The organism is Paenibacillus sp. PastF-3 (genome assembly GCF_029893135.1).
Classification (GTDB): domain Bacteria; phylum Bacillota; class Bacilli; order Paenibacillales; family Paenibacillaceae; genus Paenibacillus_AQ; species Paenibacillus_AQ nitricinens.
This window is the reverse complement of record NZ_JARXWM010000008.1, coordinates 1-57,671: the sequence shown is the minus strand read 5'-3', so window position 1 is coordinate 57,671 and position 57,671 is coordinate 1. Positions and strand designations below refer to the sequence as shown.

Annotated in this window: 52 protein-coding genes and 3 pseudogenes (1 of these 55 running past the window's edge); 39 read left to right on the top strand and 16 right to left on the bottom strand. The window is 41.8% G+C overall.

Annotated elements, in window-relative coordinates:
• Positions 1-250, top strand: partial view of a glutamate synthase subunit beta gene (locus M2444_RS17120; RefSeq protein WP_094872922.1) — the 3' portion only. 1,238 nt of this gene lie to the left of the window's left edge; only the last 250 of its 1,488 coding nucleotides appear in the window; the start codon falls outside the window, past its left edge; its stop codon occupies positions 248-250.
• Positions 251-571: 321 nt separating this feature from the next.
• Entirely contained in the window at positions 572-2,284 is a 1,713-nt protein-coding gene (locus tag M2444_RS17115) for a proline--tRNA ligase (RefSeq protein WP_094877444.1), read from the top strand.
• 10 nt (positions 2,285-2,294) lie between these two features.
• On the opposite strand, the gene M2444_RS17110 is transcribed toward M2444_RS17115, so the two are convergent.
• Positions 2,295-3,158, bottom strand: a complete 864-nt coding sequence (locus tag M2444_RS17110; RefSeq protein WP_256989963.1) for a pentapeptide repeat-containing protein — start codon at positions 3,156-3,158, stop codon at positions 2,295-2,297.
• A 186-nt stretch (positions 3,159-3,344) separates the two neighbouring features.
• On the opposite strand from M2444_RS17110, the gene M2444_RS17105 reads away from it, so the two are divergent.
• Positions 3,345-5,600 carry a type IA DNA topoisomerase gene (locus tag M2444_RS17105; protein ID WP_280787557.1) on the top strand — a complete coding sequence of 752 codons (2,256 nt, stop codon included), beginning with the start codon at positions 3,345-3,347 and terminating at the stop codon, positions 5,598-5,600.
• An 89-nt stretch (positions 5,601-5,689) separates the two neighbouring features.
• Here the strand turns inward: M2444_RS17105 and M2444_RS17100 are convergent, their stop codons facing one another.
• The 3 genes from M2444_RS17100 to M2444_RS17090 all read right to left on the bottom strand — a co-directional run bounded on the left by M2444_RS17100 (position 5,690) and on the right by M2444_RS17090 (position 8,219).
• Entirely contained in the window at positions 5,690-6,415 is a 726-nt protein-coding gene (locus M2444_RS17100; RefSeq protein WP_094872916.1) for a DsbA family protein, read from the bottom strand.
• Positions 6,416-6,518: 103 nt separating this feature from the next.
• Positions 6,519-7,265 (bottom strand): HAD family hydrolase, encoded by a 747-nt coding sequence (locus tag M2444_RS17095; protein WP_094872914.1) that lies wholly within the window; start codon positions 7,263-7,265, stop codon positions 6,519-6,521.
• Positions 7,266-7,301: 36 nt separating this feature from the next.
• Positions 7,302-8,219: an ArsR/SmtB family transcription factor gene (locus M2444_RS17090; RefSeq protein ID WP_280787556.1), complete on the bottom strand. Its 918-nt coding sequence runs from the start codon at positions 8,217-8,219 to the stop codon at positions 7,302-7,304.
• A 162-nt stretch (positions 8,220-8,381) separates the two neighbouring features.
• Here M2444_RS17090 and M2444_RS17085 point away from each other — a divergent pair, with 162 nt between their 5' ends.
• The 6 genes from M2444_RS17085 (at position 8,382) to M2444_RS17060 (ending at position 14,885) form a co-directional block, all read left to right on the top strand.
• The gene (locus M2444_RS17085; RefSeq protein ID WP_094872984.1) at positions 8,382-9,536 is read left to right on the top strand and encodes an MFS transporter; all 1,155 of its coding nucleotides are present in this window, start codon (positions 8,382-8,384) and stop codon (positions 9,534-9,536) included.
• Positions 9,537-9,626: 90 nt separating this feature from the next.
• Positions 9,627-10,352, top strand: a complete 726-nt coding sequence (locus M2444_RS17080) for a phosphonate ABC transporter ATP-binding protein (RefSeq protein ID WP_060623387.1) — start codon at positions 9,627-9,629, stop codon at positions 10,350-10,352.
• A gap of 28 nt (positions 10,353-10,380) precedes the next feature.
• The gene (locus M2444_RS17075; protein ID WP_256989962.1) at positions 10,381-11,670 is read left to right on the top strand and encodes a hypothetical protein; all 1,290 of its coding nucleotides are present in this window, start codon (positions 10,381-10,383) and stop codon (positions 11,668-11,670) included.
• Complete coding sequence (locus tag M2444_RS17070) at positions 11,663-12,361, top strand: response regulator transcription factor (RefSeq protein ID WP_042128265.1); 699 nt, start codon at positions 11,663-11,665, stop codon at positions 12,359-12,361. The genes M2444_RS17075 and M2444_RS17070 overlap by 8 nt, the downstream gene beginning before the upstream one ends.
• Complete coding sequence (locus M2444_RS17065; RefSeq protein WP_094877440.1) at positions 12,358-13,815, top strand: sensor histidine kinase; 1,458 nt, start codon at positions 12,358-12,360, stop codon at positions 13,813-13,815. Before M2444_RS17070 ends, M2444_RS17065 begins: the two co-directional genes overlap by 4 nt.
• 11 nt (positions 13,816-13,826) lie before the next feature.
• On the top strand, positions 13,827-14,885 hold the full coding sequence (locus M2444_RS17060) for a GNAT family N-acetyltransferase (protein WP_179283704.1): 1,059 nt from the start codon (positions 13,827-13,829) through the stop codon (positions 14,883-14,885).
• A gap of 195 nt (positions 14,886-15,080) precedes the next feature.
• Here the strand turns inward: M2444_RS17060 and M2444_RS17055 are convergent, their stop codons facing one another.
• Positions 15,081-16,304 carry a glucose-1-phosphate adenylyltransferase gene (locus M2444_RS17055; protein ID WP_094869166.1) on the bottom strand — a complete coding sequence of 408 codons (1,224 nt, stop codon included), beginning with the start codon at positions 16,302-16,304 and terminating at the stop codon, positions 15,081-15,083.
• 214 nt (positions 16,305-16,518) lie between these two features.
• Between M2444_RS17055 and glgB the strand changes: the two genes are divergently transcribed.
• The 6 genes from glgB (at position 16,519) to M2444_RS17025 (ending at position 24,246) form a co-directional block, all read left to right on the top strand.
• Positions 16,519-18,456, top strand: a complete 1,938-nt coding sequence (gene glgB / locus M2444_RS17050; RefSeq protein WP_280787555.1) for a 1,4-alpha-glucan branching protein GlgB — start codon at positions 16,519-16,521, stop codon at positions 18,454-18,456.
• A 46-nt stretch (positions 18,457-18,502) separates the two neighbouring features.
• A complete protein-coding gene (glgA, locus tag M2444_RS17045) occupies positions 18,503-19,927 on the top strand; it encodes a glycogen synthase GlgA (protein WP_280787554.1) in 1,425 nt (474 codons plus the stop codon).
• 332 nt (positions 19,928-20,259) lie between these two features.
• Positions 20,260-21,078: a transporter substrate-binding domain-containing protein gene (locus M2444_RS17040; RefSeq protein WP_280787553.1), complete on the top strand. Its 819-nt coding sequence runs from the start codon at positions 20,260-20,262 to the stop codon at positions 21,076-21,078.
• Positions 21,079-21,184: 106 nt separating this feature from the next.
• The gene (locus M2444_RS17035) at positions 21,185-21,850 is read left to right on the top strand and encodes an amino acid ABC transporter permease (protein WP_256989731.1); all 666 of its coding nucleotides are present in this window, start codon (positions 21,185-21,187) and stop codon (positions 21,848-21,850) included.
• The gene (locus M2444_RS17030) at positions 21,837-22,559 is read left to right on the top strand and encodes an amino acid ABC transporter ATP-binding protein (protein ID WP_042188767.1); all 723 of its coding nucleotides are present in this window, start codon (positions 21,837-21,839) and stop codon (positions 22,557-22,559) included. Before M2444_RS17035 ends, M2444_RS17030 begins: the two co-directional genes overlap by 14 nt.
• 157 nt (positions 22,560-22,716) lie before the next feature.
• The gene (locus M2444_RS17025) at positions 22,717-24,246 is read left to right on the top strand and encodes a Ppx/GppA phosphatase family protein (protein WP_179283756.1); all 1,530 of its coding nucleotides are present in this window, start codon (positions 22,717-22,719) and stop codon (positions 24,244-24,246) included.
• On the opposite strand, the gene ppk1 is transcribed toward M2444_RS17025, so the two are convergent.
• Complete coding sequence (gene ppk1, locus M2444_RS17020; RefSeq protein WP_094878190.1) at positions 24,218-26,308, bottom strand: polyphosphate kinase 1; 2,091 nt, start codon at positions 26,306-26,308, stop codon at positions 24,218-24,220. The two genes, M2444_RS17025 and ppk1, sit on opposite strands and share 29 nt — an antisense overlap.
• A 400-nt stretch (positions 26,309-26,708) precedes the next feature.
• Here ppk1 and M2444_RS17015 point away from each other — a divergent pair, with 400 nt between their 5' ends.
• A complete protein-coding gene (locus M2444_RS17015; RefSeq protein WP_280787552.1) occupies positions 26,709-27,368 on the top strand; it encodes a 3D domain-containing protein in 660 nt (219 codons plus the stop codon).
• A gap of 138 nt (positions 27,369-27,506) precedes the next feature.
• Here M2444_RS17015 and M2444_RS17010 read toward each other — a convergent pair whose 3' ends face one another.
• Positions 27,507-28,388 (bottom strand): polysaccharide deacetylase family protein, encoded by an 882-nt coding sequence (locus M2444_RS17010; protein WP_280787551.1) that lies wholly within the window; start codon positions 28,386-28,388, stop codon positions 27,507-27,509.
• Between the two features lie 187 nt (positions 28,389-28,575).
• Between M2444_RS17010 and M2444_RS17005 the strand changes: the two genes are divergently transcribed.
• The 8 genes from M2444_RS17005 to M2444_RS16970 all read left to right on the top strand — a co-directional run bounded on the left by M2444_RS17005 (position 28,576) and on the right by M2444_RS16970 (position 34,910).
• Entirely contained in the window at positions 28,576-29,610 is a 1,035-nt protein-coding gene (locus M2444_RS17005; protein ID WP_280787550.1) for an NADH:flavin oxidoreductase/NADH oxidase, read from the top strand.
• Positions 29,611-29,697: 87 nt separating this feature from the next.
• Complete coding sequence (locus M2444_RS17000; protein ID WP_280787549.1) at positions 29,698-30,402, top strand: dihydroorotate dehydrogenase electron transfer subunit; 705 nt, start codon at positions 29,698-29,700, stop codon at positions 30,400-30,402.
• Entirely contained in the window at positions 30,395-31,327 is a 933-nt protein-coding gene (locus tag M2444_RS16995; RefSeq protein WP_094878194.1) for a dihydroorotate dehydrogenase, read from the top strand. The genes M2444_RS17000 and M2444_RS16995 overlap by 8 nt, the downstream gene beginning before the upstream one ends.
• A 23-nt stretch (positions 31,328-31,350) precedes the next feature.
• A complete protein-coding gene (gene lpdD, locus M2444_RS16990; RefSeq protein WP_280787548.1) occupies positions 31,351-31,689 on the top strand; it encodes a prenylated flavin chaperone LpdD in 339 nt (112 codons plus the stop codon).
• A 70-nt stretch (positions 31,690-31,759) separates the two neighbouring features.
• Entirely contained in the window at positions 31,760-32,428 is a 669-nt protein-coding gene (locus M2444_RS16985) for a PspA/IM30 family protein (protein WP_094878195.1), read from the top strand.
• A 122-nt stretch (positions 32,429-32,550) separates the two neighbouring features.
• Entirely contained in the window at positions 32,551-32,955 is a 405-nt protein-coding gene (locus M2444_RS16980) for a DUF350 domain-containing protein (RefSeq protein ID WP_094878196.1), read from the top strand.
• A 14-nt stretch (positions 32,956-32,969) separates the two neighbouring features.
• Positions 32,970-33,476: a DUF4178 domain-containing protein gene (locus M2444_RS16975; protein WP_094869153.1), complete on the top strand. Its 507-nt coding sequence runs from the start codon at positions 32,970-32,972 to the stop codon at positions 33,474-33,476.
• Positions 33,477-33,647: 171 nt separating this feature from the next.
• Positions 33,648-34,910: a molybdopterin molybdotransferase MoeA gene (locus tag M2444_RS16970; protein ID WP_280787547.1), complete on the top strand. Its 1,263-nt coding sequence runs from the start codon at positions 33,648-33,650 to the stop codon at positions 34,908-34,910.
• Positions 34,911-35,142: 232 nt separating this feature from the next.
• Here the strand turns inward: M2444_RS16970 and xerS are convergent, their stop codons facing one another.
• Positions 35,143-36,225, bottom strand: coding sequence for a tyrosine recombinase XerS (gene xerS / locus M2444_RS16965; RefSeq protein WP_060623783.1), 1,083 nt, complete (start codon positions 36,223-36,225; stop codon positions 35,143-35,145).
• A 164-nt stretch (positions 36,226-36,389) separates the two neighbouring features.
• Here xerS and M2444_RS16960 point away from each other — a divergent pair, with 164 nt between their 5' ends.
• The 4 genes from M2444_RS16960 (at position 36,390) to M2444_RS16945 (ending at position 38,564) form a co-directional block, all read left to right on the top strand.
• Positions 36,390-36,899, top strand: coding sequence for a GNAT family N-acetyltransferase (locus tag M2444_RS16960; protein WP_094878198.1), 510 nt, complete (start codon positions 36,390-36,392; stop codon positions 36,897-36,899).
• A 218-nt stretch (positions 36,900-37,117) separates the two neighbouring features.
• Complete coding sequence (locus M2444_RS16955) at positions 37,118-37,219, top strand: YjcZ family sporulation protein (protein WP_218832623.1); 102 nt, start codon at positions 37,118-37,120, stop codon at positions 37,217-37,219.
• A 186-nt stretch (positions 37,220-37,405) separates the two neighbouring features.
• Positions 37,406-38,044 carry a TetR/AcrR family transcriptional regulator gene (locus M2444_RS16950; protein ID WP_094878199.1) on the top strand — a complete coding sequence of 213 codons (639 nt, stop codon included), beginning with the start codon at positions 37,406-37,408 and terminating at the stop codon, positions 38,042-38,044.
• Positions 38,045-38,084: 40 nt separating this feature from the next.
• A complete protein-coding gene (locus M2444_RS16945; protein ID WP_094869149.1) occupies positions 38,085-38,564 on the top strand; it encodes a flavodoxin domain-containing protein in 480 nt (159 codons plus the stop codon).
• A gap of 261 nt (positions 38,565-38,825) precedes the next feature.
• Here M2444_RS16945 and M2444_RS16940 read toward each other — a convergent pair whose 3' ends face one another.
• Positions 38,826-39,761, bottom strand: a complete 936-nt coding sequence (locus tag M2444_RS16940) for a Gfo/Idh/MocA family protein (RefSeq protein WP_094878200.1) — start codon at positions 39,759-39,761, stop codon at positions 38,826-38,828.
• 110 nt (positions 39,762-39,871) lie between these two features.
• Here M2444_RS16940 and M2444_RS16935 point away from each other — a divergent pair, with 110 nt between their 5' ends.
• Complete coding sequence (locus M2444_RS16935; RefSeq protein WP_280787546.1) at positions 39,872-40,843, top strand: helix-turn-helix transcriptional regulator; 972 nt, start codon at positions 39,872-39,874, stop codon at positions 40,841-40,843.
• A gap of 171 nt (positions 40,844-41,014) precedes the next feature.
• On the opposite strand, the pseudogene M2444_RS33580 reads toward M2444_RS16935, so the two are convergent.
• A pseudogene (locus tag M2444_RS33580) lies at positions 41,015-41,223 on the bottom strand (Tn3 family transposase); the annotation flags it as partial.
• 306 nt (positions 41,224-41,529) lie between these two features.
• On the opposite strand from M2444_RS33580, the gene M2444_RS16925 reads away from it, so the two are divergent.
• From M2444_RS16925 to M2444_RS16905, 5 genes and pseudogenes are all read left to right on the top strand, one after another.
• Entirely contained in the window at positions 41,530-42,066 is a 537-nt protein-coding gene (locus M2444_RS16925; protein ID WP_280787545.1) for an RNA polymerase sigma factor, read from the top strand.
• Complete coding sequence (locus M2444_RS16920; protein WP_280787544.1) at positions 42,053-43,492, top strand: hypothetical protein; 1,440 nt, start codon at positions 42,053-42,055, stop codon at positions 43,490-43,492. The genes M2444_RS16925 and M2444_RS16920 overlap by 14 nt, the downstream gene beginning before the upstream one ends.
• Before the next feature lie 427 nt (positions 43,493-43,919).
• Entirely contained in the window at positions 43,920-44,597 is a 678-nt protein-coding gene (locus M2444_RS16915; RefSeq protein WP_280787543.1) for a stalk domain-containing protein, read from the top strand.
• A 338-nt stretch (positions 44,598-44,935) separates the two neighbouring features.
• Positions 44,936-45,766: pseudogene (locus tag M2444_RS16910) on the top strand (tyrosine-type recombinase/integrase).
• Positions 45,767-45,929: 163 nt separating this feature from the next.
• A complete protein-coding gene (locus tag M2444_RS16905) occupies positions 45,930-46,337 on the top strand; it encodes a DUF6262 family protein (RefSeq protein ID WP_481857507.1) in 408 nt (135 codons plus the stop codon).
• A gap of 145 nt (positions 46,338-46,482) precedes the next feature.
• On the opposite strand, the pseudogene M2444_RS33575 reads toward M2444_RS16905, so the two are convergent.
• The 3 genes and pseudogenes from M2444_RS33575 to M2444_RS16885 all read right to left on the bottom strand — a co-directional run.
• Positions 46,483-47,361, bottom strand: a pseudogene (locus tag M2444_RS33575) (IS110 family transposase); the annotation flags it as partial.
• A 438-nt stretch (positions 47,362-47,799) separates the two neighbouring features.
• Positions 47,800-48,645 (bottom strand): AraC family transcriptional regulator, encoded by an 846-nt coding sequence (locus M2444_RS16890; protein ID WP_280787542.1) that lies wholly within the window; start codon positions 48,643-48,645, stop codon positions 47,800-47,802.
• Positions 48,646-49,212: 567 nt separating this feature from the next.
• Positions 49,213-50,457, bottom strand: a complete 1,245-nt coding sequence (locus M2444_RS16885; RefSeq protein ID WP_280787541.1) for an MDR family MFS transporter — start codon at positions 50,455-50,457, stop codon at positions 49,213-49,215.
• A 143-nt stretch (positions 50,458-50,600) separates the two neighbouring features.
• On the opposite strand from M2444_RS16885, the gene M2444_RS16880 reads away from it, so the two are divergent.
• The 4 genes from M2444_RS16880 to M2444_RS16865 all read left to right on the top strand — a co-directional run bounded on the left by M2444_RS16880 (position 50,601) and on the right by M2444_RS16865 (position 54,662).
• Entirely contained in the window at positions 50,601-52,376 is a 1,776-nt protein-coding gene (locus M2444_RS16880) for an ABC transporter substrate-binding protein (protein WP_280787540.1), read from the top strand.
• Between the two features lie 288 nt (positions 52,377-52,664).
• The gene (locus M2444_RS16875) at positions 52,665-53,588 is read left to right on the top strand and encodes a ketopantoate reductase family protein (protein ID WP_280787539.1); all 924 of its coding nucleotides are present in this window, start codon (positions 52,665-52,667) and stop codon (positions 53,586-53,588) included.
• 34 nt (positions 53,589-53,622) lie between these two features.
• A complete protein-coding gene (locus tag M2444_RS16870) occupies positions 53,623-54,027 on the top strand; it encodes a VOC family protein (protein ID WP_094875819.1) in 405 nt (134 codons plus the stop codon).
• A 68-nt stretch (positions 54,028-54,095) separates the two neighbouring features.
• Complete coding sequence (locus M2444_RS16865; RefSeq protein ID WP_280787538.1) at positions 54,096-54,662, top strand: GNAT family N-acetyltransferase; 567 nt, start codon at positions 54,096-54,098, stop codon at positions 54,660-54,662.
• An 89-nt stretch (positions 54,663-54,751) separates the two neighbouring features.
• On the opposite strand, the gene M2444_RS16860 is transcribed toward M2444_RS16865, so the two are convergent.
• Positions 54,752-55,147: a hypothetical protein gene (locus tag M2444_RS16860; RefSeq protein ID WP_280787537.1), complete on the bottom strand. Its 396-nt coding sequence runs from the start codon at positions 55,145-55,147 to the stop codon at positions 54,752-54,754.
• Between the two features lie 112 nt (positions 55,148-55,259).
• Here M2444_RS16860 and M2444_RS16855 point away from each other — a divergent pair, with 112 nt between their 5' ends.
• The gene (locus M2444_RS16855) at positions 55,260-56,231 is read left to right on the top strand and encodes a GNAT family N-acetyltransferase (protein ID WP_280787536.1); all 972 of its coding nucleotides are present in this window, start codon (positions 55,260-55,262) and stop codon (positions 56,229-56,231) included.
• Positions 56,232-56,371: 140 nt separating this feature from the next.
• On the opposite strand, the gene M2444_RS16850 is transcribed toward M2444_RS16855, so the two are convergent.
• A complete protein-coding gene (locus tag M2444_RS16850) occupies positions 56,372-56,548 on the bottom strand; it encodes a hypothetical protein (protein ID WP_179283588.1) in 177 nt (58 codons plus the stop codon).
• Between the two features lie 597 nt (positions 56,549-57,145).
• Positions 57,146-57,463 carry a PQQ-binding-like beta-propeller repeat protein gene (locus M2444_RS16845; protein WP_280787535.1) on the bottom strand — a complete coding sequence of 106 codons (318 nt, stop codon included), beginning with the start codon at positions 57,461-57,463 and terminating at the stop codon, positions 57,146-57,148.
• Between the last annotated feature and the right edge of the window lie 208 nt (positions 57,464-57,671).

Below are 57,671 nucleotides of genomic sequence, written 5' to 3'. Positions count from 1 at the left end.
TCAACTCGCTCTGATTGCCATTGGTTTTGATGGTCCTGAACAAGATATTATTCAACAGCTTGATCTTGAAACAGATCGTCGTTCCAATGTGAAAGCACGTTATGGTAAATTCAATACGAACATAGATAAAGTATTTGCTGCTGGCGATATGCGCCGTGGTCAAAGCTTGGTCGTTTGGGCCATCAACGAAGGACGCGAAGCTGCGCGTGAAGTGGATAAATACTTGATGGGTTCAACTGTTCTTGTTTAGGAATTAGGATTTAATACAATATTTAAATGATAAAAGCATTGACCAAGGATCTACGATTCAAAAAGCGTTAGAACAGAGAGGGAACCCACCGGGTGAAAGGTTCCTCGAACACGTGTGAATGGTATCCTGCCTTGGTAGCTGTAGCGGTAGTATTTTCTTACCCGCTGCCGGAATCGACCGTTATCCGATTTGAGAATTGCCATATTCAAAAGAATTGTATGTTGAGCTGGCAGTTGAATAAGGGTGGTATCACGACACATTCGTCCCTGACGAATGTGTCTTTTTGCATTTAAAGAGATAATTTATGGGGAGGGTATTAAGATGCGACAGAGCAATTTATTATTAACAACACTGCGTGAGGTGCCTTCGGAGGCGGAGACCATTAGTCATCAGTTACTGCTGCGTGCAGGATATATCCGCCAATTAGCTGCTGGAGTGTATACCTATTTACCACTTGGTCGGCGGGTTCTGCGGAAGATAGAAGCGATTGTAAGGGAAGAGATGGATCATTCCGGAACCCAGGAGATTTTAATGCCATCCATGCAGCCTGCAGAACTTTGGAAGGAATCAGAACGTTATGATGTTTATGGGAAGGAATTGATGACTTTTAAGGATCGCCATGAGCGGGAATTCATTCTCGGTCCAACGCATGAAGAAGTAGTAACCTCACTTGTGCGGAATGAGATTAGCTCCTATCGTAAGCTTCCTGTTACCGTTTATCAAATTCAGACTAAGTTTCGAGATGAACGGCGACCACGTTCTGGATTGCTAAGAGGAAGAGAGTTCTTGATGAAGGATGCGTACTCTTTTGACATCAGCACAGAAGGACTCGATAAATCATACCTCCAAATGTTCGATGCATATCACCGATTATTTACTCGCTGTGGACTGAAGTTTAGAGCAGTTCTTGCAGATTCTGGTGCGATTGGCGGAGAAGGGGGCAGCCATGAATTTATGGCACTGGCTAATATCGGGGAGGATACGATTGCAGTATGTTCCTCTTGCGATTATGCGGCCAATCTGGAGCAGGCAGAAGCCGTACAGCCTATAAAGAAAGCATTAAACTTTGAATTACCCGAAATAGAGAAATTCCACACCCCAGATATCCGCACTATAAATCAATTAGAGCAGGAGCTGGAGATCCAGCCCGAGCAGATTATGAAAACATTGATCTATGAAGGAAACGGACAATTCTTTGCTGTAGTGGTTCGAGGAGATCATGAAGTCAATGAGATAAAAGTAAGTAAATATATCGGTGCGGCGGAGATTGCACTTGCTGACTATGATGCTGTGAAATCCTTAACGGGAGTAGAGAGTGGGTTTGTAGGGCCTGTGGGACTGCAAATAACTGTACTCGTTGATGCAGTAGTAACAGAAATGATTCAAGGGACGACGGGGGCGGGAGAAAAAGATTACCATTTCCGAAATGTTGTACCTGGAAGAGATTTTGGGCTTGAACATGTGGGGGATTTTCGTAATGTAGCAGAAGGAGAAGCTTGTCCACACTGCGAGAATGGTGTTCTGCATTTCCAACAAGGAATAGAAGTTGGGCATGTATTTAAACTAGGAACCAGATACAGTGAGAAGCTTAGAGCTACCTATTTAGACCGTTCTGGCAAGAGTCAGCCTATGATCATGGGGTGTTATGGAATTGGGATCTCACGGCTATTGTCCGCGATAGTAGAACAGAATCATGATGATCAAGGAATAATGTGGCCAGTTGCATTAGCACCTTATCAGGTTCATATTTTGATGATATCCATAAAGGACTTGGAGCAACTGGCAGTTGCAGAGGAGCTGTATTTTCAGCTTACTAAACTCGGTATTGAGACGCTGCTGGATGATAGGGATGAACGTGCTGGCGTTAAATTTAAGGATTCAAGCTTGATTGGTATACCCGTAACGCTAGTAGTCGGTAAAGAAGCTGCACAAGGTAGGGTGGAGTATCTAGAAAGAGCCTCTGCGGGTAAAGAGGTCTTAGAAATGATCGAAGCCCTTTCTCGTATCCAAGAATTCTTTTCGCAGCAGGTATAATTTCTACAACTCATATCGAAAGCCAATGTTCAGGGCGGGTGAGTGCTGGCGGTAATTTAGTGAGATCATCGCCTTTCGCCGCATTAATCTGCCCCTGAGTTAGAAAAATACTCTCTGATAGATCTGCGCCCCTAAGGTCAGTGTCACGGAAATCTGCACCAATAAGATCTGCATCTCTAAGATCCGCGCCTTTAAGGTCAGCGGCAATCAAATAGGCTCCCCTCAGGTTGGCGCCCCTGAGATCTGCATTTTTAAGATTTGCGCCGACAAGGTCAGCGCCACGGCTGAAAGTTCTCGATGCTTTTTTTAGTTTACGACGAGCCTCAGTACGGACAAGTTCACTGACTTGCAGCAGCAACAGATTAATTTTTGCTCGATGAGCGTCAACATTCACCTTCTGTAGAGAATCAGGGTTAAGTGAAGTTAGTTGTTCCGTCTCATCGAGTGCTGTTTGCAGCTCAACATGTATTGAATGGGTTATATCTAAGTTCAATGATTCATTTAAGTACCATAGCAATTCGTGTAAATGCCACATGGCCGGAAATACCTCGAACATTTGCTTCGCAGTTTTTGGATTCTTCCGCCAGTCCTCACCAGTATAAGTGACCTGAGAGAGCTTTTGCCCAGCCCCAAAACAGTCATATACAGTACAACCACGAAATCCAAGCGCTCTTAAATCTGTATGTACACCACAGCGAAAGTCCGATTGTAGGTTTTGGCACGGCTGGCCAGCTGCTTTATCCATAGCAAAATCCACTGAAGCTGAAAAAGGTAGTGCGGAACAGCACAAACCGAAGCAGCGCTCACATTCTGCTTTCAGATAGTGACCGTCTCTGTCCGTATAAGGTTCTGTAAATTTGTTGTTTTCAGACACGTTTTGATTCCTCCGATATATAAAACTCGTTTACCAAACTATTCTAATTCATAGAAAAGACTAAGGGAAGTCTGAATTTTTCCAATGCCTACTAACCAATCCATTAAAAAAATCCGAGGTTAATGTTATAATAGAATACTGGACGCATTTTGGACTTAAGAACGAAAAGGTAAGGAGCGATTGTTTTTGAAGACACTCATTATTGCGGAGAAACCGGATATGGGGCGGAATATCGCCGCCGCAATAGAACCAAAGGCCAAAAATTACCGTTCCTATCTTGAAGGGGAGCAGTACATTATTACATGGGCTATAGGGCATTTAATCGGTTTGGCCGAGCCGGATGCTTATGATGTTAAATACAAAAAGTGGAACATTAATGATCTGCCCATTATTCCAGACCAGTTCAAACTGGTTCCTAATGCGCGGACAATCGACCAGCTCAAGGTCATTGGAGATCTTGCGAAACGTAGTGATCTTCTAGTGAATTCATGCGATGCCGGGCGAGAAGGGCAGCATATCTTTTCACTCATTCAACGGCATTTGAAGCTGGAGCATCCTGTGAAGCGGCTATGGATCTCAGATTTGACGCCAGAAACCATTCGCAAAGGATTTCAGGAGCTGAAGGATGGATCGGAGTACGAGAATTTAACCAAAGCTGCAAAGGCACGCAGTGAAGCCGATTGGCTCATAGGAATGAATGGATCACGTGCCTTTACTACAAAACATAATGTGCTGCTGTCCGTGGGCAGAGTTCAAACTCCCGTGCTCGCGTTGATTTACGACCGTCAGAAGACCATTGAGGCGTTCTCTTCCCTTAAGTTTTTTGAGGTGGAAGGACATTTTAATCAGAATGAAATGACCTATAAAGGCATGTGGCAGGGAGATCGGCTGACCGACGGGGATAAGGCGGAGGCGCTGGCTGCTAAGGTCAAAGGAAAACCGGGCCGGATTGAGTCTTACGAGGTTAAGGAAACGAAAGAGTATCCCAATAAGCTGTACGATTTAACGCTGCTGCAGCGGGAGGCGAATGGAAAGTACGCTTTTTCCGCGAAAAAGACGCTCGATATCGCTCAAGCGTTATATGAAAAGCATAAGGTGATCTCTTACCCGCGGACGAACTCCAACTATGTTACCGAACAGAATATTCCTGAGATGCATAAGACGTTATCTGCGCTGCAAGGGACGGCTTATGATGAATGGGTGAAGGGTGCGAACCGTAATCTGGTTCATAAAGGGAATAAATTCATCTGCAACCCCTCGAAGGTTGAGGATCACCACGCGATTTTACCTACATATCGTAAAGCATCAGGACTTAGTGCAGATGAGGGAAAACTGTATGATCTGATTGTTCGGCGCTTTTTGTCTCAGTTTTATCCGGCAGCGGAGTATAAAGTGCATACGGTGATGACCGAGGTAGAAAAGGAAAAGTTCAAAACTACAGTTAAGGAATTATTAAGCCTCGGCTGGAAGGTCATTTACGCGGACCAGAAGAAGGATAAAGCGAAGTCTTCCAAGGGTAAGAACAAGGATGAGGAAGAGGACGAAGAGATCGAAGTGAATGAACCATTTTCTATTGCTCCGGCTGAAGAAGTGGTTTGTAGTGAAGCTATTGTTAAAGAGAAAGATACCCAGCCACCCAAGCATTACACAGAGGGTACGCTGCTTCGAGCGATGGAAAGTGCCGGAAAGCAGATTGAGGACGAAGAGCTTCGCGATGCTATGAAGGATTCAGGGCTTGGAACTCCGGCTACTCGCGCAGCAACGATAGAACGGCTGAAGAATGTCGGATACATCGAAATGCAGGGCAAAAAAATTGCCATTACACAAAAAGGACGAACAGCCATTGAGCTGATTCGTGGAGCGGGTATTGAGCTGTTGACTTCACCGGAAATGACCGGACAATGGGAACGTCGTTTGAACGAAATATCGAGAGGAATGGCTTCGGACGGGCAGTTTATGGAGAATGTAAAAAGATTCGCCTGCATGATCGTAGATAAAGTACGAGTACAATCTCGGGCGTCCAAAACCTCATTTGAAGGGGAGACGCCTTCTGTCAATACAAGTGCTAAAGGGCGAAGTGCTGGAAATACATCTCGTAAAACCACCGACAAACCTGCAGCACCGCGAAAGCGTAAGGTAAGTAGTGAAGAGGAATCCGCCAATTCAGGTCCTAAGGTCATCGGAAGCTGTCCGCGTCCCGGCTGTGGTGGAATGATTTTTATGGGTAAAAAAGGCTACGGCTGCTCTCATTACAAGGAAGGCTGCAAATTCGTGATCTGGAAAGAGAATCATGGTCGTACACTCACGGATGCGCAAGTGAAGGCGTTGGTTGAGAAAGGTCGGACAGGCAAGCTAAAGCTTACCAGCGAAGACGGTACACCTCTGGAAGGCAAGCTAGTGCTTCAAAATATGGATACGGGCCAATTAGCAATAGAATCATAGCCGATCGGAACGAATGTGTGTACGGTAAAAAGGTGTCTCTAGCCATGATGGATACATGGCAGAGACACCTTTTTAATAACGCTTTATAATTATTCAGCGGATTTAGCCAGCTGCGCTTCAATCGCTGCAGTTAACCCTTCATAGGAGGAGTCAGGAAGCAAGGCACCGTTTACCATGAATTTAGGTGTTCCGTTGACGCCGTATGATCCCGCGATCTTGAAATCTTCTTTGACGTCGAACATGTAGGTGTGATTCTTGAGATCGGTCTCGAATTGTGTGTAATCAATACCTTCGATGTTATTTTTGACGAAATTTAGAATGAACTTCTGTGTGGCCCATATTTTGCTCTCATCACCTTGATTGGCGTAGAGCTTATGAAGATATTCCCAGAACTTCTCGTTGCTTTGCTTATAAATGGCTTCGCCTGCACTTGCAGCAAGATAGGAATCTCGATCCAAAAAGGCAAAGTTCATGAAGAAGAGCTCAACTTTACCGGTATCCACGTAGTCCTTAACAAATGTATCCAGATATTTCTCCGTCCAATTTTTGCAGGCAGGACATTTGAAATCTGCGAATTCGATGACTTTGATTTTGGCATCAGGGCTTCCAAGATGAGGTTGCTTTTCATATTTCAGCCCATCAACAACAATGCTCCCCTTCACATCGGTATAATTAGGTAGTCCCTCTGTACTGTCCGTCTTGTCATTTAGAATGAAGACAATAACAGCAATAAGGATTACAACAATTACGCCTAAGAGCATGGGAAGCATTGTTTTGTTAGTTCGAGAATGGTTGGACTTCACTTTCTTATTCATATCTCATCTCCTACCTCCTATGGGAATGGTACAAAAATAGTATAATCATCCCAAAGGAAGAGAAGATATGTCATTTGTAACAATGTCTGAGGTTACGTTACACCTAGAGTTTCTGCAGAGTAGCAGTACGAATAACAGGAGGAACCTCATGGATGGAGGAAATCGTCTTCACAGCTTGCTGCATCTCTTGCTCTAGTTCTATAAGATTGTAACTCCATTCATTCTGCTGTTTCAGATAGATACTGTTAATGCCTGCGGTTACTGCCGGAAGTACATCTGTGCGTAGCGAGTTACCAATCATCCAAGTACGTTTACGGTCAAAGCCTTGTGTAGTCAAAATATTCTCAAGCGCCTCAACATTTTTATGTTGACGAATATAGATCCGGTCATCAAAGTAAGCATCCAGCTTCATTTGTTCAATTTTACGTTGTTGGATCGTATCGTCTCCACCTGTATACAGGAATAAATGGTGACCATCCTGCTTCAGAGTATCCAGCGTTTCAACCATACCAGGGTAAGCTTCGATTTCTTGATCATAGACGCTTAATCCAAGCTTGTGTAACTGTTGCTCTTGAAAACGGTCCGTCGGACGATTATATTTGGCACAGAAATAGCGGTAGGTAGCGATTAGGGATTTAGGGAAATTATCGCTGGCCAGACCACTTGTGTTGACCGTGTGCACGTCAATTTCTATTTGTTTGTTACGTAATTCACTGGTGCTTGGGCCAAATTCATTAAACCAATCGGTCATCAGCTCAAAATATTGCCCTAAAATCAGATCGAAATATTTGTTGCAGTGGACCAGTGTATCATCTAGATCAAAAATCACCTGTTGTGTCGTGTATTTCATATCTCTCACTCCTTGGATCTGTATCTGTATCGTGTTCTATAGGTAAATATAAGACTCTAGAAACATTTGAAGCTCTGATGCGCCGTCAGGGCGAATACTGAAACGTTCATCTTGTTCACCCCTAAGATGGATGCGGAGGAGGCCGGCTACTCGTAGAATCATAAGGTGATGCATCAGCATTTCTCTGGATTGATTAAGATCAGATTGCATCTCCCACAACGACTTGGGTTCATGCGCGACATAGCGTAGCAATCGAAGTCTGGTGGGGTCGGAAAGTGCCTTGGTCATGCGCAAAAGCACCATGGGTGGTTCATTTTCGTCTTCTAAAGGTACATCTACAGGATACTGTACGATTACCATGGTTTTGTAGAAGCAGTAGGTGTTAATCGGACGATTATGAACAGTTGGTAGTAATACAATTGTTTTAAGATCCGTGATCTCCTCGAAAACTACACCGCCAGATGCGTATTCAATTAGAGAAATGGGGTCCATTTTGCTTTCAAGCATTTTTTTCTCAGAAGCATCTTCAATTAATAGCGGTAATATTTTGTGCTCCACATGGCGGAAGTATTGCTCGTACCAGAGACGCAAGAGTGGACTATAGCTGCTCCGGATCCGAAAAGCATCTTCAATCGTAAACTCTTGAATGAGCGGAGCGATCTGCTGATAACATTCTTCTATGGAGGCTGAATCCAGATCATCTAAGAAATGCTGAACTGACGTTGCGGGTCCTCGAATGTATACCCAGGCATATAGCACATCATAATCCGTAAAAGGCCATTCGGCGGCCTGCATTAAAGCTGTTACCTTATGAGAAGAAATGCGATCTTCCACATCACTTATCCAGTGGGGACCAATGTCCAAATTGGAGATCCATTTTCTAGTTACATATAACATAAAACTGTCCAGCAGTTCATAAACCGGCGATACGTCGATCTTTAATTCGTACTCCATGTCTCATGCACCCCCAGGAAATCCGTAACATCTTCATATTATCTCTTGTTTTGAAGAGGGTTGTCCACTATAATGTTCGGTGTTTGCCAATTGGCGTTAGAACAAATTAGCGTTATTAATCATAGGGGGATATCATCTGTGTCAGACAGGCCAAGATTATCTATTCGAAGTAACAGCAAAATGAATTTCATGATTCTTATTACCGCTACTATAGCGGCTGGACTCAGCCAAGGAATGCTGCTTCCCGTATTATCCATTCTATTGGAGCAGAAAGGAGTTTCCTCTTCGCTTAATGGACTAAATGCAGCTGCTTTATACATAGGATCATTCGGAATGACCTTGATTGCTGAAAGAGTTCTCGGAGCGATTGGATTCAAAAAACTGATTGCTGGCGGGATAAGCTTAGTCTTAGTAAGCTTGCTCTTATTCCCCTTTTTTCCTGGAATCAAAATATGGTTTGTGTTACGTCTACTTGTTGGTGTTGGTGATGCAGCTATCAATTATGCCGCCCAGCTGTGGGTGCTGCTAATGACGCCTGCCGAGCATCGCGGACGAAATCTTTCCCTGTATGGGATGTCCTATGGTCTGGGGTTTAGTTTGGGGCCACTTGGAATCAGTCTGCTGCGCTTTGGTCAGGCAACACCTTTTATTGTTCTAGCTTTTCTTTTTTTGCTGGTCCTAATACTTGCCATTACAATGCTTCCAGATTCACGACCAGATAAAGTTGATAGTGGAGAAAGTCAGGTACGCCGGTTTGGACGTTGTTACAGTTTAGCATGGTTCGCTTTAATTCCTGCACTCCTTTACGGTTTCATGGAAGCAAGCTTAAACAGTAATTTTCCAGTGTATGGCCTCCGGATCGGATACAGCACGGATCAAATTGCAGCCTTATTGCCTTTTGCGGGCATAGGGGGACTGTTGTTACAATTCCCGTTAGGACTGTGGAGTGACCGATTTGGTCGGAAGAAGGTGTTGATTCTTACTGGGATTGGAGGCGGAATTGCCTTCGCATTATTGCCATTAGCAGGTGACCATTTCAAAGTGACGATGGTGCTGTTGATGATTGCAGGTGGACTTGTAGGTTCCTTTTTCTCGTTAGGGCTTAGTCTGGCTGCGGATATTTTACCACGACATTTACTGCCTGCTGCAAATGTGGTTGCTTCTTTTCATTTTAGTATAGGCAGTATTATAGGTCCAGGTATCGGCGGTTTGCTCATGCAAGTCGGCTGGGGCGGGGGGATTTTCGGCTTAATGGGCGCTTTATATATCGCCTTCGGATTGTTGGGGTTATTTTTCTCGCCACGGCAAAAAATTTGAGGTAAGATAAGAACGAGTGCTCGCATGGAAATTCATCTGGCTTTCAGAGTACACTATAGATTATAGATAAAGACAGGGAGAGGCTGAACTATGATCACAGTTGAACACTTAGCAAAGGCAGTTGGGGAAGATAAGAACCCAGTTCTACAGGATATAGGGTTTCAATTAGAACCGGGTGAGTTCGTAGCAATACTTGGAGCTAGCGGTAGCGGTAAGACCACTTTACTGCGCTGTTTAGCGCTGCGTGAGAAGTGGGATAGAGGGAATTTTAGAGTGGACGGTACAGATATAATGGCGAGTGCCTTTACAGGTAAAAGAAAAATCCGCCGCGAATGGGCATACCTGGAGCAGAATGCAGAGCTCAATCCTAACCGTACTGCGTTGAAAAATGTACTGATCGGCCAGTCAGCGCAAACGCCGTTATGGCGAATGGTCACTGGGATGGTGCGTTCAGATGATTATATGGGTGCAATGGATGAATTGGATGCCCTTGGACTCCTGGATAAGGCGAAGATGAAGACAAGTCAACTCAGCGGCGGAGAAAGGCAGCGTGTAGCGATTGCTAGAGCGTTGACTCACGGTGCCAAAGTGATTTTAGCGGATGAACCGGTTACGGGATTAGATCCTAAATCTGCGGAGAGTGTCTTGGAAACATTGCGGAAGCTCTGTAAAGAAACCGGGCTTACGGTTGTAACGGTGTTACCGATTGAATTAGCGGAACGTTTTGCTACACGTCTATGGGTACTAGAAGATGGCAGAATTAAGCATGATATAAAGGGGCGCAGATTAACGTTCCAAGAGCGTGCAAATCTTTAAATATAGGACACGGATAAGGAAAAGAGTGATGAAGTTGAATATGAGAAGTCTTAGGTGCTTTGTAGCCGCAACGCTGACGTTATCCGTACTGTCGGGTTGTACTTTCATCAGTGATCCTGTTTCTAAGATGAAATCCCCACAATTGTCTGCTGACAAAGCAACGCTTATGGCTGCTATTAATTCACTTAAGCCAGCAGGTTCCACGTTGATTCGTCCGACCAATGACGATGATAGTACCATCTTTACTGAGGATCTCAATAAGGATGGAGTTATGGAGACGCTAGTGTTCTATAAGACGCCTGGAGAAGCCGTAATAATTCACGGGATGATACTGGAGAAACAGGGCGACACTTGGGTCAAAAAACTTGTATTCGATGGCGACGGATCTGTACTGGAGTCGGTTGATTTGAAGGATATGACGGGTGATGGGAAGCTTGAGATTGTTACCGGCTATTCACAAGGTGAAGAAAAAGGTCTTGTCGTTTATAGCTATTCCAGCGGATCATTAGAAGAAGTACTTTCACATCCTTATACAAAATATATGATTGAGGATATTAATGGGGATGGAATTGAAGACATCACCGTTGTTTACTTTAAAAGAAATGAATTTGCAACCATTTCGGTCTATCAATACAATGATGGCTTTAAGGTGCTCGATAAGCTTGAGAATATCGACCCTTATTTTAATAATTATTACAATATTGTTGCAGGAAAAATCTCAGAGGATAAAGAAGGAATCGTATTGGATGCTGCGGTGGATTCCCAATCTGCGTATACCTCAATTGTCGTTATGGAGAATAACAAGCTGCGCGTCGTATTACCAGGCGATGCGCGAACTTTTAAAGATCGTCGGATTGCAAGCGAAGATATTGATCATGATGGCATTATTGAAATTGGATTGCTTGAGGCACCTAAAGGATGGGAGTATTTCGATCCAGCTGAAACTCCATACTTTACCACTTATTATAAATGGGATGGAAAGGAAGGTCTGACCTTTGCAACCCAGCTATATCATGATCCATCGGATCGATTCAATATTAATTTTTCACCGGAATGGCATGGGAAGGTGACAGTGGATACGAAATCGGTTCTGGATGAGAACCTTAAGTTCATCATGTCAGATACCGGTGAGACGGTTGCTGAGGTTTCCTTCTTCTCTCCTTCAGAATGGGATCGCGTAAAGAATGACGGTTGGGATCTGCTTGCACGTGATGCAGACAAGGTCATCGCCTACCGCGGTAAGTTAGAACAAAGTACAAGAAAAGAAGGAAGTAATAAAATTGCTTCTCCTATAGAAAGGAAGGGAATAGATGAGTAAAGTACTGATACTGGAAGATGAGGAGTCCATTCGTAGTTTTATTGTCATTAACTTGAAGCGTAATGGGTTTGAAGTGATAGAGGCTGCGGACGGGCATGAAGCCCTTCACAAGTTAACCACGATCCCTGATATTGATATTGCTCTATTGGATGTAATGGTTCCGGGTATTGATGGATTTGAAGTATGTAGGCGGGTAAGAGAAACCAATGAACGTTTGGGGATTATTTTTCTGACAGCCAAGGTTCAAGAGCAAGATAAGGTATATGCATTATCTGTAGGAGCAGATGACCATGTTAGCAAGCCATTCAGCCCGACAGAACTGATTGCTCGAATTCAATCATTGCTGCGCCGAGTAAACGTTCATCGTGAACAGTCAGCGAAAGTTTCTTTCGTTTCAGGACCATTTACCTTGGATCTTATTTCCAAACATTTTAAACGTGATAATGAAGCGATTGAACTGACACCCACGGAGTTTTCATTGATCCAATTCTTTCTCGAAAAAGAAAATACGCCGCTCAGCCGCGATCTTCTGCTGGATCATGTGTGGGGCAAGGAGTATATGGGAGATCCAAAGATTGTGGATGTGAATATTCGTCGTCTGCGTCAAAAGATAGAGAATAATCCGTCAGAGCCAGAATTTTTGCAAACGGTATGGGGACACGGATATAGATGGAAAGGCCAAGTACAATGATTAAGAAGGGGATGCGCAGACAAATTGTTCTACACTACATTCTTGTAGTTTTTTTGGCGCTTCTCCTAGTAGAAGTTATCTTCCTGCTTGCCATCAGAACGTATTATTATGACAGTGTATATAGCAAGATGAAAAATCATATTACCACTGCAGAGTCGTTTTTTCATAAATACGAGCTAGAGGGCGATAACAACTCGACCCAGCTGCAAAAGCTGCTGGAAAGATTTGAGTTGAACAATACTGAGCTAGAAGTATTAACCTTGACTGGGGATATGATCACCAGTTCGACTGGTTTTCAGCCAGACCGTACGATTACAACTAGTGATGTCCCTGAAGCAGTGGGCGGGAGTATTGGGCGCTGGGTAGGGCGCCAGAGCGGTACTAACGAGAGTGTTATGGCTGTGTCTAAAACGGTGCAAATTCACGGACGTGATACGTATATTCTAAGATATCTTACTTCACTCGAAGGTATTAACAACGACTTGCTTAATCTTACATTACTGTCCATTGGTATAGGTGCGGCTGTTATGGCTGTTGTTATCGTGTTCAGCATCGGGCTTGCCAATTCAATTGTAAAGCCGCTCAATAACATTACGGCGGTTTCAGCCCAGATGGCTAAGGGTAGATTTAATGTGCGGATTAAGGGGAATTACAAATTTGAGATTGGTGACTTGGCTTCCACGCTGAATTATATGGCTCAGGAAATTGTGCGCAGCAATCAGATTAAAGATGATTTCATCTCGTCCATTTCACATGAGCTTCGGACGCCCCTTACTAGTATTAAGGGTTGGAGTGAAACCTTGGTCTCTGGTGGCTATGATCCGGAGGAGACGAAGCTTGGAGTCAGCATCATTTCCAAAGAAAGCGAACGCTTGATTGGTCTGGTAGAGGAGATTTTAGACTTTTCAAAGCTGCAGCAGAACCAGATGAAGCTGTCCATTGGGATTGTTGATGTGAAAGTGTTACTTCAGGAGACCATACTAAATATATGGGCCAAGGCAGAGAAGAAACGGATTCACTTGCTTCTTGAATGTGAGGAAGGGATCTTTGTTAAAGGGGATGCCAACCGTCTAAAACAAGTATTCTTAAATCTGGTAGACAATGCTGTGAAGTTTTCCCATGAGGACTCCAGTATAGAATTGTCTGCGAAGAGACTTTCCAATACAGAGACTGCTATCATAGTTCGTGATAGCGGCATTGGGATTAGTGAAGCACATATCTCCAGGGTTAAAGACCGTTTCTTTCAAGTGGATGCGTTGAACGGAGGAACGGGCTTAGGTCTAGCCATCTCACAACAAATCGTGGAACTTCACCACGGGAAGCTCGAAATGGAAAGTGAGCTAGGTAGTGGAACTGAAGTTACCGTAATCTTGCCTCTTACTGAGAAGCTGCCTGAAGTCAATTCAGATCATGTAGCACAAATTACAGCTACCTTACCTGAATCAGATGTCTAGGAGGTATGGAAATGGAAGTATGGGGGAATTCGATTCGGATCGTTCGTGGAGAGCCTGATCGGACAGGTGATATCTTGAGGCTGCTGCAGGAAGCAGCAAATTGGATGGAGCGAAATGGGATAAAGCAATGGACCCCCGGCCAATTTAACGAGGAGGATATTACAGGTTATTTCGCCGATAGGCATGTATATCTTGCGATTGACGGTGAATTAGTAGTTGGAATGTTCACGTTACAATTCAGTGATCCTCAATACTGGGGAAGCAAAAACGATGAGTCTTATGCATATTTGCATAGATTAGCTGTAGCGGGATCACACCGCAGTCAGGGACTTGGTCAGCATATGCTTAAATATGCTGTGGTGCGAGCCAAGGAGCTTGGATACAGAGGACTCAGATTTGATACCGTCGCACATAACATTAAACTTAATCGTTATTATCAGAGCATGGGTTTTCATTACATGGGTACTAACGATATGGGAAATGGTCGTTTAGTGAACCTGTATGAGCATTTTGAGGAACAACCTGATGCCGATCGTCTGATTCTTAGATTTATTTCTGAATCGGACTTTGAGCACTTGAAACGATGGAGTGTTTCACCTGAGTATCTGAAGCAATGGGCTGGACCTTCGCTAACTTTTCCACTTGACGATGACCAGCTTACTAAGTATTTAGATGGAGCTAATCATCCAGCGAATTCTGATCGCCTTATCTTCTGTGCGGTGCACGAAGCTACTCAGCAGGTCGTGGGACACATCAGCTTTTCAGGCATAGACCGGTCCAATCGATCTGCAAGTATTGGCAGAGTAGTAGTAGATACTGATTATCAGGGAAGAGGCTTTGGAACAAGGATGATGAATGAAATGCTCCGAATCGGATTTGAGGGCTTGGGTATGCATCGTCTTTCCCTGGGGGCTTACGCTTTCAACACCGTTGCCCTGAAAACCTATGAGGCACTGGGCTTTAAGCGGGAGGGTGTAGTGCGTGAATCGGCGCTGTTTGGAGAGCAATATGTAGATGGTGTGGAAATGAGCATTTTAGATCGAGAATGGTTAGCACTCCAAGAATCATAAAAATTAACTTCTAACAACCGAAGGGGCTGTTGCTCTGGTCATGATCGACCAGGACAACAGCCCCTTTTTATAAATATAATAATATATAAGTTTCACACTATACATTATCCTTATATTTCTCGCATAAACGCTTACCGTCCATTTGGGACGCCGAAGGCGTTTTTGCTTGATAAAGAATTTATATATATAATGGTTTTATGAAGGGAGAACTTCCCGTAGACGTCCTGTCTTCTCATAAACATCCTGAAACAGACGGGAGGGTTGATTTCGAACCGCTGGCTTAGGAGCTACGGTCTCATAGGGCCCAACAACTACAATATTATTAATACTTCCCTTGACGACAGCACCATCCTTAATAATGGCGCCTTCACCAATAATGGCATTTTCAATCTGTACTCCACGTCCAATGCGAACGCCAGGCATAATAACGCTTTGTTTAATTTGGCTCATTTTTCCAATTTCCACACCATTGAAGATTACAGAACGTTGCAGGCTGCCTTCTTGTGTGCAGAATTCATTCACGAGAGAGTCCGTTGATGGCATCTGAACACGTGGTTTATGAACAGCAAGCTTAGTCCGGCGAATCCGGCTATACATCGGCCAATGAGCTTTGTCGAGCTTCATGCCATTGTTTTTTTGCAGAAGATCCATATGTGCTTCCCAGAGACTACCCACAGTACCAACATCTCTCCAATATCCTTTGAAGCGGTAAGCGAATAAATCATCATTCTGATCAAGCATTGTTGGTATAACGTCTTTACCAAAGTCATGACTGGAATTCGGATTAGCTGCATCCCGCAACAAGTGCTCCTTCAGATAAGCCCACTCAAACAGATATATACCCATAGAAGCTAAATTACTTTTAGGTACTTTTGGTTTTTCCGCAAATTCAGAGATTTTCAGTTCCTCATTTACGTTCATCACTCCAAAACGGCTAGCTTCATCCCATGGCACCTCCATGACGGAGATCGTGGCTTTAGCAGCCTTGCCAACATGATAATCCAGCATTTTGCGGTAATCCATATGGTAAATATGATCACCGGACAGAATAAGTACATGCTCTGGATTACAACTATCGATATACTCAATATTCTTATAAATCGCATCAGCTGTTCCTGTATAGCTGTCTCTGCCTTCAACACCGGAAGGAAGCAAGGTGACACCTTTATCCTTTTGACTATGTAAGCCCCAAGGTTCACCTTCACCGATGTGATCGTGCAAGGATTCAGCTTCATATTGCGTAAGAACACCTACTGTATCGATTTTAGAATTTACACAATTACTTAGTGGGAAATCAATAATTTTATACTGTCCACCGAAAGGGACTGCAGGCTTAGCCATACTGGAAGTCAAGGGAGCCAATCTGCGGCCTTCCCCTCCTGCCAAGAGCATGGCGATACAATCTTTTTTGTTATTCATTTGTTATCCCTCCCATTATTTTGTCAATGCTTGTTATATAAACGCACGACAAGCACTTGAAACGACATAGGTGAAGTATATTGCTGTGTAAAAAGAAAAATTACAATTAATATTTCTTTATCAGAAAATCTTTTGTTTTCACATCAAATCATTTTCAAAATGGTAATATTCGGGTAATCTAATAGGTACAAGCATTCAAAAAGGTGGTGTAGAATTGGCTGAAATCGCAACAATCGATATCCTTCCGTCAGCTGCTGATATTTATTTGTTCCATGAGGGCACCAATTTTCGCAGCTATTCTATGCTGGGTGCGCACACTGCCGCTGAAGAAGGCGTTACGGGCGTGCGCTTTACCGTGTGGGCTCCTCATGCGACATATGTAGGACTAGCTGGTGATCATAATGGCTGGGATGGAACGCAGGACATGGACTCGTTATATAAGATACCCGATTCAGGATTTTGGAGTCGCTTTTTTCCGGGAATAAAGCCGGGAACTTTTTACAAATACAGAATTGTTGCCAGTGATGGCTCCAGCTTTCTCAAAGCGGATCCATTTGCCTTCAAAGCTGAGGTTCGACCGGCAACTGCATCCGTTGTTACGGATCTCAGTGGTTACCGTTGGGGAGATGCTGCATGGCGGAGAAAGAGCAAAGCTCCGTATCATCAACCGCTGAACATTTATGAGATGCATTTTGGAACTTGGCGTCAAAAAGAAGATGGGGAATTTTATAGCTACCAGGAAATGAGTGAAATATTAATTCCTTATTTGGTGGAAATGGGCTATACCCATGTAGAGTTTATGCCACTTGCTGAGCATCCATACGATTTATCTTGGGGCTATCAAGGAACGGGGTATTTCGCAGCTACGAGTCGGTATGGTGAACCCCATGAGCTAATGTATTTAATCGATCACTTGCACCAAGCAGGCATTGGTGTCATTCTGGATTGGGTTCCGGCCCATTTTGCAAAGGATGCACATGGTTTAAGAATGTTTGATGGCTCGCCACTTTATGAATATGCAGATCCAATGTTGGCGGAGAAACCAGGCTGGGGGACTCTTTCGTTTGACTTCAGCAAGCCAGAGATTTCATCGTTCCTCATTTCTAATGCGCTCTTTTGGTTTGAGTATTATCATATTGACGGGATGCGGGTAGATGCGGTTACCAGCATGCTTCGTCTCGATTTTGAAAAACAGGCTCATCAATACCGGCGTAACGTGAATGGGGGTCTGGAGAATTTAGAGGCCATTAAATTTATTCAGAACCTGAATAAAGCGATATTTCAGTACTATCCTAAGGCATTGATGATGGCAGAAGAATCCAGTGCGTGGCCTGGAGTTACAGCGCCAGCTCATGAAGGGGGTCTCGGTTTCAACTATAAATGGAATATGGGATGGATGAATGATACTTTGGGCTACATAGAACATGATTTCTGGGGTCGCCCTCATCATCATAATTTATTAACATTTCCAATATGTTATGCTTATGCCGAAAATTATGCATTACCGTTATCACATGATGAGGTTGTACATGGCAAGAAGTCGTTACTTGACAAAATGCCAGGTTCTTATGAGCAAAAGTTCGCAGGACTTAGGCAACTGCTCGGTTATCAAATTTCCCATCCCGGAAAGAAACTCCTGTTCATGGGAGGAGAATTTGGTCAATTTATCGAATGGAAGGATCAGGAGCAGCTGGATTGGCTACTGCTGGACTATGACAGCCATCGTAACATGCTAGCTTACACTGCTGCACTTAATAAACTGTATCGCTCGGAGAAAGCCCTGTGGGAGCTTGATCATTCCCAAGAGGGTTATCAATGGATTGATGCAGATGACAATGAACAAAGCGTGATTTCATATCTGCGTAAAGGCAAGAAGCCAGGAGATACGTTGCTGTTTATCATCAATTTTCAACCTGTCCAACGTCAACAGTATCGTATAGGCGTTCCACGCCCAGGAATTTATGAAGAGCTCTTTAGCTCAGAAGATGTAGCGTTCGGAGGGTCGGGTATACACAACTTGCCTCAGAAGAGCAAAAAGTTAGAATGGCATAATCAGGTGAACAGTATAGAGCTAACATTACCGCCTCTTAGCTTCCTGGTGTTTAAGAAATCGTCACGAGTGGGTAAGAGTAAAGAGGCAAATGAGTCATAGAAAAGAACGAATAGAGAATCCGTACACTTTAAAGGGGGAAATAATCATGAAAGTTTTATTTGCCGCAGCTGAAGCTCATCCATTTATCAAAACGGGTGGTCTGGCCGATGTCATTGGGGCATTACCTAAAGCGCTGAAGGGTGCCGGGGTGGATGTACGAGTGATTTTGCCTAAATATCGTGGGATTCCAGAAAAGTTCACTTCAAAAATGGAGCCTTTAACAGAAGTGTATGTGCCAATCGGTTGGCGTAATCAATACTGCGGGATCGAGCATATGGTTTATGACGGTATCCCCGTTTACTTTATCGACAATGAATATTATTTTGGACGGGACGGAATCTACGGATATATGGACGATGGAGAGCGCTTCGCGTTCTATAATCGTGCGGTGCTGGAGTGTCTGCCAGCGATTGATTTTCAGCCGGACGTCTTGCATTGCCATGATTGGCATGCGGCTGTAATCCCCATGCTGCTACAGGGGCATTATCGACATGATCCATTTTACAAAGAGATGCGAAGTGTATTTACTATACATAACCTGTTGTATCAGGGCGTGTTTCCTTATGAAGTACTTGGGGAGTTATTGGGTCTCGACAGTAGTTATTTTCTAGGGGTTGAGTATTACGGAAATGTGAATTTCTTAAAAGGAGGCATTGTATACAGCGACCGTGTCACCACAGTAAGTCCAACCTACTCGGAAGAAATTCGGACACCTTATTATGGTTACGGATTGGATGGTCTGTTAAATGCGAGAGCGGATGTTTTGAGCGGTATTGTGAATGGAATTGATACAAAAAGCTATAATCCTGCAACAGATACAAGTCTTGTTACCCGTTACCGTTCTAATCTATCTAAGAAAACGGAGAACAAATTAGCCTTGCAGGAGGAATTAGGACTACCTGTGGATGCCAATATTCCGATGGTAGCTATGGTTACCCGTCTTGTGGATTCCAAAGGCTTAGATTTGCTTACTCGTGTATTGGATGAACTGCTATATAATGATGACATTCAATTTGTACTGCTTGGAACGGGGGATGAGTCCTATGAGCGATGGTTCAGGGAAGCGGCTTGGCGTTATCCGACAAAGCTATCTTCGCAAATCCTCTTTAATGATGCTCTCTCACGTAAAATATATGCCGCAAGTGATATCTTTCTTATGCCTTCCAAGTTTGAACCTTGTGGCATCAGTCAGCTTCTCGCTTTGCGCTATGGCAGCATACCCGTTGTGCGGGCAACCGGTGGCCTGAATGACACGGTTCAACCTTATAATGAAGAATCCGGTGAAGGGAACGGCTTTACGTTCAGCAACTATAACGCCCACGATATGATGTTTACACTTCGCCGGGCGATCTCGTTATACAAGCAGCCAGAACACTGGAAAAAGATTACGAAAAATGCCTTCGCTGGCGATTATAGCTGGAATGTATCGGCTCAGCAGTACATTGATATTTACAATGAAATTACGGAATAAAGATTCATCAGATTCTGTAATAGGTTAATAAGGGAGTGCGCTGAAGTATGATTCATACTTTAGTGTACTCCTTTTTTTGATGGAAATTATTAAGGGCAATTTGCCGCATGATTTGGTTAAGAGAGGGAATAGTAAAAATGTATAAAATTATATAAAAATTGAATAAATTTGGAATGATAGGTCTAAGAAGATGAGCTCTTTGCTGTGAAACCCAATAAAAGGAAGTTATTGTCACAATTATGCCTTTGCATATTCATGCGTTCTGATTTATAATAAGTCGGTCAAAGGGACTACTAAGATTTTTTTTTCATAAGAATAGGGGAGATATAGAAATGAACAAATGGGGTAAACTTAGTTTAGGTATGCTATTAGCAGTAGGCCTGTTGTCAGGCTGCGGTCAAAATAAAAATGATAGTGATACCGCTGCAAGTGGAGATGCAATTAACGGTGGGGCTACTAAGAAGCTTACTATGGGCACAAGTGCAGATTTTCCTCCTTACGAATTCCATAAGGTAGTAGACGGTAAAGATACTATCGTGGGCTTCGATATCGATATTGCTAAGGAAATTGCTGCCGATATGGGTGCAGAGCTTGTGATTAAGGACTTGCCATTCGATTCACTATTAAACGAATTGTCCAGTGGAAGAGTAGATATTGTAATTTCTGGGCTGAGCCCGACGGAAGAACGCAAAAAAGCTGTTGATCTTTCAGACATTTATTACAAGGCGGAGCAAGCGATTGTTGTGCGCGAAGCGGACAAAGATAAATACGCCACTATGGATGCTGTAAAAGGTACAAAGATTGGTGTACAAACCGGATCCATTCAAGAAGAAATTGCTAAAGGGATCGAGGGAGCGAAAATCACTTCACTTGGTAAAATCTCTGAAATCGTTCTACAATTGCAATCCAATCGTGTAGATACTGCTATCATTGAAGGACCCGTCGCCAAATCATTCGTTAAGAATGTTCCTGGTCTTGTAATCACTGATGCTAAGCCAGAAGTTGAGGATGACGGTTATGCTATTGGTATTAAAAAAGGAAACAAAGAGCTACTGGATCAAGTAAACAGCACACTGACACGTTTAAACTCAGAAGGTAAAATTGATGAGTTTGTGACGGCAGCTAGTGAGCTTGCAGATAGCACGAAATAAAGAAATAACGTATTTTTTTAAAGGCTGCTTAAGTAAATTGTATGTGTATACAGAAAATAGCGGCAATAAGCTATTTTCTATTTTTTTGGAGATGGGAGGATAGAATATGGACATTAAATTATTTCAAATGGCTTATGATTATCGTGATTTTTTCCTGACCGGTTTGCAGTATACCCTACTGCTTGCTGTTCTGGGTGTATTCTTTGGTTTTATTCTAGGGATTATCGTTTCCTTGCTACGTATGTCCAAATGGGGTGTGCTTCGCTTCTTGGCAACAGCCTGGGTAGAATTCCTTCGTGGTACACCTATGCTTGTACAACTGTTTCTCATCCATTATGGATTGGCTACGTTTGGGATTGAGTTTACACCGATTCAGTCGGGTGCAATTACCTTATCCATTAACAGTTCTGCTTATCTTGCAGAGATTTTCCGTGCGGGGATACAGGGTGTAGATCGTGGACAAATGGAGGCAGCCCGTTCGCTTGGTATGAAGCAAGGGATGACTATGCGTCATATTATACTCCCTCAAGCACTTAAGAGTGTTCTCCCGGCCATCGGAAATGAATTCATCACTATTATCAAGGAATCATCCATTATTTCTTTTATCGGCGTAACGGATTTGATGTTTCAAGCCCGAACAGTTACAACGATTTCTTACGATGGTATGACACCCCTAGTAATTATCGCATTTATGTACTTTGTGCTGACATTTACGCTATCGAAGATTCTGGGTAGACTGGAAAGGAGGCTGAATACCGATGATCGCCGTTAAGAATTTGCAAAAAAATTATGGGAAGCTGGAAATTCTCAAGGGAATTGACTTGGAGATTCATAAAGGTGAGGTCGTCGTCGTTATCGGACCGAGTGGATCGGGTAAAAGTACCTTTCTGCGCTGTTTGAATCTCCTGGAGCAGCCAACTGGTGGCGAAATCACTTTTGAAGGTGAATCTATTACCTCCAAAAAGCACGATATTAATGTCACGCGTGAGAAGATGGGAATGGTATTTCAGCAATTTAACCTCTTTCCTCATAAAACAGTTCTGCAGAACATTACACTAGCACCGATTAAGGTAAAAAAACAGCAGCAGTCCGAAGCGGATAAATTCGCAATGGAGCTGCTTAAGACAGTAGGCCTTGAAGATAAAAAGGATGCTTATCCTGCTCAGCTGTCCGGAGGACAGAAGCAACGGATCGCGATTGCCCGTGCGCTGGCGATGCAGCCTCATGTGATGCTCTTTGACGAGCCAACCTCAGCCCTTGACCCAGAGATGGTCGGTGAGGTGCTGGAGGTTATGAAGAAGCTTGCAGAAGATGGGATGACTATGGTCATTGTTACACATGAGATGGGCTTTGCCCGCGAAGTGGGCGACCGTATTCTATTTATGGATGGCGGCGTGATTGTAGAGCAGGGTACACCTGCACAAGTATTCGGCAATCCTCAGCATGTACGTACTCAGGATTTTTTAAGTAAAGTGTTATAAATAAGTCAAATTGTAGCGGCGCTCGGGCAGGTTATCCGGGTGCCGCTTTATTTTTTTAACAGTTGCGTGATTTGAGGATATAATGGACTGAGTTCATTTATTTATGTAAACCATGTATAATAGATGGTCAATCAACTTGAAAAGGAGTACATACATAATGAGAGATGATCTGCGCCGGATCGGCATTATTGATATTGGTTCTAACTCCATACGTCTTGTAATCTATGATACAACGCCGGAGGGAGGCTATAAGATCATCAAGGAGTGTAAGTACTCTGCGCGTCTTAGTGAGAAGATTACGAAGGAAGGCCGACTGGAACAGAAGGATATGGAGACCATAATTCCAGTCTTGCGCCAGTTTAAAGAGATCTGCAATGCTTTTGAAGTGGAGACTATTCGCGCAGGGGCTACAGCGGCAATCAGAAATGCAGCTAACTCCAGTGAAATTATTGCCTTTTTGTCAGAAGCATCTACCATTCCAATTGAGGTTATCAGTGGCCATCAGGAAGCTTACTTTGGTTTCTTGGGTGTTATAAACGCATTTAATGTTGAGGATGGCTACGTCATCGATATTGGTGGCGGGAGTACTGAAATTACACTTTTTCGCGGGCGGCGATATCAGCATAGCATTTCCTTTCCGTTCGGAGCGGTGAACACCAATCTTATGTTTGGTCAAGGCGGGAACTGGAATGGAGAGCAGATTCAGAAACTTGAAACCTATGTTCTGGGGAGATTGGTTGAACATGATTGGCTTAACGCAACAGCAGGCCTTCCGTTGTTTGGTCTGGGAGGCACGGTTCGTTCTTTAGGGAAGCTGGATCAAAAGACTAGAGCCTACTCTTTACCAAACTCTCATGGCTACACCATGGCCAGTGAGACGATTGAGCATTTTATGAACACATTACCTTCAATGCCTTATGATAAACGTAAAGATTTAGACGGGTTGTCTAAGAGTCGGGCAGATATCATTGTGTCCGGGTTGATTATTTTTCATACGGTATATCAGTATATTGGGGCTAGCCAGGCTGTAATCAGCGGGGAAGGGCTCAGGGAAGGTATGTTACATGATTTACTGAAGCCAGAGCAACCGGTGCGGGACAGTGCGCTTGAATACAGTTTAAATACGATCATTCGGTTTGATATTCGTACCTCTAAACGGTATTTAGATCATATTAATAAGCTTGCGCTAAGTCTGTTTGACGCGTTCAAGGATGAGGAGAATAAAGCTGAACACGAGATGTTAATTTATGTATCCATCATGCTACATCGAACGGGGTCTAACATTAACTATTATCAATCTAAACGGCACACCCTGTATTGGCTGATGAATTCACCGATTCGTGGACTGACACACCGCCAGCTTATCCTGTGCGCGTTGATTGCCTCGTACAGCACAAAAAGCCGGAAGCAGAAATTGTCCCAGATGTATAAGGACATTTTGCTGCCTTCCGACGAAGAGTGGATTCATAAGCTCGGATCGCTTGTACAGCTAAGCATTACACTGGACAGCACCGAGATCGGGATTGTAAGCGGCTTGAAAGCTAATTTACACGGCAATACCCTTAATCTGGACCTTGAGGGCGCTTCAGCGCTTCTGATTGGTCTAGAGGACATTGAGAACGCCATAAAAGCATTTAAGAATGCTTGGACTGTGAAGGTTAAACTCGATTTTCCTTCCAACGTGTAACATCCATTGCTGCGAACTGGCTCCGGAAAGGGGCCTTTTTGTCGTCTGCTTGCTCGTAATATCCATTAGGCTGTAAGAAGCTTGCCTTCACATTATCTTTAAGGGATAGTTCAAGAATCTTAACAATTTGTTTGCGAATATTGCTGTCTCTTACCGGACACATCAGCTCGATCCGTCGAGTTAGGTTTCTTGTCATCCAATCTGCACTGGATAAATACACCTCAGGATTCCCGCCATTTTCAAAATAGTAAATTCTTGAATGTTCCAGAAAGCGGTCGACAATACTGCGAACCGTAATGTTTTCGCTCAAACCTTCAATCCCCGGACGAAGACAACAAACCCCCCGAACGATTAAATCGATAGATACACCAGCCTGTGCGGCACCATATAAATCGTCGATGACTTGTTGATTAGAGAGTGAGTTCATTTTGGCAATGATACGTGCAGGTCTTCCAGCTGCAGCATGCTCCGCTTCACGCTTCATCAATTTTTGTAAGGAAAGGCTCATGTCCGTTGGAGCTACAATGAAGGAATTCCAGTCAAAATCAGCGGAATAGCCCGTCATTTGATTAAACAGCTCTGAAGCATCAAGTCCGATATCGCTTTGAGCAGTAAATAGACTGAGATCCGTGTAGACTTTGGCTGTACTGTCATTGTAGTTTCCTGTGCCTACATGTACGTAGCGACGTAGCTCTTGACCTTCCTGACGGACAATCAAGGTAACTTTGGCATGTGTTTTGAGTCCAACAAGACCATATACAACATGACATCCGGATTTTTCAAGTTGACGAGCCCAAGCGATGTTGCGTTCCTCATCAAATCTGGCTTTTAACTCAACAACTACTGTTACCTGTTTTCCGGATTCAGCAGCATTAGCCAGTGCAGTAATCAGAGGAGAGTTACCGCTAACCCGATAGAGTGTCATCTTAATAGCCATTACTTGTTCGTCCTCTGACGCTTGAATGATAAAGTCCGTCATCGCATCAAAGGATTCGTAAGGGTGGTAGACCAGCACATCTCGCTCACGTAATACCTCGAAGAAATCCTCGTTCTCTTCAAATTCAGCTGGGTAGACCGGCTCAATACTTGGATAGTTTAAGTAACTAAAGCCCTTAATACTGCCGGCGAAGTTACGAAGGAAACTTAGATCTAGCGGACCTTCAATTTCGAATACGAAATCTTCAAGTTCAAACTCAGCTTGCAGCTGTTCCAAAGCATATGGATGAATTCCTTTTTGTACTTCAAGTCTTGCTGGAACACCGCGGCGACGCTTGCGCAGCTCCTTTTCAATCTCTTCCAGAAGATCCTCGGCCCCTTCTTCGTCGATCGTGAGATCAGAGTTGCGGGTCAAACGAAATTCACTAACGGCAACCGGCTCGTAACCACTGAATAAAGTTTGAATGTGATGACGGATGACATCCTCTATAAATACGAACTGCCGTTTCTTACTGTTAGATCGGTGTGGTAGTGGAATACATCTTGGCAGATTTGATGGAATTTGCAGAATAGCAAAAAAAGGCTCTTCTTCAAGGCCATTCTTACGAGTAAGAACAACTGCTAAATAGATAAATTGGCTATGAACGAGTGGAAACGGTCGACTCTGATCTACAGCCATTGGCGTAAGTACAGGATAGATGATATCCCGGTAATATTGTTCTATGGACTGTTCCTGTGCATGAGTGAGATCCTCATAATCCACAAAAACGATACCTTCTTTATGCAAACTCCGTGAAATATCACGGAAAATCCGGTATTGGTCGGCAACAATTTTGGTAACTCGTTTGATGAGACGTTTGTATAGCCCGGAAGGGGTGTAGCCAGTGAAATCTTTTTTAGTATAGCCTGCCCGGATTTGATCTTGAATTCCTGCCACTCGAACGCTTATGAACTCATCAAGATTGCTTGAGACGATAGCCAGAAATCTAGCCCGTTCCATTAGCGGATTATCGGGGTCTTGAGCTTCTTTAAGCACGCGTCGGTTAAATTCGATCCAGCTCAAATCTCTATTGAGGTAAGCAGTGGCTGGGCTGCTTTGGTTGTTTTTATTCTCTTCTGTATTCATGGGACCTCCAAATATGATTCGTGTCTATATCTATTCTATTTATCATATTCTATCATTCTACTATTGGATAAAGCATGAAATGTTAACGCTATGTAAAATATTCGGGAATTTTATATGTTATTTTTTTAAAAAATGTGTATGAATCTTTAAATTTAGTTTACATAATAAAAAATATGTTAACCAGCACCTCCAAAAATGACAATATTGAAACTTGATTTTTCATAATGGTAACAATTACATAAGCACAGGTTACAAAATTGTGATATATTAAGTCCTGTCAGTTTTACAAAAGACTGCAACACACCAAGAAATCACACACGGGATGTACATAAGTACTTAAAATGTACACGAGCGTATACGGAAGTCATACCGTTCACGCCCATCTAATGAGGAGGCAATTATGAAAAACAAATTTAGAACAATTAAAACCCTTGCTGCAATTATGGGAATCAGTGCATTATTGCATGCTGTTCCAGCTCATGCAGACAGCGTTCATATCGCTAAGGATGGCAACACTTTTTATACTTTATCCAAGCAATATAATGTAGGTATGAATGAATTAATGAAAGCAAACCCAAAGGTTGCAGCCCTTAACATTTACGAAGGTCTTGAAATTACTATCCCTAGTAAGATGCAGGCTGAGTCCGTAACTACAACTGACAAATCTCCAGTGATTACACCAAGTCTGAATGTAAACTCAGAGTCCAAAACAGTTGAAGCATGGGGGAAGTCGTTTAATTATGACAAATCGATTCAAGTCAAAGCTTCAGCTTATTCTTCTGCAAGCAGTGAGAATGGCGGATGGGGTGCAGTAGATTATTTCGGAAATCCTCTCAAGATCGGTACTATTGCTGTTGATCCAAATGTGATTCCTCTTGGTACCAAAGTATTGGTGACAGGGCATTCACATGATGGATTGCCTAAAGATGCATTCTTAGCAACGGCAACGGATGTAGGCGGTGCTATAAAAGGCAATCGTATTGATATCTTTATTCCTGGTAGCCAAAGCTTTGTATCAACATTTGGTTATCAATATGTACAATTATACATTGTTAAATAGATAGATAAAAATAGAGAAAATTTTAATTATTAAAGAGATATGAAAAGTTCTAAAAAAAGGTTACACAGGAAACGGAGGGAGTCCTTAGCGGCTACCTCCGTTTTTTTTACGTATAGAAAATATATATTTGTGGGTGTTTTATTTACTTTTGGACACCTGTAGTAATTGAGGAACGGTAACGAAAGTATAGCCCCGCTTGCGCATAATCGTGATTACTTCAGGTAAAGCCTGAATCGTTCCTTGTAGATGACTACCTGGACCGCCTCCACCGTGCTGAAGAATAATCGCTCCTCTTCCAATATGGGCCAGAATATTATTTCTGACTTGGTTTTTGGAAAGTCCTTTCCAATCCAATGAGTCCACATTCCAATTCACGAGCGTATAGCCATGGCTTTTCGCCCATTTTAGCTGCTGTTCACTGATATCCCCATAGGGTGGGCGTATTAGTCGTGGTTTATATCCGGCCAAGGTTTGTATAATATCCTCGGTTTTTATGATTTGTGATTGAAAATCATTCATCGCAAGCTTCACAAACTGAGGATGATTATACGAATGATTTCCAATTGCATGTCCTTCTCTAATCATTCTTTTCACCAAAGCCGGATGTTTTTTTGCTCTGCTTCCCACCACAAAGAAGGTTGCTTTGACATTATATTTTTTTAAAACGTTTAGCAATTGGGGGGTGAATCTTGGATCAGGAACATCATCAAAGGTAAGTGCTATGACTTTATTCCGAGGTCCACTAGTCTTAAAAGTCTCTGGGTATTTGTGTAACAGCTGACTTAATGTAAGACCTTTAGCGTTTTTAGTGCTGTTAAGCGTCGAACTATTTGTAGCAGCGCTACCTGCTGAAATGGCCGTATCTTCCTCTGAAACGGGTATACTTGGTGTTTGTTCTTGTGGAGTCTTCTGACTCTGCACGGACGCTGACGCAACCTCTGAAGAATAGGTTGGGAATAGCATAGTTATGATTGTTCCTAATATTACGAGCAGTTTCTGACCTCTCTGTTGAAAATACATCCCCATCTGCCTCCTTTACAACCTGATCACCGTCATATTCTTAATTGTTATCCCCATAGCTGGGTAGATTTATGCTGCTGACTATACAGTTTGCGTTTAGATTTCTTGAAGGTTCCAATGCATGTATACTAATAGAACGGGGAATTTCCCGAACCCATTATAGATTACGGAAGGGATGGAGACATGAATGTCTGATTTGTTTGCACCGTATGAATTGAAGGGATTATCGTTGAAAAATCGTATTGTCATGCCGCCTATGTGTCAGTATTCGGTGGATAAAGAGGATGGCATTCCTAATGATTGGCATTATGTTCATTATGTAAGCCGTGCAATTGGCGGTACAGGTTTTATTATCGTGGAAATGACAGGCGTACATCCAGACGGTAGAATCACTAATCGAGATACAGGAATCTGGAATGATTCGCAAATTGAGGCTTATCGTAGAATCACAGATAGTGTACATGCATATGGATCAAAAATCGCTGTTCAATTAGGACATGCTGGACGTAAAGCAGTGGATGCTGAGCCGCCGGTGGCTCCATCAGCCATTCCCTTTGATGCTAATTCCAAAACGCCACAAGCGCTTTCTAAGGAAGGAATTTTAGCGTTGATTGAGGCTTTCCGTGAAGGTGCACGCAGAGCTGTGGATGCAGGATTTGATACGGTCGAAATTCATGGTGCACATGGGTATTTAATTCATCAGTTTCATTCTCCATTGACGAATACCAGAGATGATGAATATGGACAAGATCCTGCATTGTTCGGAGAACAGATAGTTAAAGCAGTCCGAGAAGTGGTTCCTGTGGATATGCCATTGATTATGAGAATATCTGCGAAGGAATATGTAAAGGGTGGATATGATGCTGAATACGCTCTGGATATTTGCCGACGGTACAAGAATGCTGGAGTGGATCTGTTCCATGTTTCTTCTGGAGGCGAAGGTCCTATAGGTTCAAATGGAGGGCCGGGTGCAGGCCCTGCTTATCAAGTGGATCTGGCAGAGTTTATCCGTAGTGAATTACAGGTGCCTGTAATTGCAGTGGGGCGGCTTGAATCCTTTACTGAGGCACAGTCCATCGTCGCAGAAGAACGGGCAGAGCTGATAGCCGTTGGCCGTGGGATGTTGAGCGATCCCTATTGGGCTTTACATGCGGAAGAGGCACTTGGAGGCGTACGTAATGTACCCAAACCTTATGAACGCGGGATCTGGAAAAAGAGATAGCTCGCTTTGAATGTGAAGTTTGTCACAGATTTTATGCTCCTTCTAAGGCAATCTTAATAAAGATAAAATTTGAAGGAGCTTGATAACGTGGGGATGGTTTTAAGTAACGATCGGCTAACTGACGGAGTGTACCACCTTAAAGTTGAAACGAATAGCGGCGGTGAAATGGGTCAATTCTACATGTTACGGGCATGGGGTGCTTATCCGATCCTTTCCAGACCGTTAAGTATACATGAAGTAAAAGAAGATAGTGTTGAATTCTTATATCACGTAGTGGGGGAAGGCACTGAAATATTTTCACGGTTGACTCCTGGTGACTCAGTGGAGCTTGAAGGGCCTTTTGGCACGGGATTCCCACAGGTGGAAGGCAAGGTTGCGCTTATTGGTGGTGGAATCGGAATAGCGCCGCTATATTATTGTGCAAAGCAGCTGCCTAGTAGTGATATCTTTCTAGGTTTTAGTCGCGAAGCTTACCGGACAGAAGCTTTTCGTCCATTAGCAGCCGAGCTTACAGTAGATGTAGGCGGATTTATTTTGGATCGTGTGGATTTTAGTCAATATGATCATATTTTCGTCTGCGGCCCACATCCTATGCTTAAAGCAGCACAGCTTAAAGGGTTAGCGGCTGAAGAGGCGGGTAGCAATACAAAAGTTTATCTCTCTCTAGAGAATCGAATGGCTTGCGGTATTGGAGCCTGTCTTGTTTGTAGTGTTTCTTGTCGTGATGGTCAGCGAAAAGCCTGTGCAGACGGACCCGTGTTCCTTTCTGAGGAGGTGATTTTCCATGACTAAGATGAGCACAACAATTGCAGGCGTTCATTTTAAGAATCCGATTGTAATGGCTTCAGGAACCTTCGGCTTTGGTCGTGAATATGGAAAGCTGTATGATGTTTCCTCGTTAGGTGGAATCTCAGGGAAGGGGCTCACCCTCCATCCCAAAGCAGGTAACCCTGGCACTCGAGTATACGAGACAGCCTCTGGTATGTTGAATAGTGTTGGATTGGAGAATCCGGGGGTATCCGCGTTTTTGGAAAAAGAATGCCCTTATTGGGAAACACTCGATACAGCCCGTTTGGTGAATCTTGGGGGCGGAACGCTTGAGGATTACGTACTTGGAGCAGAAATGATCCAGCGTGATGCAGATCTTCGATCAAGCGCAGGTAAACCAGCTGTTGATATGATTGAGTTGAATATTTCCTGTCCAAATGTAAAAGAGGGCGGAATTGCATTTGGAATCAAGACTTCAGAAGCGCAAAAGGTAGTACAAGCTGTTAGGCGTGCCACTAAGCTACCACTTGCGGTAAAGCTGTCTCCAGGTGCTGAAAATATCGTTGAGATGGCTCAAATGTGTGAGGAAGAGGGAGCAGATGCCGTCTCGCTGATTAACACCATTTCCGGGATGAAGATCGATGTGCGACGGAGAAGTAGTGTATTTAATAACTTATATGCCGGATTGTCCGGACCAGCGATTAAGCCAGTTGCTTTGCGTATGGTGCATCAAGTCGCACAGAACATATCTATTCCAGTAATCGGAATGGGGGGCATCACCACAGCTACTGATATTATTGAATTTATTATGGCAGGTGCTTCGGTAATCCAAGTCGGAACCTACAATTTTATGAATTTGAGAGCAGGCAGCCAGCTTGTTGAAGAACTTGAGCAATTCATGGTTCAAGAGAATATTCAATCCTTAGATGAAATACGTGGCATTATATAAAGTGGAGTAGTGAGGAGATACTATTGACTTCAAACAAGATTAACCCTGAGGATATTGGGCTGACGGCGACGCCAGTCGGACGGGATCTCTTACTCGTAATCAGTGGTGGTGTTCGTCATATTGGAGCGGCAAGTACTGCGTATTTGAATGGAGAGCGGGTAGAAGTGCAGACCTCTGCCGTTCCTCATCATAAAGAGCATACGATAAGTGAAGATATTGCGATCAGGGTAGCTAAGGCTCTAAATAGGACCGTCACAGTTGTGATGGGGATTCATTACGACGATCTTTCGAAAGAAGGCATTATGAAGGTAGTAGAGATAGTAAATAATAAAGTTAATCAATATTTAGCGCAACAAATTTGAAACGGAATTGGCAATTCTGCGTAAAAGATATCAAGTGGGTTTTTAAATTATCTTTTGGAGGAATGAAACCATGTCTATATTTAAAAGATTGCGCGATTTAACAATGTCTAACGTGAATGCGATTATTGACAAAGCAGAAGACCCGATTAAAATGACGGATCAGTACATTCGTGATATGACCGAAGATTTGGAAGATGCAGAAAAAGCAGTAGCGGCTCAAATCGCTATTGAGAAGAAGTTCAAGCAGCTGTATGAAGAGCAGGAAGCGCTTGTTAACAAACGTACGCAACAGGCACATGCTGCAGCTCAAGCTGGTAATGTTGACCTTGCTCGCCGTGCTCTGGAAGAAAAGAAGGCTGCTGAAGCTAAACTGGTAGAATATAAAGCGAGCTTCGACCAGAATAAAGCATCTGCGGATAATCTTCGCGGGAAGCTGGACGAAATGCGCAAGCAGCTTACTCAGATGAAAAACAAACGCGAAACCTTGGTTGCTCGTTATAATGCTGCCAAAGCTCAAACTGAAATTAATAAAGCAATGAGCGGTTTCAGCTCTGATTCCGCATCTGCTGGCCTGAAACGTATGGAAGACAAAATGCTGCAAGCAGAAGCTCAAGCCGAAGCCAGCAACGAGATGAGCTCGGGCAACAAATCACTTGATGATGAGTTCGAGAAGTTGAACAAAGATCAAGCAGTAGAAGATGAATTGGCTGCTCTGATGAAACAATACGAGAAGCAATAACATTTGATCTTAGCCGTTTCACGGCTGATGTTCACAGGCGAAGGGGAGACAGGACTATCGTTTCCTCTTCGCTTTATCTATGCTTATGACAGCATGCAAAATGAATAAGCGGGGGCTATAGAATGGATTTCCATATCCTGGTGTCCATGGTCGTGTGGACAGTGAGCGGCGCGGTGTTGCTGTTTGTGCTGATGTTCGTAGATTCACTTTTCACTCGATACAATGATTTAGAAGAGTTAAAGGCTGGAAATATGGCAGTTACTACACGTTTTGTAATGAAGCTATTGGCACAGGCATTCATTTTATCATCATCGATAGCTGCTTCTAACAGTCTGCTAGATGCTTTGCTGATCTCGATTGTATCTTTTTTTCTTTTGCTTATATTGGAAAGAACGGTCCGTCTCCTCTTGGCTAAATGGGGGAATCTGGATCTGGATCATGGTACACAGCTTGGCAAAATCGGGTACGGCTTATTATCAGGCTCACTGCAAATTACGGGAGCTTTAATTATTTCTGCATTTATGTAGGGGGAACGATCAAGTTGAGTATATGGAAACGTATAGGTAATCTTTTCTCCAAACCAGCAGCTCAGGAAGTTCAGAAAAGTATGCTTAATTTGTCTCCCGGAGACATCTGTGAAGTATCGCTCGTTACCTACGAGGTAACCGGCAGGACCCATAATCGTGGACGAAATGCGGTAGTACTGACATTAAGAGATGGTAGTCAAATTGCCTATTTGCATATTGAGGAGCGGGAACAGCTGCAATATGGTTTGTATAAACCAATCGATGGGCGATTAGATAATCCTGCTGAAGTTCCAACAACACTTGAACTGGACGATTATACTTATTTTCTGGAGGAAGAATATGACGGATATGTCGCTGTAGCTGGTCAAACCCCTTTTATGAATGGCGGAGAGCAGCATGTGTGGCAATATCAGTCAGATGACTCTAGACTCCTGCGTGTGGAATGGCAACATGGACGCTTTATGCTTTATGAAGGAGAAAAAGTAATTCCTGGAGATGTGAAGGTTATCAGAGCATCCTAGAATTGAGTTGTAGGAGATGTGGTCTTATGATCGCATCTTTTTTTGTACAACTTTGTGATGAAATAGATAAAGGATTTTGCAGTTCTGCTATTCATTTTATTTCTGGTTGGCTCATGTTAAAATAGTACCTATTGTACTGCAAAAACGGATGATTTAGAGCGGAGGTAAGGTATGAAGGATCATAAATTTCGGCGAACAGCGCTTCAAGTAAAAGAGGCACAGGCCAAAATAATCAAATTTGCTAATCCGCTAGAGTCACAGGAGGTCTCATTGAATGAGGTCTGTGGACGTTATTTGGCCGAGGAAGTGATTGCGCCACATCCTTTTCCCGCGTTTAACCGCTCTAGCATGGATGGATATGCAATTATTGCAGCAGATACAAATCACTGTGTAAATGGACAAGTCGTATGGTTAGAAATGGTAGACAATATTCCATGTGGCGCTGTGGCATCGGTAGACATCACTTCGGGAACAGCAGCAAGGATAATGACGGGAGCACAAGTGCCGTCAGGGGCAGATACTGTGGTTATGCTGGAAGTAACGGAGACACGTGAGGAGGAAGGAAAGACTTACGTAGGTATTCGAAAGAAGCAGGAAGCGAAGTCTAATATCACAACAATGGGGCTGGAGTTAAGCTCTGGTGAGCTAGTGCTGCCAGCGGGGCGATTAATCTCTGCGGGGGATATAGCTGTTCTGGCGGCGTTTGGCATACATACAGTGAAAGTCTATCGTCGGCCTAAGGTAGCTATCTTTGCGACAGGAACGGAGCTGCTAGAGGTACATGAACCACTACAGCCTGGCAAAATTCGAAACAGCAACTCACCCATGCTTGAAGCTTTAGTCAAGGAGGCAGGTGGTGAGCCCGTGATACTTGGATCTATTGTGGATGATCTGGAGCTGGCTCGAAGTAAAGTACAGATGGCGCTGGAAACCTACGATTTTGTAATCACTACGGGTGGAGTATCGGTAGGAGATTATGATATTATGGGCGATTTGGTTCGTGAACAGAGTGGAGATATGCTATTTAACAAAGTGACGATGCGTCCGGGGAGTGTAACCACTGCTGCTGTTAGAGGCGGTAAGCTGCTGTTAGCTCTATCAGGTAATCCAGGTGCTTGTTTCGTTGGTTTTCAATTGTTCGCACGTCCGGTTATCAGATTAATGCAGTGTGCGTCACAGCCTTTCTTACCAGAATGGAGCGCCACACTCGGTGCAGATTATAACAGAGTGAATGACTTTACCCGATTTGTTAGAGCGCGATTAGAGATCCGTGAAGGCAGCCTTTATGCCATTCCAGCAGCGATAGACGAATCTTCCGTGATGGTCACGATCAAGGATAGTGATTGTCTGATTGTTGTTCCACCAGAGGAACGAGGCTTATCTGAGGGTGCTAAAGTGACTATTATCAAGCTTCCGGGAGAAATACGCGGATAGGATAAAGGTAAAATGCTTTTTGATATTAACAATTGGACGGGAGTAGCTAATTATCTAATATGCCAGCGATATTATTTACAACATTTCAACATATGAAAAATTCACAATAGAAAAGCCAATGATTCAACATAATGCTACTCTGATCAGTCTTTCTAAACCATGTAAAAAGAGAGCCGGCCACACCTTTTCCATAAAATTCGGATAGGGTATGGCCGGCTTTTTGCAAAAAAAATCAACTATCCAAACGGCGTTCAATCGCCTCAGACATCGTTTTGTCCGTGAGATGAGCATAGATCTCGGTTGTTTCTGTCGAAGCATGCCCGAGCTGTTCTTTCGTTTTATAAATATCGTTTTGCAGGTAATAGTCTGTTGCAAAAGAGTGACGAAGCTTATGTACCGTTAGATAGGGCTTACCAAAGCGTTTTGCATATTTAATAATCATTTCTTGAATGGCTCTTTTGGTCATGCGTTTGCCTTCTTGCCGTCCATTGGGCAAAGCGATAAATAAAGCTTTTTCCCTCTTTGGTGTTTTATAACGGGATTGACGAAGGCTTAAATAAAGAGCTAAATCATCTTTAGCTTGTTCTCGAAAATAAACAGGGGTTTTGAAGGTTTCATCATTGTTCCCTTTTCGGGTGACATAAATCAGCTTGTTGTTAACATCCAGATCATCCACGTTTAGATTGACTACTTCGGATACACGAAGACCAGAATTCAGAATTAAGCTGGCAATACAGGCATCGCGTTCACGATTTAATTGAAAGGAGTAAAAGGCCTGCTTGTTACCTTCAACATCTCGTCCATATCCTTCGAAAATGTACCCCACGAATTCCAGCAGTTCCTCATCCTCTAGAATCTTGCCCTTTAATTTAGCAGCAGTGTCCTTAGGTTTATGCGTTCGTTTTACTTCAACCTTGGCCATAATGTTACGCTTAAGCAATGGATAGAAGTTCTCGTCCTCAGCGATCTGACTTAAATAATGAAATAAAGAGCGTAATGCGGACAGCTTACGGGACACGGTTACACGTGTATTGGTTCCCTCAGCTCGGGTAGTGAGGTGCAGGCGGTATCCAACAATACTATCCATGTGCAGGGTTTCTAATTCAAGCAATGTGATCTCTGTGTTGGAGCTGGCCTGTGAGAGACCTTCAGCACGCAGCCATCCGAAAAAGGACTCATAGTCCCGAATATACTCCAGAAGGGTGGATGGGGATAGATCAGGTCGCTTATAGTCAATAAACTGCTGAACGAACCAAGGCATGAGAGGTAGCTTTAGATCCAGTTTTTTACGGTCATCGTTCTTTTGAACGCTCATGTGATTCACCTTTTCCATAGTTTTCATATCATTTCTTCCTTCTATCTTATCATGTTTTGTTCTCCAATAGGCTTAGATCAAAGCTAATCACAAGCGATGACCTTGCTCCTGAATCAACTAAGTTATATGATGTGAAGTAAACATAAATGTCAGAGGTGCACCTAATGGAACTTGGAATGGAGCTGGTTCCCAGAGAGCGGAAACAGACGATAAGCAAATTAATGCAGTTTTACCTATATGATTTCACCCGTTATTTGGAGCTTGATGTAGACCAAGATGGGATATATCCTTCGTATCCGGGACTAGAATCTTTTTGGAGTAGTGGCAACAATAAGTTCGCTTATTTGTTTAAAGTGGACGGGCATATTGCTGGTTTTGCACTTGTAGAACGGTTGTTGCGTAATCCCGAAGGACAGTTTTATATGACTGAGTTTTTTGTAATGCAAAAATATCGACGGAGCGGCGTGGGGACCTGGGCCGCGCATAAATTATTTGATATGTACCCAGGCGACTGGAAGGTGTCACAGGTACGCGCGAATACGCCTGCCCGTAATTTCTGGCATAGAGTGATTGGAGAGTACACCAATGGAGAATTTAAAGAGCGTTTTAACCCGCCACAAGGAAATCCGAGTCAATACTTCAATACATTAAATAATAATAGGGTTAATATTTGAATGGGAAATAGCGATATTGTAGTCATCAAAATCAATGCTTATTTTACCGTTCAAGAGATTTACACATATTTTGTTTACGTAATAAATATTATGTTAACTAATAATGAATAACCCACAACCTCAACGGGATTGTTGGGTTATTTTTGTTCAAAATACCCAAGCAGAGATGGGGATTTAGCATATCTTATGATGTACTCAATTACAAAGGAGGAGTTAAAATGGGCGAATTCGCAGGAGGATACGGTGGATTTACTAACACAGGAGCTATCTTGGTTCTGTTTATCCTGTTGGTTATCATCACAAAAACTCTTTGTCTGTAATCCTTTAACTTTATGAATAAGGTTTCCGCCAGTCGATTTAGACTGGCGGATTTTTTTATGCCTGTGTATGTGATTAAAGGGTGGAGGATTTGCCTGTGACTTACTATATAGAAAATAACTGTATACCATAATATATTTACAGTGTTCAATGATTAAACGATGTTCAAATTATAAGGAGACGTCAAGATGACTAAAGAACAACGGCAATTGCGTGAACGTGAGGAAATGAAGAAAAGGATATTACAGGCTGCGGCTTCGTTGATATCTGAGGAGGGTATTGACAAACTATCCATCCGCAAAATTGCAGAGAGAATCGAGTATTCTCCAGGAATTATTTATCATTACTTTCAGGGGAAAGATGAAATTGTAGTGAGATATTTGCAACAGAAATATACAGATATGGTTGACGGGCTTCAGTCTGTACAACGAAAGGCAGAGCATGAGCTGCCACCAGAGATGCTTTTGAGACAATCACTTGAGCAATGGATCAGGATGACCCTGTCCACAAGTGTAGAATACCGTAATGTAATGCTGAACGATACACCGGCTGTCCTTAGTTACACAGCTGTTTTATTTAAGGGAGCTGCACAGGAGCGTAAAGCGATTGGTATGCTCTGTCAATGTCTATCTAGGTTCGAATCGAAAGAACTCCATAAAGACTCTTCAATAGAGCTTACTGCTCAAGTGATATGGAGCGCTGCGTTCGGATTAATTATGCGTTTGATTGTGGAAAAGGATTTGCCTGAAGAACAGGTCGAAGCACTGATTTCTTGTTATTTGAATTCAATGGTTTCAATAGCAACAGGGATATACATGAGCCTTTAACACAGTAGGAAGATCAGAGAGTAGGGAGGTAGCGATTAGAATGAAGACTATCATTGTGTATACTTCTAAATATGGTTGTACAGAGAAAGCTGCCTACTTATTGAAACATCAGTTGGGCGATGAGACTGAAGTAGTTAATTTAATGCATGCCAAAGAACCTACACTAGAGCCATATGATATTGTCATCTTAGGTGGATCTATTTATTTTGGGAAAATACAAAAACAAATGATGGAATTTGCTTCAAAATATCAAAATGAATTAGGTAAGAAGCGCGTTGGATTGTTTATTTGTGCAGGAGCGAAGGGGGAGCAAGCCACACAGGAATTGAAATCTTCATTTCCAGAGGGGTTGTATAACCAATCAGTTACAAAAGAAGTGTTCGGAGATGAGATTTACGAAGAGAAGATGACTGTATTAGATCGAATGGTTCTGCGAGTGGTAAAAGGGAAAAACAAGAGTGTAAATGGATTATCGAAAGAGACGATAGAGCGTTTTGCACTTGCGATAATGAAGCGGTGAATGAGTGTGGAAAATAGACTCCCTAGAATTAGTTAACATAAGTATGATTATGTTAACTAATTCTTATCTCTGATAGCAATCATTATAAGTTCAGAGAGTGCGTACTTATAAATATAATTCTGTGATTTCATCATATGAAAAATTCACAATAGAAAAATCAAAATCCTGATCATACCTTATGCACTATACATCTACACTGCAACACATAATCACCCTATTAACAAAACCACTGGAAAAAGGGTACTACACTTCCTCATACATTTATACAAGATTTTTTTCAATACAAATAGCTAGTTCTATAGCTTGTATGGCATTATCTAACTCAATTATTGATGAACTATCCTCGATTAGACATTGGAGTGCATACTCCAAACTTTTTTGATAGGGATTAGCTGGTTCTAACAAAAGATCTAGTTTACCTGCAGCGGTATATTCAATTAATGAGCTTTCAACAGCTCCATTCATGTTGTCACTCTCTTGATAGACAAGTTTACCCTGTTCAAAATATGCCTCATAACCTACCGAAAAAGGATAAGTGGCCGGCATCTGTGAAGACACAATGATCTCTGCGTACCTATTAGATTGTTGAAAAACAGCGCGTACTATGGCTTGATCACTTTTACCACCATCAGTTCCCCAAACGAAGTTCGGTTCTATAGACCCCAGCATCCAGGTCACAAAATCCAATTCGTGAATCATAAGCTTTGTAGCGATAGCGTGTAGACCGAGGTCACCCCACAAGGGAGGCGTTTCTCTTTTTAAGGTGAGAGATAAAAGCTTTCCATATTTCTCATTATGAGTCGTTTCATAAAGATATTTGAACGCAGGATCGAATTTAATAAACTGGTTGACGAGAATTCGCGAATCATACAATTGTTCGGCTTCTTTCATCGCAAGGGCATCTTCTAGGTTGAAGCAAACGGGTGTCTCACAGAATACATGTTTCCCATGCATAAGCGCATCGACAGCATATTGCCTATGTAAATTAGAGGGCAAACAGATGTCAATTACATCGATGGTGGAATCGAGCATAATATCGTCAATATGAGTAGTTATCTCAACGCCTAAAGCTTGTTTTAGCTTCTGCAGCTTAGCTTCGTTCCGACCAAAGATAATTACTTTGTCTACTCGATCCATCGCCGTCCATAACTGCGCATGATAAGCTCCGAATCCAGTTCCCAATATGCCTATATTCATGTGTATCAGCTCCTTTAATGTAATGAACTAATCATAACCTTCTATTGTTGACAACAGCTTGGCAAGAATTATGATGTATACTATAAAAAAGAAAAACTTGGAGGCTCCCCATGCGCTTGCATCGTTTGATAGCGATTTTATTATTAGTGGAATCAAGAGGGAAGATGAAGGCCAATGACTTAGCTGAAGCCTTGGAAACTTCCGTACGTTCTATCTATAGAGACATTGACGTACTTGCTGAAGCTGGAATACCACTGTTATCCACGCCGGGACCGAATGGTGGCATCTCCTTGATGGAGGGGTATACTGTTAACCTAAATCAGCTTCATGGGGAAGATGTAATCAATCTATTTCTAACAGGAATGGGGATTCATACTAGTGGACATACAGATTCCGGATTAAAGCTAAAGGCAACCCTCTTGAAATTAGAAAAATCATTACCCGCTTCCTATCAAAATGATATCCAGAAGGCACAAAGACGTTTTTATTTTGATGATACGCCTTGGTGGACAGAACGCTTAGAGATTCCATGTCTGGAATCGATTCGAACTGCTGTTTGGAGATCCAAGAAACTACAGATTGAATACCACAAGATTAATGGAGTCATTTCGATCAGGAAAATACTGCCCTATGGTCTAGTTGTGAAAAAAGAAGAGTGGTATCTTATAGCCTACTGTGAAGAAGTCGAACAAATTCGTACGTTTAAATGTGAGCGAATCGCCTCTACGCAGCGTATAGACGAAGAGTATGCTATCCCTCAGGACTTCTCTTTAGAAGGGCACTGGAAGCAGCAGGAGAGGGAATTTAAGCAAACTTGTAAAGAGGAAGAGATATATCCGGTATTGATTAGAACGAATAAGAGCCGAGAGGCTTCTATACACGGACTGGAGATCATGAACAGGGTAGAAGAAGGAGATCAAATAACCCTTACTGTAAATATGTTTAGCTATGATAGTGCATGTACAAATGTTTGGGGGATACTTGGTCAATCCGAGATTGTGGAACCTTTGAAACTGAGACAATATGTGAAGGCTCAGGTGAATTTGCTACAGGGGATTTATAATTATCATAATCTCGTTTGAAAAGGGACCGTTTTATCGCAGAGTCTGCAATGAAACGGTCCCGCTCCTTAAAAATGTAAATAGCTCAGTCATTAAGTTTACATAATTAAAAATATGTTAACTAATGTCTCTTTTTTCTTCAATGACCTTTGTATTTATTTATCCACGTAAAAATGCTTCTAATTTTGGTTACTCACTTGCTTTATCTATTGTAAATAATTTTGATAATGATCTTCTATGTTTAGATCCGTCTCATGGTGCAGTAAACCATCCAAAACATGAATTGCATCCCTTGATTTAGTATGAATAATATTTGTGTAGTAAGAAGAGAATTGATCACTCGTAAATCGATAGATAGTAGCTCCTTTTCCAGTACCGTAATGTGGGTTTGCATCTGCATTTGTGAAATTACAAATGTGTCAAGGGCTGCATTATATAGAAAGCAAACGGAAGGGAAAATCTATTAGTTTAACAAAATGTTCAATATGTTAATAAATCAACATTCAAACTTAATAGCTAACCCCTTTACCATCAAAGGGTTGGCTATTTTTAGTGTACCCGAAATGGGCTGGCTATCCCTTGGTGGTGACAATCGACTTGTATTATCCACTTTCAAAATATCGGATAAATTAAAAATTATGTCACAAAACAGCTCTTTGAAATGTTATAGGGGTGCTGTCGACTGATAAATAAAAGGAGGTGAGCTTATGGAGGAAATAGATATTGGAAGAAGGTTTGTTAATGGCGGAGAAGATGAACTGGAAGAGATAATCAATCTCTATGGTGAAAAACTCCTTCGCTATGCAACGGCGATTCTATGTGATTATCATGAAGCAGAAAATATTGTACAAGAAGTCTTTCTTTCAGCCTATCAAAATCGGAATATTTTTGATGGCAATAACCTATCCGCATGGTTGTACAAAATTACATATAATCGCTGCTTAAATCAACTAAAAAAGCGTAAGATCCATTATTTTCATGATATTCGCAGTGAAGTAGTTTTACCAGAGAAAGATAAAGGTTTGAGTGATGAGATGCTTCGTGCGTTACAGAAGCTTAAACCTATGGAACGTGCCTTGTTATATGGGCGGATTATGGATGGGCAGAGTTACGAGGAACTATCTCAGCTTACAGGAAGTTCTCCAGTTGCATTACGCAAACAATATCAACGGGCCAAAGATAAAATAGTTAAATATTTTAATATTGCATATGGTAGAAAGGAGTCTAATTATGGACAAATTTGATATGGACGAAAAACATATACATGAAATGTTTTCCCAAATTACGGTTGATTCAAGTAAACTTGCAGAACAGGTTAAAAGCCGATTGTATGAAGGTAGTACTGACATGCCTGCTAGACACCGCAAACGGTGGACAAGGTCAACAATTGCAGCTATTGCGATATCGTTCGTATTAGTTACTAGTGCAGCTGCTTCATCTTTAGGGGACTTTGATTGGTTCATAAAGAGATTTAATCCTGATTTTGGTAAGATTGTTGAACCAGTAGGAGTCTATAGTGAGGACGAAGGAATTCGCATGGAGGTTATCGGTGCACAGAAATATGATAATAGAGCGATTATATACCTATCTCTTCAGGATAGAACAGGTCAAAACCGATTAACGGAACAAACTGATTTTAGAGACGGATTCACTGTAAAAATACATTCACCAACAAACGAGGGAGCCAAAAGTAGAGACGAAGTTTTATCAGCCCGCATGTCATGGAAACAAAAAATGCTTAATTTTAATAAAGATACGAATACCATTTATTATGAGTTTAATATAACGGCTGATCCAGACACACCATTAACAGATCCGTTGGAGCTTGGCAGTTTCCTTATTTATTTTAACGAAAAAGCCTATGAAGACGAACCCATTTCCGTATCCCTTACAGGAATTGAAGATGTAGAAACCATTCCTATTGAAAAAGCACAGATTTTTGGGGGGAGTAATCTACCAAGTGACTTCAGTTCATTAATAGAGGCACTTATGCCAGACGATTATGCTTCCATGCCCCATGGTGAAAAAGATCAATGGGTTTCAAATATCGGTATTATAGATGGAAAATTGCATGTGCAGACAGGGAAAATTTTTAACAAAGAGTTTGGTCCTAGTGATGCCATGCTTTCTCTAAAGGGTCCAGACGGTAATTTAATCTCCAATGATTATAGTTTGGTATTTCTCAGTGATAAGAAAAATAACCTTCTTGATCTTGAAAAAAACGATTATGATGACGCTAAGTATAAATATGAAGAATTTGTATTTCCTGTAAGCTGCGAAAATCTTAGTAAATACACTCTTTATTATACTGGTTCCGTTTATTCTGGGGTTGAAGGCAACTGGAAGGTGGCGGCAAATTCAAGTGATACTACTGCCAAATTACGTACTTGGAAAAATGATATTTCAGTTGAAGGTCATCTTTTTGAATATATAACCCTCAGTCCTTTAGGATTACAAGTAATCGGTACCTATAAAGGTGAGAATTTCATGGTCAGTGATATGCTACTTGAAATTGAAACAGTAGACGGTATTATCCCATTGGAAGGTGGTGGAGGAAGCCAAAACCCTGATAAACATACCTTCAATTCAAGTTGGGATACGAAAGCGCCTTTAGATATTACCAAAGTTAAAGCAATAATTATAAATGGCACTCGAATACCGGTTAAATAACAAGATAAATAACGTCAGCTCCTGATTCTTTTTGATGCACGGTCACATCATTGTAGTGGCCCAAAAGAGATGGGCTGCAAATCAAAGGTTTATTTTAACATCTAGTAAAGTGGAGGATCTCAACATCCAATGTGGCTACGTTGAGTAAGTGGACACGTTAATAATTCGAGTTGGATTACTTATCATATCTTATCTGAATCGATAGACAATCTGTATACGTTGTACTGATAAATTCAATTTATGCAGAATAAGGGAAAAATAGAAAAGAAGCATTGGGCTTTATGATATAATGTGGTAAAATCTTCAACTCCAAAAATGCTGAGACTATCCCACATGTAGCGTCATCTTTCAGAGAGAATATCTCTCAAATAACCGTTGTTTCCGGATTTTCTGGATTTGAAGAAATCCCAAGAGGAGGAAAACAGAAATGAAGAAGAAGCTTGTTACGACTTTATGCGGTACCATGATACTTTTAGTGGGCATGGGCACAGGTGCTTTCGCGAGCTCGCATCTCCAAGAAATTAAAGCGTTGTTAAACGGAGATTTAAAAATCAGAGTGAACGGGGAGATTACCCCTCTCAAAGATGGCAATGGCAAAGTGGTGCTTCCCATCACTTATAATGGAACTACGTATCTTCCGGTACGATCTGTTTCTGAGCTGCTGGATGTTCCGGTGAATTATGACGGAACAGCCAAAGAGGTGATTATTGGCGAACAGCAGGCAGGCGTTCCCGTGAACCAGGAGGATTTCAACACCAGTCTGCATACCAAGGACCCTGCACTGACCAAATACGGTGGCAAGAATTATAAGGAAGTTCTGTACAGCGCACCTAATTCCAATATTAAATATACCGCGCTCAGCCCTAACGGCAAATATCAGAAGCTTGTTCTGCAATTCGCTGCAGTCGGCAAGGAAGTGGAGTCTCTTGAAATTAGGGATAATGACAAGAATATGCTCCTTAAAAAAGTAGAGAAGATCTCGCCTAATAGTGATCTCCAGACGATTGAGGTAGATATTTCTGGAGTAAAGAACATCGCAATAAATGTGACACAAGCTGTTGACGGCGGGTTCATTATTCCGCTGGATACTTCAATTTACAAATAAGATTAAGCAGTGAAGCCCACAATGCCGGTAAAGGCGTAGTGGGCTTATTTTCATGTGAGATTATATTAGATTTTTTCTCGTTCTTTTGCATTGAAGAGATTTAAATCCATCCTCCGTTATACGTGGACAGGCTTACAGGGTTTGTGTCGTCGGAGTGTCAGAAGAAAATAAAGTATTAGACTCGATTAATTGTAGTAACGTAAATAGAGGAGGGTTAGTTCATTATATGAACTAATCTCCTCTATTTTTTGTTTAATAGAAATATTAACTTAGGCTTTAAATCTTAGTATAAATTATTTAATATATTGAGGATAAAAGCTTTCGTTGAGGGTGTTGTTGTGAGAGTACAAGAAGTAATTCTTAATGAAAATAAAAAGAGATATTTGCTGTTGGATGCGGTAGGTGTTCCAGTTGTTCCTGTGATGAAGTATTTAAAATACCTGGATCAGACAGGTAAAAGCAACAATACACTGAAGACTTATTGCTATGCATTAAAACAGTATTTCACTTATCTTGAAGAGCGGAAGATAGATTACAAAGAAGTAGGAGTTAAGGATCTTGCTGACTTTGTAGGTTGGTTGCGTAATCCGTTTGAAAGTGGAAAAGTTACCCCATTACAACAGATTGAAGCGAAAAGAACAGAAAAATCAGTGAATCTTATAATCACAGTGGTAACAAGCCTATATGATTACTTTTTCCGTATTCAAGAGACCAAAACGATATGTAGGTAAACTGGTAAGACAGGTGAACGGGAATTGTATGTTTCGCAGGGACTTATGGATTTATACGACGACTACCTATAAAACGTGATTGAAGATCATGATATCGATACGAGTTTCGTATTTGTTAAACTGCGGGGAAACCGTGTTGGACAACCGATGAATGACCGTGATGTTCGCGCCTTATTTAAAGTACTGTGTAAGAAAACAGGGATGCACATCCACCCTCACTTGCTGCGGCACACGCATGCAACAATATACTACCGTCAAACGAAAGACATCAAGCAAGTGCAAGAACGATTAGGGTATGCAAATATTCAAACAACTATGAACATGTATGTCCATCCATCGGAAGAAGATATACGTGAGAATTGGGAGAAAGCTCAACATGCATTTCAGCTTGGCAATATACAATCAAAGGAGGTAACTGACAGTGATGTTACAGAATAAAAAACATATGAAAGCGGATAGGTTGAATAATAATCGGCTTGAACAAGAGATCTCCAGCTATCAAGAGCGATTAGTTCATGATGATGGGACCGTATCGTTTCACAAAATAGAGAACCTCTATTTCATGACTGAAAATACTTGGAGTATAGATGTAATTGGTTCAATAGCTAACTTTCGGGATCAACGAGACAAAATCGATCAAATAGAAATATTCGATTCGAATTTAATAACCCATGGGTTAATCTTGAAGACCATACAAAGAGTGGATGAGTCGATTAGGCGGCTTGTAAAAGCCAAAGAGAGCATCAATTTTAATAGTGTGGCAACGGATGCTGGCGTAAGCAAAGCAACTCTCTATAATAATCCTGAGATACGTGGACGCATTGAATCGCTTCGTCAGCAGCAAGCTCAAGTGCCAACACCAAAACAAATCAAGCGAGAAATGGATGAAAACAATAAGGACGCCATCATTGCTTCGCTAAAACGTAAGATGAAGAAGCTCGAAGATGATAATAAAAAATTACGAGAACAACTTGATTTTTCATATGCGGAGGTTTATCAGAGGATTTGAAAGAATGTATGTTGCCGCCCTATTCAACTAACGGGCAGGATAATGTAATATTCCATAATGGGTTGCATGTTCAGTTCTTGGGTAAATTAGCTCAATAATTTCTATACATAAGATTATATACGGTATAATATGTAAATATATTTTAAATGGTTGCAGCAATTTTAGGACCAATACCGGGAATCGACTGGATTAAATCATATTCTTGCATTTCTTCAGCGAGAGCATCTATGTTCTCTTCCAATCGAGATAGATGCTCTTGGTACTGAAGAATGAGCGAAATCAAAACTCTCAGGTTAACCAAGTGACTAGAGTACATAGTCTGCTGAAAAGGATTTTGTTTTGCCGCGTTTAATAGACGCGTAACTCGCACACAGATCCAATTCTCTGACCGCCCTCGTCTTGAGGAAAGTAGTTCTGTGAATTTGGACTTTAGCATTTTTTCGTCCGATTGCAATACCAAATTTGAAGTTGGAAACTCATTTAAAAATCGAAGTGAAATGTTAGAATAGATGTCCCCGAAAACACCTTTGTACGTAGGGGAAACTTGATCAAGAACAGTTTGAAATTGCAGTTTAGTCTGTACACACATCTTTGTAAGAGACTCATATTGTCTCGTTAGATAACGCAGATTAAGCAGTTGAACATCTCTTTTTTTTAAAGGGCTCAAATTCTTCTTTGTAGTACAACTCTCCCAACAGATAGGCATCAGCAGCATCTGTCTTCACCTTTCGAAGGTTGGACTTTCTAAGCCGATTTGAGATGAGCGGATTAATGACAATATACAAATAATGATGCTGCTCTAAGAACTGAACAACGGGACTCTGGTAAAGCCCAGTTGCTTCGAGAAGTAGCATAGGACGTAGTCCAGAAACATGTTCAACATCCTGAACAGCTTGAAGTAGCTTCGTCAGCCCTTCTCGGGTATGTTCGAATTTAAACGTCCCTCTGTACGGTTTACCTCGCTCTAAAAAGGCTTGTCCATGGCTTTCATTTTTGAAATATCCAGACCAATCACTGGATTCATTCGATGCACCTTCCTAATTTAGATTTACCGGCAGCCCCTGTGATTTCCTCTTGTCGCTCCATAGCATCGCTTGTTATACGGGACCTCAGGTCCCAACCAGCCTCAATCATGGTCATGACAAGTAAGGGTGAACATTATAGCGCTCGGGATCAAGTCCCACGGGCAGGTACGTTCGACCCGGCTACCTTAATTCTTAAAGCAAATGAAAAAAGGATCAACCAGAAAGAACTGGTTGATCTCATAATACGAACGGGCAGTTTAGTTGAACAAGATAAGTGGAGGTTTTATGTCCCATTTGACGCAAACGGCGCATTAATGGGGGGAATGTTGCCCAAAAATTTTAATCGACGGCAGCTCTGAACGAGATAATAGAGTCATAGGCTGTCACTGTTTTGTTGAACTAACGTTCCCCGTTACTTCAATAATTATAGAGTCTATTCACTTTTCGATGATTGGTACCCACAGTTCATGTTTTATCTTATGTCCTGGTCCTAAAAAATGCTCAATACAAGGTTGGTTTGCAAGCTCGTATCCGGACGTAGGAAGCCATTCTGAATATAACCTTTTCCAAGCATCAATAACATTAGGGAATACAGCATATGTGCTTGGGGCAATTCTAATTTCCTCCATATCGGAAGGTGTTTCAGTGTCATATCGTACTCCCATAAAGTAATCGAATACCTCATTAGTGATAGCCGCCTCTTTGCCGCAAATGCCGACTAAGCTCTCCAGCTTGCATTTAGGTTTTACCCATGACATGTCAATCAAAGCTTGTTTGAAGCCATCCTTATTGGATTTTCTCCACAAAGCGGGAATCTCCTTAAATGCACGAGATGTTTTTACACTTTGACGTTTTCCTACAAAACGCAATTCAGTATCCATTCTTTCAATTCGATATGCCAATTCTACATCCCCTTTAATTGTAATTTGAAAGGAGATTCGAGGATAGGCTTTTAACTGCACACCTGTATCTCTGACTGAATTGGGCGTGACACTGTGAAGCTTCTTGAACGCCCTTGTAAAAGCATCAGATGAGTCATACCCATATTTCAAAGCAATATCAATGATTTTGGCATTACTTGTTTGAATATCAAAGGCTGCTTTGGTAAGGCGTCTACGACGAATATATTCTGAAAGAGATATTCCTAATAATGATGAAAACATCCTTGAAAAGTGAAACTCAGAGCAGCAAGCTGCTTGAGCAACCGAGGAATATTCAATTTTATTATCTAGATTGTTTTCAATATAATCTACAGCAGCATTAAATCTATCAAGCCAATCCATATTCGATCCCCCTTTCAATATTAATTATAGTGGGATTATTTTTAGTATACCCTGCAAACCATGCCTAAAAATGCAGGAGGTAACAGTACGACTCTTCGAACACGTCTCATACTTCTCCATACTTTCTTTACTAACATTTCGCTAGCCAATCATTACAATCCTGCCAGTTAGCTTAATACATGTTTTTCATCAAGAATCATAGCGATTGTTGCGCAGTACGAAGATATTGTGTAATAAAAGAAAGCGTACTTGTTCAACTAACGGGACACGATAGTTGAACATAAAGGGTTTCACATATTAGTCATGACTAATATGTGAAACCCTTTAATATATCTATCTTTCTTAAATTTATGTCTTGATAAACTCAGAAAATAAAGTTGTAGACTGGCATAGGTAAGGTATTAACCTACTTAAATGATGATGATCACAAAAAGAAGGAGATGTAGATCAATTATTTGGTGAGATCCAATTAATATCATCTTTATTCTTAAAAGTAGCGGGCGATTTAGGTATTTACTCTGAAAATATTGAGTCCATAAAAAACCTTTAGAGACCAGAAATACTAAATTATCCATTAACCGTGTTGGTCTCATCACCATGCGATAACTTTTCTCTAGCAGTAAGCCTCTTGTGCGCTACGAATAGAAATGGAAGACCTATAGCCGTGGTTAAAGCGAGTGGCAGGAAGATCGTAAATCCGTTCTGAGCTCCATAATGATCCAACAACACTCCGCCGAGGATAGGCGCGATTACACTCCCCAAATTATTAAAGCCAATCGTTCCAAAGTACGTACCTTTCATTTCTGGCTTCGCAATCCGATCGATTAACATATCCATCATCGTAAAGAGCAGAACTTCCCCTATAGTAAACAGGATCACACTGAACATAAGCAGGGCTACACCTTCGGCTAAACCTACTAAGAGAAGACTAATAGCAACGCAGATATTTCCGAGAATCAATGGAATAATCGGTGAGAATTTGCTAGCCGTACGTACAATAGGATATTGCACCACTAATACCGTGATGGCATTGAGTGACAACATATAGGAGAATAATTGCCCACCATTTGTGAAATGGGTGTTCATTGCTAAATATTGCGCCATAGTTGAACCAAAATGTCCGTATCCAAGTACACAAAAGATAGTACCGAGTAGAACTGGCAAGAATACACGGTCTCTACCGGTTGTTGCCAAGGCTTCAAGTAAACGTGGTGGTTCGGCTTGCGTATGACCCTCCATGGTTGAGCGATGCAATTTGAATTGTACGAATAACACAAGCCCATATGCAACATATACAATACCAGCGATCATAAAAGGAAACGTAGATTCAGCAGAACCGAGCTGTACTCCAATAATCGGACCAAAGACAACACCAAGGTTAATCGCAGCGTATCTAAGATTGAATACTAGCAGCTTACTTTCAGCTGGTGTTATGTCAGATAAAAGTGCCCGTGAGGTGGGCTCAAACACAGATCTGCATAATCCGTTCAACGTATTGACCAGGAAAAATACCCACAGATGTTGGGCAACTGAGAATCCGAAGAATACTGCTGCCCAGCCAAATACGGAGATTAACATGACAATTTTGCGGCCTACAATATCCGAGATATATCCTCCGTAGAAGCTGGCCATTACGCCCGCCAAAGAGCTGACGGCTACCGTAATCCCCGTTTGTGTGGGGGTGGCTCCAAGGACTTGGGTTAAATAGATGGATAAGAATGGAATGCTCATTGAAGTTACCAAACGTCCGAACATCGTACCGACGATGATAGTCCAAGCTAATGGGTGAATATGCCTAAGATGCTGGTTCATAATTGAAAAGGTCTCCTAATCTGATAGCTATAATTTAGTACTGCATATTCATTAACGATATATGTATAATTATAATGATAAAAGGGGGAAGTAAAAGTGTAAGATTTACTTACAGTGTTTCACCTTTAAAGGAGTGAGCGATCGTGGACCATTTTAGTAATCATTTTTTATGTTTAGCAATAGCCATCCCATCCTCAATAGATATAGGGGAAGGTAATCCTGTGACCATAGATAGACTAGCTTCTATTCTGTGCTGCACTCCTCGTAACGTAAAGTTTATTCTGCGAAAACTTGAAGAGCAGGGTTTTATACACTGGCAGCCTGGAAGAGGGCGTGGAAATATCTCGCAGCTAACTTTTCTACGAACGATTGAAGAGGTGCTGGAGGACAGCTTTCAGGAACTGGTTAATAAGGGGAAGCTTAAGGAAGCTATAGAGTTATTAAGTCGTGGCCAGGTTAGCGACACATTAAAGGAACGGTTATTAATGGTGTTAAATAAGCAGATGGGCTTCCGTAGTGAAACGGAGTCGACATCAGGCTTGGATGTGTTACGAATTACACGAAACCGGCATATGGAAGTGCTGGATCCAGCTTATGTATATACCGCGTTTGAATCCTATTTACTCGGACAAATTTATAGCACATTAGTTACCTATGATGCGGCAAGTGATACCTTTCTTCCCGGATTGGCTCATATGTGGGAAACCAATGAAGACAGCACAAGTTATATTTTTTATCTCCGTAAAGGTGTACGTTTCCATCATGGTAAGATTATGACTTCAAGAGATGTCAAAGAAACCTTTCAGCGACTTATAGATTTGAACAGTCCGGCGTTGAGCTTGTACAAAGATATTGAGCGAGTAGAGATAGAAGGAGATCACAGAATCAGGTTTGAGCTGTCTCGTCCGAATCTCTTTTTTCTCCATATGTTCAGTTGTATTCATATGTCGATTCTTCCTCATGACGTAGATCTTGTAAAAGAAGTGAGTGGAACAGGGCCCTATCGTTTACTAGATCTTAATGAAGATGTACTAGTTCTCGCGGCATTTGACTATTATTACGGTATACGCCCGCTACTAGATCGTGTGGAAATCTGGTATTTGCCAGAACAAGCTTCAAATGAACGATTGTATGAACTCCCTGAATCTGCTCAGGAAGGTTTATTACCTAATATCATCTGTAACCACAGTATTGACTACCCTGCCTTGGGATGCCGATATCTCTTGTTCAATTTCCATAAAGACGGAATTCATCAACACCAACTATTCCGGCAGGCTATACGAATCCTTTACAGCCGAGAAGCCTTAATTAAGGAGTTAGGAGGGAACCGTAGTACCCCTGCTGATAGCTTTTTACCTTGGGAGAGCAGTAAGCGAAGTATTATTGAGCCTACCCTGGAACACGCGAGAGAGCTTCTAGTGGCAAGTGGATACCAGGGGGAGACCTTAAGATTAGCTACAAAAGATAAAAAAGAAGAGCGGGAAGAAGCCCTGTGGCTTCAAGCACGAGCTGCTTCCGTAGGACTGCATATTGAGCTGTATTTATTCAACGAGTTTAACTCTGCAGATATAAAGAACACTGCCGAAATCCTCCTTGCTGAAGAGGTTCTTGAAGATGATTGGCAGTGGGGAATGGTTAACTACTTTAATAATAAACTTAATTATCTTTTTTCTCTGCTGAGAGATGAACAGATCTTGTTATTCTCAGATGTACTTACCGATTTCACGCAATCCCCAAAGGAAGAGAGAATCAAGCTGCTGGATCAGGCAGAAGGTGTGCTTAGGGACAACTATTGGGTGTTATATGGTTGTCATATGAATAAAAAAGCGCAGCTAAATCAAAGCTTGTTTGGACTTCACACCAGTTCATTCGGATTTCTGGATATCTCAAAACTATGGATCAAAACTACTAGTCTTTAAGGAGAGTTACCTAAATATGCTTGTACAGGAATGTTTTCTTTTGCTATACTTTCCAGGGAGGCTGTATCGATAAATTATCGAATGGTGCTCTAATAGGTTTTAATAAAAATGAATATTAATTAACTTGTAGCCATGGAGGTGAACTCGTTGGATTTTGCTCAGATCCGTAAGGACCGAGACAAAAGAACGGTCGGTACTTGACTCTTTTTTGCCTTTCGGACCTGTTTAGCAGATAGCTAAAAGGTCTTTTTGTTTGTTTAAATTAAGGGAAAAGAAGGGGAGACTATTATGCGTTTTCTTATCGTGGGTGCAGGAGCTATAGGTGGATATTTCGGAGGTCGTCTAGTTCAAAAAGGAGAAGATGTTACATTTCTCGTCCGAAATGCCAAACAGATTCAGTTAGAAGCGGACGGTTTGATTGTAAAAAGTGTTCATGGGGATTTTCAGACTTCTGTACGAACGATTTCTAATAGGGAAGAAGCAGAGCTTTTCGACTGCATTATTATAGCGGTCAAGGCATACCATTTGCCTCAGGTGATGAATGACATTGAACCCTACGTCGGTGAACATACACTGATCCTCCCGCTCCTCAATGGTTATGATCAATTTAGCATTTTGCAGAAGCGTTTTGGCCCAGAACATGTACTGGGTGGTCTTTGTTATATAGAAACAACTCTAGATTCAGCAGGTACTATCGTTCAAAGCAGTTCGTTTCATAGTATTGTGTTTGGTGAATGGGCAGGCGGTGAGTCAGAACGAACAAGATTGCTGCTGAGTCATTTGGATCATGCTGGCTTCACTGTATCATTAAGTTCTGCCATTCAGCGCGAAGTGTGGCAGAAATATATATTTGTAGCTAGTCTAAGTGGGATTACCACTTTAATGGATAGCTCTGTTGGGCCTATTTTTGCTTCCCCAAAAGCACGTGCAATCTATGAGCAGCTTCTTCAAGAGATTGTTAGCTTGGCTCAGAATGCTGGAATGCCTGTGGGACCGGAAAATATAGCTTCCACGATGGGAAAGATGCGTTCTGTGTTACCTGAATTTACTTCATCCATGCATCGGGATATGCATAAGCTACTACCTGTAGAAGCGGACCATCTGCATGGGGCACTTCTGGCTATGGCTGTTCCAGGTCAAGGCGCGTATCCGGTTCTCGAAACCGTGTATGCCCGTTTGAAAGTATACGAAAGCGTTAATGATATGAACTGATCTACTTTAAATCACAATAAGGAGCTGGACAATGATGAAGGAAACGAATCAAAAGATCATGACTTTTCTAATGTTCGAGGGTAAGGCAGAAGAAGCTATGAATTTCTATACGTCCTTGTTTGATGATTCCGAAGTTATTAGCATTAAGCGCTATGGAGCGAACGAAGCAGGACCTGAAGGGAGTGTAATGCAGGCCTCCTTTTCTTTACATGGACAAGTATTTATGTGTATAGATAGTTATGTTCAGCACGGCTTTACCTTTACTCCAGCGATATCCTTATATGTGAATTGTGAGGGTGAAGCTGAAATTGATCGGGTCTACGAATCATTAGCGCAAGGTGGACAGGTCCTAATGCCTCTTGGAAGCTATCCGTTTAGTCCGAAATTTGGCTGGGTAGCGGATCGTTTTGGTGTGACCTGGCAATTAAATCTTCTATAAGTAGTATCATACTATTGTTCTGTAACCTCCATTATAATGAGCATAGCTATTATAATGGAGGTTTTGAGATGTCCATCATTAATCCGTATCAGGTATGTCCGGTGTTTGAGAGTGAGCGTTTAATCTATAGATTGGTTCAAGAGGAAGACGCAGAGGACCTACTAGAATGTTATTCTGACGCTGCTTCTATCCCGCTCTTCAATAGCGATAACTGTACTAACGATTTTAACTTTCAAATGATAGAAGAGATGAGTGGCTGTATACGATTCTGGCTGGATGAATATGCAGGGCATAGTTACGTTCGATTTAGTATTGTAGAGAAAGATAGTGATAAGGCTGTTGGCACTATTGAATTTTTTGCGAGAAATGAGAGTGTTGAAGGGGTAGGAGTGATTGGTGTTCTAAGGCTTGATCTGATCTCGAGATTGGAGAATGAAGGGGTTCTTACAGAGATCCTCTCTATGATTGAGAAGGAGTTCTATGATTGTTTTGGGGTTGATGCGATGATTACCAAGGCCATTCCTGCCGCTAAGCAAAGAATTACTGCACTATTAAATAGTGGTTATTCAAAAATTGAGGGCAATGCACTGGTGTCTTTCTACGACTATTATATGATTTCGAGAGTTTCTGGTTAAGAGGTATAATCGCAAGCTACATAAATGATTAGAGGAGGTGAACCTAATAGGGTTTACATCCTCTTTTTTTGAAAATATAAGAAACGGATTTAATTACATTGCTGAACAATAGTTGTGCCCTTATTAGTAATCGTGACAGTTGAATAACCAGATAGATACTCTGTATAACCGCATACAGTTTCTTGGGTGGATCGTCCTTTTGCGTCAGTATACTTTAGGTATATAGAACCTTCACCACTTAAGCTCAGTGTAGGCTTAAACTTTTTCGTTTGTCCTTTCCTGATGGGACTTATAAATAATTCCTTGGAATCCGTATGGACTAAACCTATTTCAATAGAGCTAATATCATTATCCGACTGATTATCTACAGTGAGCAAGAAACTCTTAAATGGAGTTAGGATATTTGATATCGTACCGATCCCTAAAGCTATCACAATACCCACTGAAAATATAGAAATACCTATTAAAAATCGTCTCTTCATCATGCAGTCCCCCTATGTAAGTAAGACAGGGTTCATTCGAATAATGTTACAGTATATAAGAATTAATTATAACTATTCATTAACAAGTGAAATTGGAAGAGATGTGCTACCCTTAATGTATGCCAAAATTTATTTGAAAAGGGGTTTTGTTTTGACAAAATCAACCATTCTTTCATCAGAGGGAATAATGATTCGTCATTTTGAACAAGGGGACATGCCATTACTGGGTGAGTTATATAACTCGGTTACTTCGCGGGGAAATGCTGTTTTTTGGTGGGTTGGTGATGAGGAAAACTGGAAGAATGTGTACTGCGCCTTTGAAAATGGGAAAATGATTGCCAAAGGTCAAGTAGAGATCATAAATATTGTGCCGACTGGGCGTTCAAAGGAAAGCAGACATTCGATCTATTTGAATTTGAAAACAATACCTGAACGAGAAGAAGACTATGATTTATTAGAGAGCATGTATCAAACGCTCCTCTTGAGAGCACTAGAATTAAAGGAAACTTTACCAGCAGAGTATAAAACGACGCTATGTGTGGGGAATAACGCATCGGAGATCGCGAACACGAAGTTTTTTGAAAAAGAAAAGGGCTTCTGTCAGTACAATAGCTTATTTAAAATGAATCATAATCTTAATGATACTTTCTCCGTACCTGAACTAAATGAGAGATTTGAATTTGCAACTTGGATGATGGAGACCCCACAAGAAGAAGAACTTTATTTAGAATTGGAAGCAGAGGTTTGGCATGAAACCCCACTCGGGAAAGAACGACTATCTCAGTTTAAGCAAAATCTGCTTTGGAATTCTTTGGTTGTTCGAGAAGGGGAGAGGGTTGTAGGCAGCTTGATGGTATGGCAGGAAGAGAAAAGTGGGTATATTGAAAATGTTTTTGTACTAGAGCCGTGGAGAAGATTTGGAATTGCTAGGTACATGCTTTCTCAAGCGTTAAGCTATTTCAGAACACATGGACTTGAAGAAGCTTATTTAATGGTGTTAACAGATAATGATTCTGCATTGCATCTTTATGAATCTGTTGGATTCAGTTTATCAAGTGAAGAAAGACGGTATCGTATAGAATTATAGAACTCCTATAGTTTTTGAAGTGGAGGATTACTAAGCAAAGTGTGATTCGTTTTCATCGAGGCTCGATGACAGGATTGCACTTTTTTAGTAATCCGTTCGCCTTGTAATATATGATGACTGGAACCTCTGAACAATTTTGTTCAGTTATTGTTAGTTACTTGTTTACCCTCGCATTTCTTACACACGTTAACCTTTTCGCCTGAAAGTCCTTTTCCGATATACAAAAGCTTAATACGAGTGCTGCCGCAGATCAGACATGTTCCTCTGCCTCGGGATGGCATACGCCAAAGTGCTTTGCCGCGCTTGTTTTTGGACATAAATAGCCCACCTTTGCGATTGATACCCTATCTTATGAGCGAGGGAACCTTAAAGTTCGGAGAATGAAGCTTATAAATTCCTTTGTAATTGCAGATGAAATAAAGGATAAATAAGGGCGAAAAATGCCCTAAAAAAACAGCGCATAACTTAAATTATATGCTGTTTTAGTTTTAAGACGTTTTTTTGAGGAGAGATCGCCACTTGGACGAGCGAAAAGGAGGGATTTTAAGGATTTTTTTATAAATAACGGATATCTATATCTCTAAATTTACCTGCTGACATTTTTAGCATTCTGAATTGTAATGAGCCTTGTTCGGTTGATTGGTGCCCAATTACTTTCGGGGTGAATTACTGGGAATACGAATTTTAGTAATCAGATAATTATGTGTGAATCGAGGTTTCATCCGTCAATGAAGAAGAAGTAGCCGCGGTAGATTCTCTGATTATTTTTTCAACATAGCCATTGATCTGACTTGGATCCAGCTTCCATTGCTCTTCAAGCGACTTTAAGGATAACTTTTTCTTAAAAAAAGGATCTTCGTTCATCCAATCTAAAGGGTTCGATTTATTCGGACTGAGATGAGGGGGAATCACCTCTATTTTAATTCTTTTGGCAGAGCAATAGCGAATAGATCCTGCTCCGTCTGGATGTAAAGAATCCCATTCGCAGTGAAAGGTTTGCCATATTGTCGTGCTCCTGTCTTTATTTTGCCGAGTGCTTTTCCTGTTTCTGCATTTATAATATAGAAGTAGCCATTCTCATAACCAGCGTAAATCCCCTTACCAAACCATTGAACGCTAAGAGCAGGACTGTCCGGCCCGTTGAAAATTGTGTTGCGATTATTGTTCATTTGAACCCATGTGAGCTGTGAACCTTTTTGGAAAAAAGCCATGTTATTTAATGGACCAGCCACCCAATTTCCGTACTCCTCATAACTTTTAGGCTCACTTTTTGTTTCTTGACCTAAGCTAAAGCGGTATAGTGTATTAAAGTCCCACTGATTTAAGCTTCCATCGACTGTATATTGGTAGCGTCAAGAAGTTTGTGTAAGAGAACAGAAAGTAGCTTCTCGGGTATCTGTTAGTGGGTGTGGATGTTCTTTGGGGCGGGGAAACCCGCCC

What these genes read in the sequence shown, in the direction of transcription:
- M2444_RS17115 (WP_094877444.1), top strand. Translation starts at nt 572, where the DNA reads ATGCGACAGAGCAATTTATTATTAACAACACTGCGTGAGGTGCCTTCG.
- M2444_RS17100 (WP_094872916.1), bottom strand. Translation starts at nt 6,415, where the DNA reads ATGAATAAGAAAGTGAAGTCCAACCATTCTCGAACTAACAAAACAATG.
- M2444_RS17095 (WP_094872914.1), bottom strand. Translation starts at nt 7,265, where the DNA reads ATGAAATACACGACACAACAGGTGATTTTTGATCTAGATGATACACTG.
- M2444_RS17090 (WP_280787556.1), bottom strand. Translation starts at nt 8,219, where the DNA reads ATGGAGTACGAATTAAAGATCGACGTATCGCCGGTTTATGAACTGCTG.
- M2444_RS17080 (WP_060623387.1), top strand. Translation starts at nt 9,627, where the DNA reads ATGATCACAGTTGAACACTTAGCAAAGGCAGTTGGGGAAGATAAGAAC.
- M2444_RS17075 (WP_256989962.1), top strand. Translation starts at nt 10,381, where the DNA reads ATGAAGTTGAATATGAGAAGTCTTAGGTGCTTTGTAGCCGCAACGCTG.
- M2444_RS17070 (WP_042128265.1), top strand. Translation starts at nt 11,663, where the DNA reads ATGAGTAAAGTACTGATACTGGAAGATGAGGAGTCCATTCGTAGTTTT.
- M2444_RS17065 (WP_094877440.1), top strand. Translation starts at nt 12,358, where the DNA reads ATGATTAAGAAGGGGATGCGCAGACAAATTGTTCTACACTACATTCTT.
- M2444_RS17060 (WP_179283704.1), top strand. Translation starts at nt 13,827, where the DNA reads ATGGAAGTATGGGGGAATTCGATTCGGATCGTTCGTGGAGAGCCTGAT.
- M2444_RS17055 (WP_094869166.1), bottom strand. Translation starts at nt 16,304, where the DNA reads ATGAATAACAAAAAAGATTGTATCGCCATGCTCTTGGCAGGAGGGGAA.
- glgA (WP_280787554.1), top strand. Translation starts at nt 18,503, where the DNA reads ATGAAAGTTTTATTTGCCGCAGCTGAAGCTCATCCATTTATCAAAACG.
- M2444_RS17040 (WP_280787553.1), top strand. Translation starts at nt 20,260, where the DNA reads ATGAACAAATGGGGTAAACTTAGTTTAGGTATGCTATTAGCAGTAGGC.
- M2444_RS17035 (WP_256989731.1), top strand. Translation starts at nt 21,185, where the DNA reads ATGGACATTAAATTATTTCAAATGGCTTATGATTATCGTGATTTTTTC.
- M2444_RS17030 (WP_042188767.1), top strand. Translation starts at nt 21,837, where the DNA reads ATGATCGCCGTTAAGAATTTGCAAAAAAATTATGGGAAGCTGGAAATT.
- M2444_RS17025 (WP_179283756.1), top strand. Translation starts at nt 22,717, where the DNA reads ATGAGAGATGATCTGCGCCGGATCGGCATTATTGATATTGGTTCTAAC.
- ppk1 (WP_094878190.1), bottom strand. Translation starts at nt 26,308, where the DNA reads ATGAATACAGAAGAGAATAAAAACAACCAAAGCAGCCCAGCCACTGCT.
- M2444_RS17015 (WP_280787552.1), top strand. Translation starts at nt 26,709, where the DNA reads ATGAAAAACAAATTTAGAACAATTAAAACCCTTGCTGCAATTATGGGA.
- M2444_RS17010 (WP_280787551.1), bottom strand. Translation starts at nt 28,388, where the DNA reads ATGTATTTTCAACAGAGAGGTCAGAAACTGCTCGTAATATTAGGAACA.
- M2444_RS17005 (WP_280787550.1), top strand. Translation starts at nt 28,576, where the DNA reads ATGTCTGATTTGTTTGCACCGTATGAATTGAAGGGATTATCGTTGAAA.
- M2444_RS16995 (WP_094878194.1), top strand. Translation starts at nt 30,395, where the DNA reads ATGACTAAGATGAGCACAACAATTGCAGGCGTTCATTTTAAGAATCCG.
- M2444_RS16985 (WP_094878195.1), top strand. Translation starts at nt 31,760, where the DNA reads ATGTCTATATTTAAAAGATTGCGCGATTTAACAATGTCTAACGTGAAT.
- M2444_RS16980 (WP_094878196.1), top strand. Translation starts at nt 32,551, where the DNA reads ATGGATTTCCATATCCTGGTGTCCATGGTCGTGTGGACAGTGAGCGGC.
- M2444_RS16970 (WP_280787547.1), top strand. Translation starts at nt 33,648, where the DNA reads ATGAAGGATCATAAATTTCGGCGAACAGCGCTTCAAGTAAAAGAGGCA.
- xerS (WP_060623783.1), bottom strand. Translation starts at nt 36,225, where the DNA reads ATGAGCGTTCAAAAGAACGATGACCGTAAAAAACTGGATCTAAAGCTA.
- M2444_RS16960 (WP_094878198.1), top strand. Translation starts at nt 36,390, where the DNA reads ATGGAACTTGGAATGGAGCTGGTTCCCAGAGAGCGGAAACAGACGATA.
- M2444_RS16955 (WP_218832623.1), top strand. Translation starts at nt 37,118, where the DNA reads ATGGGCGAATTCGCAGGAGGATACGGTGGATTTACTAACACAGGAGCT.
- M2444_RS16950 (WP_094878199.1), top strand. Translation starts at nt 37,406, where the DNA reads ATGACTAAAGAACAACGGCAATTGCGTGAACGTGAGGAAATGAAGAAA.
- M2444_RS16945 (WP_094869149.1), top strand. Translation starts at nt 38,085, where the DNA reads ATGAAGACTATCATTGTGTATACTTCTAAATATGGTTGTACAGAGAAA.
- M2444_RS16940 (WP_094878200.1), bottom strand. Translation starts at nt 39,761, where the DNA reads ATGAATATAGGCATATTGGGAACTGGATTCGGAGCTTATCATGCGCAG.
- M2444_RS16935 (WP_280787546.1), top strand. Translation starts at nt 39,872, where the DNA reads ATGCGCTTGCATCGTTTGATAGCGATTTTATTATTAGTGGAATCAAGA.
- M2444_RS16925 (WP_280787545.1), top strand. Translation starts at nt 41,530, where the DNA reads ATGGAGGAAATAGATATTGGAAGAAGGTTTGTTAATGGCGGAGAAGAT.
- M2444_RS16920 (WP_280787544.1), top strand. Translation starts at nt 42,053, where the DNA reads ATGGACAAATTTGATATGGACGAAAAACATATACATGAAATGTTTTCC.
- M2444_RS16915 (WP_280787543.1), top strand. Translation starts at nt 43,920, where the DNA reads ATGAAGAAGAAGCTTGTTACGACTTTATGCGGTACCATGATACTTTTA.
- M2444_RS16890 (WP_280787542.1), bottom strand. Translation starts at nt 48,645, where the DNA reads ATGGATTGGCTTGATAGATTTAATGCTGCTGTAGATTATATTGAAAAC.
- M2444_RS16885 (WP_280787541.1), bottom strand. Translation starts at nt 50,457, where the DNA reads ATGAACCAGCATCTTAGGCATATTCACCCATTAGCTTGGACTATCATC.
- M2444_RS16875 (WP_280787539.1), top strand. Translation starts at nt 52,665, where the DNA reads ATGCGTTTTCTTATCGTGGGTGCAGGAGCTATAGGTGGATATTTCGGA.
- M2444_RS16870 (WP_094875819.1), top strand. Translation starts at nt 53,623, where the DNA reads ATGAAGGAAACGAATCAAAAGATCATGACTTTTCTAATGTTCGAGGGT.
- M2444_RS16865 (WP_280787538.1), top strand. Translation starts at nt 54,096, where the DNA reads ATGTCCATCATTAATCCGTATCAGGTATGTCCGGTGTTTGAGAGTGAG.
- M2444_RS16860 (WP_280787537.1), bottom strand. Translation starts at nt 55,147, where the DNA reads ATGATGAAGAGACGATTTTTAATAGGTATTTCTATATTTTCAGTGGGT.
- M2444_RS16855 (WP_280787536.1), top strand. Translation starts at nt 55,260, where the DNA reads ATGTATGCCAAAATTTATTTGAAAAGGGGTTTTGTTTTGACAAAATCA.
- M2444_RS16850 (WP_179283588.1), bottom strand. Translation starts at nt 56,548, where the DNA reads ATGTCCAAAAACAAGCGCGGCAAAGCACTTTGGCGTATGCCATCCCGA.